Annotated in this window: 54 protein-coding genes and 1 riboswitch (1 of these 55 only partly in view); of the genes, 27 read left to right on the top strand and 27 right to left on the bottom strand. The window is 56.0% G+C overall.

What is annotated here, in order from left to right; translation table 11 throughout:
* Both envC and gpmM read right to left on the bottom strand, forming a co-directional pair.
* On the bottom strand, positions 1–669 hold the 5' portion of the coding sequence (envC, locus tag ACGS9J_RS22390) for a murein hydrolase activator EnvC (protein ID WP_442232934.1). It extends 666 nt beyond the left edge of the window; only the first 669 of its 1,335 coding nucleotides appear in the window; its start codon is at positions 667–669; its stop codon lies beyond the left edge, outside the window.
* Positions 670–678: 9 nt separating this feature from the next.
* Entirely contained in the window at positions 679–2,223 is a 1,545-nt protein-coding gene (gpmM, locus tag ACGS9J_RS22385) for a 2,3-bisphosphoglycerate-independent phosphoglycerate mutase (RefSeq protein ID WP_442232933.1), read from the bottom strand.
* 299 nt (positions 2,224–2,522) lie between these two features.
* Between gpmM and ACGS9J_RS22380 the strand changes: the two genes are divergently transcribed.
* The 5 genes from ACGS9J_RS22380 (at position 2,523) to cysE (ending at position 5,837) form a co-directional block, all read left to right on the top strand.
* Positions 2,523–2,957 carry a rhodanese-like domain-containing protein gene (locus tag ACGS9J_RS22380; protein ID WP_442232932.1) on the top strand — a complete coding sequence of 145 codons (435 nt, stop codon included), beginning with the start codon at positions 2,523–2,525 and terminating at the stop codon, positions 2,955–2,957.
* Between the two features lie 28 nt (positions 2,958–2,985).
* Positions 2,986–3,234, top strand: a complete 249-nt coding sequence (grxC, locus tag ACGS9J_RS22375; protein WP_012147490.1) for a glutaredoxin 3 — start codon at positions 2,986–2,988, stop codon at positions 3,232–3,234.
* A 59-nt stretch (positions 3,235–3,293) separates the two neighbouring features.
* A complete protein-coding gene (gene secB, locus ACGS9J_RS22370) occupies positions 3,294–3,764 on the top strand; it encodes a protein-export chaperone SecB (RefSeq protein WP_020837579.1) in 471 nt (156 codons plus the stop codon).
* A complete protein-coding gene (gene gpsA, locus ACGS9J_RS22365) occupies positions 3,764–4,783 on the top strand; it encodes an NAD(P)H-dependent glycerol-3-phosphate dehydrogenase (RefSeq protein WP_442232931.1) in 1,020 nt (339 codons plus the stop codon). The genes secB and gpsA overlap by 1 nt, the downstream gene beginning before the upstream one ends.
* A 232-nt stretch (positions 4,784–5,015) precedes the next feature.
* Positions 5,016–5,837, top strand: a complete 822-nt coding sequence (gene cysE, locus ACGS9J_RS22360) for a serine O-acetyltransferase (protein ID WP_442232930.1) — start codon at positions 5,016–5,018, stop codon at positions 5,835–5,837.
* A 63-nt stretch (positions 5,838–5,900) separates the two neighbouring features.
* On the opposite strand, the gene ACGS9J_RS22355 is transcribed toward cysE, so the two are convergent.
* The 4 genes from ACGS9J_RS22355 to cpxR form a co-directional block, all read right to left on the bottom strand.
* On the bottom strand, positions 5,901–6,572 hold the full coding sequence (locus ACGS9J_RS22355) for a DUF3313 domain-containing protein (protein ID WP_442232929.1): 672 nt from the start codon (positions 6,570–6,572) through the stop codon (positions 5,901–5,903).
* 161 nt (positions 6,573–6,733) lie between these two features.
* Positions 6,734–7,207 carry a tRNA (uridine(34)/cytosine(34)/5-carboxymethylaminomethyluridine(34)-2'-O)-methyltransferase TrmL gene (gene trmL / locus ACGS9J_RS22350; protein ID WP_442232928.1) on the bottom strand — a complete coding sequence of 158 codons (474 nt, stop codon included), beginning with the start codon at positions 7,205–7,207 and terminating at the stop codon, positions 6,734–6,736.
* A gap of 63 nt (positions 7,208–7,270) precedes the next feature.
* Complete coding sequence (gene cpxA / locus ACGS9J_RS22345; RefSeq protein ID WP_442232927.1) at positions 7,271–8,644, bottom strand: envelope stress sensor histidine kinase CpxA; 1,374 nt, start codon at positions 8,642–8,644, stop codon at positions 7,271–7,273.
* Positions 8,641–9,339, bottom strand: coding sequence for an envelope stress response regulator transcription factor CpxR (gene cpxR, locus ACGS9J_RS22340; protein ID WP_004953234.1), 699 nt, complete (start codon positions 9,337–9,339; stop codon positions 8,641–8,643). Before cpxR ends, cpxA begins: the two co-directional genes overlap by 4 nt.
* 148 nt (positions 9,340–9,487) lie before the next feature.
* Between cpxR and cpxP the strand changes: the two genes are divergently transcribed.
* The 5 genes from cpxP (at position 9,488) to ACGS9J_RS22315 (ending at position 13,559) form a co-directional block, all read left to right on the top strand.
* On the top strand, positions 9,488–9,982 hold the full coding sequence (cpxP, locus tag ACGS9J_RS22335) for a cell-envelope stress modulator CpxP (RefSeq protein WP_442232926.1): 495 nt from the start codon (positions 9,488–9,490) through the stop codon (positions 9,980–9,982).
* Positions 9,983–10,115: 133 nt separating this feature from the next.
* Positions 10,116–10,307 carry a hypothetical protein gene (locus ACGS9J_RS22330; RefSeq protein ID WP_442232925.1) on the top strand — a complete coding sequence of 64 codons (192 nt, stop codon included), beginning with the start codon at positions 10,116–10,118 and terminating at the stop codon, positions 10,305–10,307.
* A complete protein-coding gene (gene fieF / locus ACGS9J_RS22325) occupies positions 10,280–11,182 on the top strand; it encodes a CDF family cation-efflux transporter FieF (RefSeq protein ID WP_442232924.1) in 903 nt (300 codons plus the stop codon). The genes ACGS9J_RS22330 and fieF overlap by 28 nt, the downstream gene beginning before the upstream one ends.
* Before the next feature lie 232 nt (positions 11,183–11,414).
* A complete protein-coding gene (pfkA, locus tag ACGS9J_RS22320; RefSeq protein WP_209640046.1) occupies positions 11,415–12,377 on the top strand; it encodes a 6-phosphofructokinase in 963 nt (320 codons plus the stop codon).
* A 192-nt stretch (positions 12,378–12,569) separates the two neighbouring features.
* Entirely contained in the window at positions 12,570–13,559 is a 990-nt protein-coding gene (locus ACGS9J_RS22315) for a sulfate ABC transporter substrate-binding protein (protein WP_442232959.1), read from the top strand.
* 74 nt (positions 13,560–13,633) lie between these two features.
* Here ACGS9J_RS22315 and tpiA read toward each other — a convergent pair whose 3' ends face one another.
* Positions 13,634–14,401, bottom strand: a complete 768-nt coding sequence (tpiA, locus tag ACGS9J_RS22310; RefSeq protein WP_442232923.1) for a triose-phosphate isomerase — start codon at positions 14,399–14,401, stop codon at positions 13,634–13,636.
* Between the two features lie 127 nt (positions 14,402–14,528).
* On the bottom strand, positions 14,529–15,119 hold the full coding sequence (locus tag ACGS9J_RS22305; RefSeq protein WP_442232922.1) for a DUF1454 family protein: 591 nt from the start codon (positions 15,117–15,119) through the stop codon (positions 14,529–14,531).
* 199 nt (positions 15,120–15,318) lie between these two features.
* On the opposite strand from ACGS9J_RS22305, the gene ACGS9J_RS22300 reads away from it, so the two are divergent.
* On the top strand, positions 15,319–15,744 hold the full coding sequence (locus ACGS9J_RS22300; RefSeq protein ID WP_442232921.1) for a DUF805 domain-containing protein: 426 nt from the start codon (positions 15,319–15,321) through the stop codon (positions 15,742–15,744).
* A gap of 9 nt (positions 15,745–15,753) precedes the next feature.
* On the opposite strand, the gene fpr is transcribed toward ACGS9J_RS22300, so the two are convergent.
* Together fpr and ACGS9J_RS22290 are read right to left on the bottom strand one after the other, a co-directional pair.
* A complete protein-coding gene (fpr, locus tag ACGS9J_RS22295) occupies positions 15,754–16,500 on the bottom strand; it encodes a ferredoxin--NADP(+) reductase (RefSeq protein WP_442232920.1) in 747 nt (248 codons plus the stop codon).
* 3 nt (positions 16,501–16,503) lie between these two features.
* The gene (locus tag ACGS9J_RS22290) at positions 16,504–17,127 is read right to left on the bottom strand and encodes a helix-turn-helix transcriptional regulator (RefSeq protein WP_442232919.1); all 624 of its coding nucleotides are present in this window, start codon (positions 17,125–17,127) and stop codon (positions 16,504–16,506) included.
* 297 nt (positions 17,128–17,424) lie between these two features.
* Between ACGS9J_RS22290 and emrD the strand changes: the two genes are divergently transcribed.
* Positions 17,425–18,609, top strand: coding sequence for a multidrug efflux MFS transporter EmrD (gene emrD / locus ACGS9J_RS22285; protein ID WP_442232918.1), 1,185 nt, complete (start codon positions 17,425–17,427; stop codon positions 18,607–18,609).
* Positions 18,610–18,775: 166 nt separating this feature from the next.
* On the opposite strand, the gene glpX is transcribed toward emrD, so the two are convergent.
* The 3 genes from glpX to ACGS9J_RS22270 form a co-directional block, all read right to left on the bottom strand.
* On the bottom strand, positions 18,776–19,786 hold the full coding sequence (gene glpX / locus ACGS9J_RS22280; protein ID WP_442232917.1) for a class II fructose-bisphosphatase: 1,011 nt from the start codon (positions 19,784–19,786) through the stop codon (positions 18,776–18,778).
* Positions 19,787–19,917: 131 nt separating this feature from the next.
* Positions 19,918–21,426 carry a glycerol kinase GlpK gene (gene glpK / locus ACGS9J_RS22275; protein ID WP_442232916.1) on the bottom strand — a complete coding sequence of 503 codons (1,509 nt, stop codon included), beginning with the start codon at positions 21,424–21,426 and terminating at the stop codon, positions 19,918–19,920.
* A gap of 43 nt (positions 21,427–21,469) precedes the next feature.
* Entirely contained in the window at positions 21,470–22,315 is an 846-nt protein-coding gene (locus ACGS9J_RS22270; protein WP_442232915.1) for an MIP/aquaporin family protein, read from the bottom strand.
* Between the two features lie 540 nt (positions 22,316–22,855).
* Between ACGS9J_RS22270 and zapB the strand changes: the two genes are divergently transcribed.
* Positions 22,856–23,095 (top strand): septal ring assembly protein ZapB, encoded by a 240-nt coding sequence (zapB, locus tag ACGS9J_RS22265; RefSeq protein ID WP_012147470.1) that lies wholly within the window; start codon positions 22,856–22,858, stop codon positions 23,093–23,095.
* A gap of 56 nt (positions 23,096–23,151) precedes the next feature.
* Here zapB and rraA read toward each other — a convergent pair whose 3' ends face one another.
* The 7 genes from rraA to priA form a co-directional block, all read right to left on the bottom strand.
* Positions 23,152–23,637, bottom strand: coding sequence for a ribonuclease E activity regulator RraA (gene rraA / locus ACGS9J_RS22260; RefSeq protein ID WP_020837546.1), 486 nt, complete (start codon positions 23,635–23,637; stop codon positions 23,152–23,154).
* Positions 23,638–23,717: 80 nt separating this feature from the next.
* Positions 23,718–24,635 carry a 1,4-dihydroxy-2-naphthoate polyprenyltransferase gene (locus tag ACGS9J_RS22255; RefSeq protein ID WP_442232914.1) on the bottom strand — a complete coding sequence of 306 codons (918 nt, stop codon included), beginning with the start codon at positions 24,633–24,635 and terminating at the stop codon, positions 23,718–23,720.
* A 91-nt stretch (positions 24,636–24,726) separates the two neighbouring features.
* Positions 24,727–26,061 (bottom strand): HslU--HslV peptidase ATPase subunit, encoded by a 1,335-nt coding sequence (gene hslU, locus ACGS9J_RS22250; protein ID WP_442232913.1) that lies wholly within the window; start codon positions 26,059–26,061, stop codon positions 24,727–24,729.
* Between the two features lie 12 nt (positions 26,062–26,073).
* Positions 26,074–26,604 carry an ATP-dependent protease subunit HslV gene (gene hslV, locus ACGS9J_RS22245; RefSeq protein WP_012147466.1) on the bottom strand — a complete coding sequence of 177 codons (531 nt, stop codon included), beginning with the start codon at positions 26,602–26,604 and terminating at the stop codon, positions 26,074–26,076.
* Between the two features lie 102 nt (positions 26,605–26,706).
* Positions 26,707–27,645 (bottom strand): cell division protein FtsN, encoded by a 939-nt coding sequence (gene ftsN / locus ACGS9J_RS22240; protein WP_442232912.1) that lies wholly within the window; start codon positions 27,643–27,645, stop codon positions 26,707–26,709.
* A gap of 65 nt (positions 27,646–27,710) precedes the next feature.
* Positions 27,711–28,739, bottom strand: coding sequence for a DNA-binding transcriptional regulator CytR (cytR, locus tag ACGS9J_RS22235; protein WP_442232911.1), 1,029 nt, complete (start codon positions 28,737–28,739; stop codon positions 27,711–27,713).
* A 289-nt stretch (positions 28,740–29,028) separates the two neighbouring features.
* Positions 29,029–31,224 carry a primosomal protein N' gene (gene priA / locus ACGS9J_RS22230; RefSeq protein WP_442232910.1) on the bottom strand — a complete coding sequence of 732 codons (2,196 nt, stop codon included), beginning with the start codon at positions 31,222–31,224 and terminating at the stop codon, positions 29,029–29,031.
* A gap of 199 nt (positions 31,225–31,423) precedes the next feature.
* On the opposite strand from priA, the gene rpmE reads away from it, so the two are divergent.
* Complete coding sequence (gene rpmE, locus ACGS9J_RS22225) at positions 31,424–31,639, top strand: 50S ribosomal protein L31 (protein ID WP_012147462.1); 216 nt, start codon at positions 31,424–31,426, stop codon at positions 31,637–31,639.
* Between the two features lie 77 nt (positions 31,640–31,716).
* Here rpmE and metJ read toward each other — a convergent pair whose 3' ends face one another.
* Entirely contained in the window at positions 31,717–32,034 is a 318-nt protein-coding gene (gene metJ / locus ACGS9J_RS22220; RefSeq protein ID WP_012147461.1) for a met regulon transcriptional regulator MetJ, read from the bottom strand.
* A 317-nt stretch (positions 32,035–32,351) separates the two neighbouring features.
* On the opposite strand from metJ, the gene metB reads away from it, so the two are divergent.
* From metB to metF, 3 genes are all read left to right on the top strand, one after another.
* The gene (gene metB, locus ACGS9J_RS22215; protein ID WP_442232909.1) at positions 32,352–33,512 is read left to right on the top strand and encodes a cystathionine gamma-synthase; all 1,161 of its coding nucleotides are present in this window, start codon (positions 32,352–32,354) and stop codon (positions 33,510–33,512) included.
* Between the two features lie 2 nt (positions 33,513–33,514).
* Positions 33,515–35,950 carry a bifunctional aspartate kinase/homoserine dehydrogenase II gene (locus ACGS9J_RS22210; protein WP_442232908.1) on the top strand — a complete coding sequence of 812 codons (2,436 nt, stop codon included), beginning with the start codon at positions 33,515–33,517 and terminating at the stop codon, positions 35,948–35,950.
* Between the two features lie 226 nt (positions 35,951–36,176).
* Positions 36,177–37,070 carry a methylenetetrahydrofolate reductase gene (metF, locus tag ACGS9J_RS22205; protein WP_442232907.1) on the top strand — a complete coding sequence of 298 codons (894 nt, stop codon included), beginning with the start codon at positions 36,177–36,179 and terminating at the stop codon, positions 37,068–37,070.
* 256 nt (positions 37,071–37,326) lie between these two features.
* On the opposite strand, the gene ppc is transcribed toward metF, so the two are convergent.
* Positions 37,327–39,963, bottom strand: a complete 2,637-nt coding sequence (gene ppc, locus ACGS9J_RS22200) for a phosphoenolpyruvate carboxylase (protein WP_442232906.1) — start codon at positions 39,961–39,963, stop codon at positions 37,327–37,329.
* A gap of 260 nt (positions 39,964–40,223) precedes the next feature.
* Complete coding sequence (gene argE / locus ACGS9J_RS22195) at positions 40,224–41,369, bottom strand: acetylornithine deacetylase (RefSeq protein WP_442232905.1); 1,146 nt, start codon at positions 41,367–41,369, stop codon at positions 40,224–40,226.
* A 216-nt stretch (positions 41,370–41,585) separates the two neighbouring features.
* Between argE and argC the strand changes: the two genes are divergently transcribed.
* From argC to ACGS9J_RS22170, 5 genes are all read left to right on the top strand, one after another.
* On the top strand, positions 41,586–42,590 hold the full coding sequence (gene argC / locus ACGS9J_RS22190; protein WP_442232904.1) for an N-acetyl-gamma-glutamyl-phosphate reductase: 1,005 nt from the start codon (positions 41,586–41,588) through the stop codon (positions 42,588–42,590).
* 29 nt (positions 42,591–42,619) lie between these two features.
* A complete protein-coding gene (argB, locus tag ACGS9J_RS22185; RefSeq protein WP_442232903.1) occupies positions 42,620–43,393 on the top strand; it encodes an acetylglutamate kinase in 774 nt (257 codons plus the stop codon).
* Positions 43,394–43,418: 25 nt separating this feature from the next.
* Positions 43,419–44,639: an argininosuccinate synthase gene (locus ACGS9J_RS22180; RefSeq protein WP_442232902.1), complete on the top strand. Its 1,221-nt coding sequence runs from the start codon at positions 43,419–43,421 to the stop codon at positions 44,637–44,639.
* 79 nt (positions 44,640–44,718) lie between these two features.
* The gene (gene argH, locus ACGS9J_RS22175) at positions 44,719–46,092 is read left to right on the top strand and encodes an argininosuccinate lyase (protein WP_442232901.1); all 1,374 of its coding nucleotides are present in this window, start codon (positions 44,719–44,721) and stop codon (positions 46,090–46,092) included.
* Between the two features lie 116 nt (positions 46,093–46,208).
* On the top strand, positions 46,209–46,484 hold the full coding sequence (locus ACGS9J_RS22170) for a hypothetical protein (RefSeq protein WP_442232900.1): 276 nt from the start codon (positions 46,209–46,211) through the stop codon (positions 46,482–46,484).
* A gap of 61 nt (positions 46,485–46,545) precedes the next feature.
* Here the strand turns inward: ACGS9J_RS22170 and ACGS9J_RS22165 are convergent, their stop codons facing one another.
* Both ACGS9J_RS22165 and ACGS9J_RS22160 read right to left on the bottom strand, forming a co-directional pair.
* On the bottom strand, positions 46,546–47,994 hold the full coding sequence (locus ACGS9J_RS22165; protein WP_442232899.1) for a dihydrolipoyl dehydrogenase: 1,449 nt from the start codon (positions 47,992–47,994) through the stop codon (positions 46,546–46,548).
* A 77-nt stretch (positions 47,995–48,071) separates the two neighbouring features.
* Positions 48,072–48,803 (bottom strand): glutathione peroxidase, encoded by a 732-nt coding sequence (locus tag ACGS9J_RS22160; protein WP_442232898.1) that lies wholly within the window; start codon positions 48,801–48,803, stop codon positions 48,072–48,074.
* A 151-nt stretch (positions 48,804–48,954) separates the two neighbouring features.
* On the opposite strand from ACGS9J_RS22160, the gene oxyR reads away from it, so the two are divergent.
* Complete coding sequence (gene oxyR, locus ACGS9J_RS22155; RefSeq protein WP_442232897.1) at positions 48,955–49,872, top strand: DNA-binding transcriptional regulator OxyR; 918 nt, start codon at positions 48,955–48,957, stop codon at positions 49,870–49,872.
* Here oxyR and sthA read toward each other — a convergent pair.
* Entirely contained in the window at positions 49,855–51,252 is a 1,398-nt protein-coding gene (sthA, locus tag ACGS9J_RS22150; protein ID WP_020837515.1) for a Si-specific NAD(P)(+) transhydrogenase, read from the bottom strand. The genes oxyR and sthA overlap by 18 nt on opposite strands.
* Positions 51,253–51,467: 215 nt before the next feature.
* Between sthA and fabR the strand changes: the two genes are divergently transcribed.
* Entirely contained in the window at positions 51,468–52,100 is a 633-nt protein-coding gene (fabR, locus tag ACGS9J_RS22145; RefSeq protein WP_020837514.1) for an HTH-type transcriptional repressor FabR, read from the top strand.
* Between the two features lie 12 nt (positions 52,101–52,112).
* On the top strand, positions 52,113–52,481 hold the full coding sequence (locus ACGS9J_RS22140; protein WP_442232896.1) for a YijD family membrane protein: 369 nt from the start codon (positions 52,113–52,115) through the stop codon (positions 52,479–52,481).
* A 43-nt stretch (positions 52,482–52,524) separates the two neighbouring features.
* On the opposite strand, the gene trmA is transcribed toward ACGS9J_RS22140, so the two are convergent.
* Entirely contained in the window at positions 52,525–53,628 is a 1,104-nt protein-coding gene (gene trmA / locus ACGS9J_RS22135) for a tRNA (uridine(54)-C5)-methyltransferase TrmA (protein ID WP_442232895.1), read from the bottom strand.
* 113 nt (positions 53,629–53,741) lie between these two features.
* Positions 53,742–53,961: riboswitch (cobalamin riboswitch) on the top strand.
* A gap of 68 nt (positions 53,962–54,029) precedes the next feature.
* Between trmA and btuB the strand changes: the two genes are divergently transcribed.
* Together btuB and murI are read left to right on the top strand one after the other, a co-directional pair.
* Entirely contained in the window at positions 54,030–55,922 is a 1,893-nt protein-coding gene (btuB, locus tag ACGS9J_RS22130) for a TonB-dependent vitamin B12 receptor BtuB (protein WP_442232958.1), read from the top strand.
* Entirely contained in the window at positions 55,867–56,730 is an 864-nt protein-coding gene (gene murI / locus ACGS9J_RS22125) for a glutamate racemase (RefSeq protein WP_442232894.1), read from the top strand. The genes btuB and murI overlap by 56 nt, the downstream gene beginning before the upstream one ends.
* The last annotated feature ends 252 nt before the right edge of the window (positions 56,731–56,982 follow it).

The following is a 56,982-nucleotide window of genomic DNA, read 5'->3' as shown; positions in this document are numbered from 1 at the left end:
TTCCAGCTTCTGCTGCTGCGTTTGCTGTTCGCCCAGTAACGATTTCTGTTGACCCTGTTTGGCCACCAGCGTGGTTTTTTGCTTTGCCAGCTCGGCGCGAGTTTGCTTCAGCTCTTCAATGGTTTGCTGACGCGCTTCATTCAGGTAGCCGAAATAAGCCAAAATACGCTCGCTGCGTTGGCTCTCTTCACCGCTGAGGATCAATTGCACAGCGCTGTGCTGGCCCTGGCGGAAGGCGGCATCGAGTTGTTTGGCGAGGATTTCCTGCTGGGTGGATTGTTGCTTTTGCAGCTTGGCGATCGAGGCATTCAGGCCGGAAATATCTTTCCCCAACTGACTCAATGTGCCTTGAGTGTCACGCAGCAGACGGCTGGCCTGCGCGATGGTTTTTTCTTGCTGCTTAAGCTGATCCTGCAATGAGCTGCGCTGTTGCTGCTGCTGTTTAACCGCCTTTTCTTTTTCGGCGATGCTTTGCTGGATGTCTTTGAGCTGGGATTTATTGTCTTCCGCCGCCTGGCTGGCTAACGGCAACAACAAGACGCCAGCGTAAAATACGCTGGCGCACATGGTGGTCAACTTCCTTGGCGCGGTGCGTTCAGGCAGCGGCTGGCTGCCTGTGTTTGCGCTTCGGGTTACCCTTGATAGTGCAAAAAACGCCTTTTCCCTCATAGGGAAGGATTATTCCACGATGAACAGCGGCTTACCAGTCATCTCTTGCGGGATTTCCATTCCCATGAGTGTCAGCATGGTCGGCGCGATGTCCGAAAGCTTGCCGCCGTTGACTGCGCGGGCAGGCTGGCCGATATAAATCAGTGGTACCGGAAGGCTGGTGTGCGCGGTGTGCGCCTGGCCGGTCGCCGGATCGCGCATTTGCTCGGCATTGCCGTGATCGGCGGTGATCAGCAACTGCCCGTCGACGGCCTTAACCGCTTCGACGACCTGGGCGATGCAGCTATCCAGCGTTTCCACCGCTTTCACTGCCGCGTCGTAAACGCCGGTATGACCCACCATATCGCCATTCGGATAGTTGCAGATAATGGCGTCGTATTTGCCACTGTTAATGGCGGTCAGCAGTTTGTCGGTCAGTTCGGCAGCGCTCATTTCCGGCTGCAGATCGTAGGTAGCCACCTTCGGTGAGTTGACCAGCACGCGGTCTTCACCCGTGAACGGCTCTTCAACGCCGCCGTTATAGAAGAAGGTGACGTGGGCGTATTTTTCGGTTTCCGAGATGCGCAGCTGAGTTTTGTCGTGCTTCATCAACCATTCACCGAAGGTGTTGTTCAACGAAGCCGGCGGATAGGCGCAGGGGGCTTTGATGTCGGCGGCGTATTCGGTCAGCATCACGAAATCACCGAAGTTGACGACTTTGGCGCGCGGGAAGCCCTCGAAATCCGCATTCACGAAGGCGCGGACGATCTGGCGTGCGCGGTCGGCGCGGAAGTTCATGAAAATCAGCGCGTCACCATCGTGCAGCTCGGCGGTGGCTTCACCGGCAGCCTGGAGAACGGTCGGCTTGACGAACTCATCGTTTTCACCCCGCTGGTAGGCGGCTTGCAGGGCGTCAACGGCGTTGTCGGCCACGAAGTCGCCCTTGGCCTGAGTGATCAGATCATAGGCCAGTTGAACGCGGTCCCAGCGGTTGTCGCGATCCATGGCGTAATAACGGCCGATCAGCGATGCGATGCGCCCGCAGCCCAGATTGGCGAAGGCATCGCTAAAGCGTTGCAAAGAGGTTTCTGCACTGCGTGGCGGGGTATCGCGACCGTCCAGGAAGGCATGCAGATAAACGGCTTTGGCACCGCGCTGCGAGGCCAGTTCAATCATGGCCAGAATATGATCTTCGTGGCTGTGCACGCCACCCGGCGACAACAGCCCCATGATATGCACCGCTTTGCCGGCCTGCACGGCCTTGTCGACCGCCGCCGTCAGCGTTGGGTTGGCGAAGAAATCGCCTTGTTTAATTTCTTTATCCACTCGAGTCAGATCCTGATAAACGATGCGCCCGGCGCCCAGGTTGACGTGGCCGACTTCCGAGTTGCCCATCTGGCCGTCAGGCAGGCCAACATCCAGCCCGGATGCGGCGATCAGGGTGTGTGGCTGCTGTTGCCACAGGCGGTCCATCACCGGCGTTTTGGCGTTCAAAATGGCGTTGTCCTGTTGCTCCTCGCGGTGGCCGTAGCCGTCCAGGATCACCAGTACCATCGGTTTTTTGTTGCTCGACATTGCATTAACCTCGTTATGAACTTTTAAGTTGTGAATAGCGATCTGCCCGGGGCCGGGGTGATGGCTATTGACCCTAAAATCCGTCCGATTTTACAACGGGGCCGGTTAAAAAGAGCCCAGAGAGATCAAAGTTGCGGTCAACAAGGGCGGCTTTTATGCTGCGGCGCAGAGAATTTCTCAGCGTAGCCCGCAGTTTCTGCAATAGCACTTGCTTATTGGCTGTATTTGCTGCACTCGGCAGGTATACTCTGGAACCTTGAGTTATTTTTTCCTTAAACTGACGGGAGTTGTTACACCCCATGCTGCAAGAAATTATGCAATTCGTTAGCAAGCATCCCATACTGAGCCTGGCCTGGATCGCCCTGCTGGTTGCGGTGATCGTCATGACGTTCAAGAGCCGTTTCTCCAAGGTGAAAGAAATCACCCGTGGTGAAGCCACCCGCCTGATTAATAAAGAAGATGCCGTTGTGGTAGATACCCGCAGCCGTGACGATTTCCGCCGAGGCCATCTAGCCAACGCCATCAACCTGACCGCCGGCGAAATCAAAAGCGGCAGCCTGGGCGAGCTGGAAAAACACAAGGCTCAGCCGATCATCGTGGTTTGTGCCAACGGCACCACCTCTCGCGAGCCGGCAGAAAACCTGAGCAAGGCGGGCTTTGAGAATGTCACTACGCTGAAGGACGGCATTGCCGGCTGGAGCGGGGAAAACCTGCCATTAGTGCGCGGTAAGTAATTATTTAACGTATTTGAGGTGGTAATCCATGGCTAACATTGATATCTACACCAAAGCGACCTGTCCGTTCTGCCATCGCGCCAAAGCGTTGCTGAACAGCAAGGGAGCCGCGTTTAACGAAATCGCCATCGATGGCGATAATGAAAAACGCGAAGCGATGATTGCGCGCAGTGGGCGCACCACCGTGCCTCAGATTTTCATCGACGGCCAACATATCGGCGGCTGTGATGATTTATATGAACTCGATGCTCGTGGTGGTCTGGATCCGCTGCTTTAAGCGGGCGACTGCCGGTTACTGAGTGTCAATAAGGACGTTTAACCAAGGGTATTACACACATGTCAGAACAAAACAGCACAGAGATGGCTTTCCAGATTCAGCGCATTTACACCAAGGATATCTCCTTCGAAGCGCCAAAAGCGCCGCAGGTTTTCCAGCAGGAATGGCAGCCAGAAGTTAAACTGGATCTAGATACCGCTTCCAGCCAGTTGGCTGACGAAGTGTATGAAGTTGTACTGCGCGTAACCGTGACTGCGTCTCTGGGCGAAGAAACTGCGTTCCTGTGTGAAGTGCAGCAGGCAGGCATCTTCTCTGTAGCGGGCATCGACGGTACGCAGCTGGCGCATTGCCTGGGTGCATACTGCCCGAACATTCTGTTCCCGTATGCGCGTGAGTGCATCACCAGCCTGGTTTCTCGCGGTACATTCCCGCAGCTGAATCTGGCACCGGTCAACTTTGACGCGCTGTTCATGAACTATCTGCAGCAGCAGGCGGAAGGCGAAGGTGCCGCACCACATCAGGATGCCTGATGAACACCGTCAATGCTTCAATGACCGTTATCGGTGCCGGCTCGTACGGCACCGCATTAGCCATTACGCTGGCGCGTAACGGCCACTCCGTGGTGCTGTGGGGCCATAACCCCGAGCAGATCCAAAAAACGCAGCACGATCGCTGCAACCAGGCATTTCTTCCCGACGTAACCTTCCCCGACACGCTGTTGCTCGAAGCCGATTTGGCTCGTGCGCTGGCGGCTAGCCGCGATGTGCTGGTGGTGGTGCCAAGCCATGTGTTCGGTGATGTGCTGCGCCAGTTGAAACCGCATCTACGCCCGGACGCTCGTATCGTTTGGGCCACCAAAGGGCTGGAAGCGGAGACCGGCAGATTGTTGCAGGACGTGGCGCGCGAAGCGTTGGGCGATGCTATTCCATTGGCGGTGGTCTCCGGACCGACATTCGCCAAGGAGTTGGCTGCTGGGCTGCCCACTGCAATTGCGCTGGCCTCTACCGATGCGCAGTTCGCCGAAGATCTGCAACAGTTGTTGCACTGTGGCAAAAGTTTCCGCGTTTACAGCAACCCCGATTTTATCGGCGTGCAGTTGGGCGGTGCGGTGAAGAACGTGATTGCCATCGGCGCCGGGATGTCAGACGGCATCGGTTTTGGTGCTAATGCGCGTACCGCATTGATTACCCGTGGCCTGACGGAAATGACCCGCCTCGGTTCAGCACTGGGTGCCGATCCTTCAACCTTCATGGGCATGGCTGGACTGGGCGATCTGGTGTTAACCTGCACCGATAACCAATCGCGTAACCGCCGCTTCGGTATTATGCTGGGGCAGGGGAAAGGCGTACAGGAAGCGCAGGACAGCATAGGTCAGGTGGTCGAAGGCTATCGCAATACCAAAGAGGTCCTGGCGTTGGCGCAGCGGCACGGCGTGGAAATGCCGATTACCGAGCAGATTTATCAGGTGCTTTACTGTCATAAAGATGCCCGTGAGGCAGCGCTGAGCCTGTTAGGCCGGACCAGAAAAGACGAAAAGCATAACGCTTAACCTATATACCCTATAGCTTTCAAGCTGCAGCTAAGCGGCCAGCTCGCTCATCCCCAGGCGCTTACTTAAGTAAGTCACTGGGGTGAGCGAGTGCAGGTAACAACGCTGCAGCTTGAAAGATGACGGGTATAAAATAGATATGCGGGGCGGCATGCTGACCCCAGCAACTGAATTGGGCTGCCTGATTGCTATGCGATGAGGCAGCCTGTTTTGCAAGGCGGAGAGGAACCTGATGTCGTCAGAAGAGTTAGAGCAGGTCTGGAATAGCATTAAATCAGAGGCGAGAGAGCTGGCTGAGTGTGAACCGATGCTGGCTAGCTTTTACCATGCGACGTTGCTCAAGCACGATAACCTGGGCGGTGCGCTCAGCTATATTCTGGCCAACAAGCTGGCTAACCCGATCATGCCTGCAATTGCAGTGCGTGAAGTGGTGGAAGACGCCTACCTCGCCGATCAGCAAATGATAGCCTCGGCTGCGCGCGACATTCTGGCGGTGCGTCTGCGCGACCCGGCAGTAGACAAGTATTCAACGCCGTTGCTGTACCTGAAAGGCTTCCATGCGCTGCAGGCCTACCGTATCGGCCATTGGCTGTGGCTGCAGGGGCGTCAGGCTTTAGCGATTTACCTGCAGAATCAGATTTCGGTCGCTTTCGGCGTGGATATCCACCCGGCTGCCACGATTGGTTGCGGCATCATGCTCGACCATGCCACCGGCATCGTGATCGGTGAAACCGCAGTGGTAGAAAACAACGTGTCTATTCTGCAGTCGGTCACCCTTGGTGGTACCGGAAAAACCAGTGGCGATCGCCATCCGAAGATCCGCGAAGGCGTAATGATTGGCGCCGGAGCTAAAATTCTCGGCAATATCGAGGTGGGTAAAGGCGCTAAAATCGGTGCGGGCTCGGTGGTACTGCAATCCGTACCGCCGCATACTACGGCAGCCGGCGTTCCGGCGCGCATTGTTGGTAGACCGGAAAGCGATACGCCTTCGATGGATATGGATCAGTATTTCAACGGCGCCAACCATGGCTTTGAGTATGGCGACGGCATTTAAGTCGGTGAGTTGACGCATAAAATCGGGGGAGCTTTGGCTCCCCCGGTGTTTTTCCGCTCGGGATTAACCCTGTTTCGGGAAATTGGTGATGTCTTTAACCATGTCATCGATTGCCGCTTTGACATCCGCTTCGGTGACCGGTGTGCTGTCGTTACTGACGGTTTTGCCGTAGGCCTTGCGCGCCACTTCCAGCACCGTTTTGCCGGTGTCCTGGTCGATCAGTTCGCCTTCAAGATACAGCGTGGTGTTTTGCGTCCGGTGGCCGGTGGCCGCCATGGTGCTGGCAACTACCGCCGCAACTGGCACCACCTCATAGAATTTCATATCTTCATCTTCGGCAGAGACCGCAGTGATGGCAATTTTGGCGATCAGAACGCGTGAACCGGCCGGGCTTTTCAGTATGGTAAAGCGATCTTCCAGTGCGGTTTTAATGCGCTGGGTGGCGTATGCCTTGATTTTATTCAGCGTGTCCTGGCTTACGCGTGCCGTCGGTTTTTCCGCTGGGAAATAAACCACCGGCGGGAAGTACAGGCCGCGGTAGTTGGATTCTTTGTAAGTAGGGTCGATCCAACGCAGCGTTTTATGGCCGCTTGGCGAGGTGGTTTCCTGTAGTTTGCTGTAGTCAGACAGGAATCCCGAGTATTGATCCGTTTTGGTCACTTTAGACGCACAACCCGCCAGCAACAGGCCCGTTGCCAGAACCGCCATGGCAACGCTCAAGCGTTGTTTTTTCATACGATTTCCTATGATGAGTGTTAATTACCCTTACAAAACATAGCCTATTATCTTCTGTAGCAGCGAATGTTTTCGGGGCCTGGCGTGCCCTGTTTTAGCTTCTGTTGTCAGGATCGTGATATGCAGCCGGTTTTAGCAGGCGATCAGGGCATGTTGTCGTCTTAAGATTTAATTAACGCACCGGCATAGTCCAGTTGTCGCCAGGCTTCGTATACCACCACCGCAACGGCATTGGACAGGTTCATGCTGCGGCTTTGCGCCTGCATGGGAATGCGGATTTTCTGCTGTGCCGGCAAGGCTTCGAGGATCTCGGCAGGCAGCCCGCGAGTTTCCGGTCCGAACAGCAAGTAGTCGCCGGCCTGATAGCTGACCGCGCTGTGCGCCGGGGTGCCTTTGGTGGTCAGGGCAAACAGGCGTTGCGGATTTTCGCTGGCGAGAAAGGCCGCGTAGTCGGCGTGACGTCGGATGCTGGCAAATTCATGATAGTCCAGCCCGGCACGCCGCAGGCGTTTATCGTCCCACGGGAAGCCCATCGGCTCTATCAGGTGCAGTTGAAAACCGGTATTGGCACACAGGCGGATGATATTGCCGGTGTTGGGTGGAATTTCAGGTTCGAATAAAACAATGTTCAGCATGTAAAAAGCCCCTCATGACGAGGGGCGCAGAATAACAAAATCTTACTGGCCTGTCTTAGGCGATCAGCGTTGGTGTAGCGGCAGCCACAGTACCAACCGCAGCCCGCCGAGCGGACTGTCTTCCGCTTTCACCCAACCGCGATGCTGGTTGACGGCCGCTTCTACGATCGCCAGGCCCAGTCCGGTCCCGCCGGATGCGCGATCGCGTGCTTCATCGGTACGATAGAACGGCCGGAATATTTGCTCGCGATCTTCCGTGCTGACGCCCGGGCCGTCGTCGTCGACCACAATGGTGATGCCCTGGTTATCCGCGCTGAACGCCACGGCAATCTGGGTGTTCGAATAGCGCAGGGCATTACGCACGATGTTTTCCAACGCGCTATCCAATGCGCCGGCGTTGCCGAACAGGGTCCACGGGCCGGGAGGGGAGGTGACCTTCAGCTGTTTGCCCATTTGTTCGGCTTCGAAGCCGGCATCATCCAGCACATCGGCCCACAGCTCGTTGGCCAGCAACCGTTCACGTACCAACTCGCTTTTCTGTTGCCCACGCGACAGCACCAATAAATCGTTGATCATCGAGTCCAGGCGTTGTGCTTCGGTTTCGATGCGTGCCAACTCATGGCCTTCACCATGACGACGGCGCATCAGTGCTGTCGCCAACTGCAGGCGGGTCAGCGGTGTGCGCAGTTCATGCGAAATATCGGAGATCAGCCGTTGCTGGGCGGTCATCATACGTTCCAGCGCACTGACCATCTGGTTGAAACTGGCACCGGTCGCCAGGAACTCTTGTGGCCCGGCCTCCAGTTCAGGATGCTGTTTCAGGTTGCCGCGTGCCACGTCATCGGCCGCGTTCTTAAGTTTACGAGCCGGTTTGGCCAGGCTCCACGCCAGCCATAGCAGCAAGGGCGCACTAATCAGCATGGTGACGATCAGCAGCAGGAGCGGCCGGTCGAACATCAGGTTGATAAAATCGGATTGTGGGCTGTTGGCAGGACGGATCAGGTACAACTGGTAGTTGTCTTCGCCATCACGTACCGAGAAGGGGCCGACCAGTTCGACGCGGCCGTATTTTTTCTTCTTCGGATGATCGGAATTATCAGATTGGCCGATAAAATTGCGCACCAACTGCATTTCGTTGCGCTGCATGTTGCCAATCACCCGGCCTTCGCTGGTGACCAGAAGCAGGCGCTGCCCTGGTGGGGCCCATTTTTCAATGGCGCGGAATAAGCGCCGCCACCACATCAAATCGTTGGCCGGATCGTTTTGCAACTCGGCCTCGACATGTTGTTCCAGCATCAGTCCCTGCCGCTGCTCGCTGTCCAGCAGCGAGGTCATTTGGCGGGAGTCTAACTTGGGCACCATCAACACCAACATCAGCACCAGGGCCAATGTGAACCAGAAAATGGCGAAGATACGTGCCGTCAAACTGTTGATCATGTTGCAGATACCATTAAGTAGCCCCGACCCCGCAGCGTTTTGAACCACGGATGGCCGTCTTTACGGTTCGGCAGCTTACGTCGCAGGTTGGAGATATGCATATCGATAGCGCGATCAAAAGGCGTCAGTCGTTTGCCCAGCACTTCCTGGCTCAGCAGTTCACGTGACACCACCTGACCCAGGTGCTGCGCCAGTAGGTACAGCAGAGTAAATTCGGTACCGGTGAGATCCAGCGTTTGGCCGTCGAAGCTGGCTTCCTGGCGACCCGGATTGAGCTGAAGGCCGTCAACGTCCAGCGTCGGTGCGCCGGTATCGACATTCTGCTGTTGTTCACTCCAGTTGGAACGACGCAGGATCGCACGGATACGCGCCACCAGCTCGCGATCGTTAAAGGGTTTTGGCAGGTAGTCATCGGCGCCCAGTTCCAGGCCCAGTACACGGTCCAGTTCGCTACCGCGAGCGGTCAGCATAATGACCGGAGTCTGGTGATGCTGACGTAGCTCTTTCAAAGTATCGATACCGTTTTTCTTCGGCATCATGATATCGAGCAGCAGCAGATCGATGGAGCTGTCCAGTAGCGACAACGCCTGTTCGCCATCGTAAGCAACCACGATGGTAAAGCCTTCCATTTCAAGCAGTTCTTTTAACAGCGAGGTCAGCTCGCGGTCGTCGTCAACTAACAGAATTTTATTCATTGTGTTTTACCTCCTGACGCAAAATACGTCATCAACTGTTGGCATTCCATGACTTTACGTAGTTTTACATGCACTGACGCATGTTTGCAGGTGCAGCAGTACACTGCTCCTCGTTGATTCGCAAAGTGAGAAAGCACGAGGAGTTGAAATGCGTAAGGTGACCGCATTAGTTATGGCATCAATGCTGGCAATAGGTTCTACCGCTGCCTTCGCTGCCGACACTACATCGGAAACTGCACCGACTCCCGGAAACGATGCGATGACCAGAACACCTGGCCAACACCACATGTTCGACGGTGTCAGCCTGACTGAGCAGCAACGCCAGCAAATGCGCGATTTAATGCGCCAGGCGCGCCACGATTTGCCAGGTGTCAATGTAGCTGAAATGGAAGCCATGCATAAGCTGGTGACCGCAGACAAATTTGATGAAGCCGCCGTGTATGCCCAGGCGGAACAGATGGCTCAGCAACAGGTTAAGCGCCAGGTCGAAATGGCCCGGGTACGCAACCAAATGTATAACTTGCTGACGCCACAGCAAAAAAGCGTTTTAGACCAGAAGCATCAGCAGCGCATGCAGCAGATGGAGCAACAAATTTCTGGTTTGCAGCAAACTTCTGCCCAGAAGTTAAGTATGACTGAGTAGTCCCCTGTTTTTCCTTGCCATAGACACCATCCCTGTCTTCCCCCGCCATGATGGCGGGGTTTTTTTTATCCATCAATTACAGCTTGATAGCCCATTAGGCCACTCTGCGAGATTAAACCACAGAGTATGGACCATGATGATGTTTATCGCTGACCGCCCCCGCTATCTTTATCGCTATGACCGGATCCTCTTCCGCGACGCTCATGCCTTTGGCCACGGCAGACGGGGCCATCTGAAGGGCTTTTTTGCCCATCATTCCGTTATACTCACCCTCTCGACGTTTAACCAGGATGGGTTATGGAACCGCAATATGCGCGTTTGGTGAAATCTGCCGCGTTAGCTGCCACCGTTTTGGCCTCAGCGCTGTTACTGATCAAAATTGTCGCCTGGTATCACACCGGTTCGGTGAGCCTGTTGGCGGCGTTGGTGGATTCGCTGGTGGACATTGCCGCATCGCTGACCAACCTGCTGGTGGTGCGTTACTCGCTGCAGCCGGCCGATGAAGAACACACCTTCGGACACGGCAAGGCCGAGTCGCTGGCGGCGCTGGCGCAAAGCATGTTTATTTCCGGCTCGGCGTTGTTTCTGTTTCTGACCGGTTTTCAGCATTTGTACTCGCCGGAAACCTTGCGCGATCCCGGTATCGGTATTGTCGTGACGGTGGTGGCGTTGTTCAGCACCCTGTTGCTGGTCACCTATCAGCGTTGGGTAGTAAGAAAAACTCGCAGTCAGGCAGTGCGAGCAGATATGCTGCATTATCAGTCAGATGTCATGATGAATGGTGCTATTCTTATAGCGCTTGCGCTAAGCTGGTACGGTTTTCACCGGGCGGATGCGCTGTTTGCCTTGGGAATAGGCGTCTACATTCTTTATAGCGCGTTGAGGATGGGCTACGAGGCTGTGCAATCGCTGCTGGACAGGGCATTGCCGGACGACGAACGTCAGGCGATTATTGATGTGATCTCCTCATGGCCTGGGGTGAAAGGCGCGCATGATTTGCGTACCCGCCAGTCCGGTCCGACGCGTTTTATTCAGCTGCATCTGGAGATGGACGATGCGCTGCCGCTGATGCAGGCGCATATTCTGGCTGAACAGGTGGAGCAGGCGTTATTGCATCGTTTTCCGGGGGCTGATGTTCTCATCCACCAGGATCCTTGTTCCGTGGTACCCGCGGGCCGACAGGGGCGTTGGGAGCTATAATCAGTACAGGATGACGAGAATGAGCGCAGCAGGTAAATGATGGCATTAGCTCCGCGTGCCATGGCGGTTTTTTACCGCAATATAGCGTGACTTGAATCAATTCAGCTGGGTGTTTTTGCTATAATATCCAGCAATAAAGCCGTAAAGCTGGTTTTCTGCAGCCGGAGAGGTTTCAAGACAATCGGCGAATACAGAATTCTTAAGAAATTGCATCTACAGTTCAGAGGTAGTCATGATCAAGAAAATCGGTGTACTGACGAGTGGCGGTGATTCGCCGGGTATGAACGCTGCGATCCGTGGCGTTGTGCGTGCTGCACTTTCGGAAGGTCTGGAAGTTTTTGGTATTTACGATGGCTACCTTGGCTTGTACGAAGATCGCATGGAACAATTGGACCGCTACAGCGTGTCCGATATGATCAATCGCGGTGGCACTTTCCTCGGTTCGGCCCGCTTCCCTGAGTTCAGAGACGACAGCGTACGCGCCAAGGCAATTGAGAATCTGCAAAACCGCGGTATTGATGCGCTGGTAGTGATCGGCGGCGACGGTTCCTATATGGGGGCCAAACGCCTGACGGAAGAGGGTTTCCCTTGTATCGGTCTGCCGGGCACCATCGATAACGACGTGGCCGGTACCGACTACACCATCGGCTTTTTCACCGCGCTCGAAACCGTAGTGGAAGCCATTGACCGTTTGCGTGATACCTCCTCTTCACATCAGCGTATTTCCATCGTTGAAGTGATGGGGCGCTATTGCGGCGATCTGACGTTGGCGGCAGCGATTGCCGGCGGTTGCGAATTCATCGTGCTGCCGGAAACTGAATTCAACCGCGAAGATCTGGTATGTGAAATCAAGGCCGGTATCGCCAAAGGCAAGAAACACGCGATTGTGGCGATCACCGAACACATCTGCGATATCGATGAATTGGCTCGTCATATCGAACAGGAAACCAAGCGTGAAACCCGCGCTACCGTGCTGGGGCATATTCAGCGTGGCGGTTCGCCGGTAGCTTACGACCGTATTCTGGCTTCCCGCATGGGCGCTTACGCTATCGAGCTGCTGTTGCAGGGTTACGGCGGCCGTTGCGTCGGTATCCAGAATGAGAAGATGGTGCACCACGACATCATCGATGCGATCGAAAACATGAAGCGTCCGTTCAAGGGCGACTGGCTGGAAACGGCGAAAAAGCTGTACTGATCCCGTCTTAATTCAGTTCGTAGAAGCCTCCGCATGCGGGGGCTTTTTTATGCTCGCGGCGGGTATATTCCAGAATCGTCTAGCCCAACATTTTTTATTCTTTAATTGGTCGGGAAGTTTCTGGCAGGCTCTGATGTTAAATCAACCGATTGAGGTTGTGATTAATTTTCCTGGGAGAGCGAGTCGATGCGTATGCGTAAATGGGGTGTAGGTCTGACAATAATGCTGCTGGCGTCCGGCGCCATGGCGAAAGATATCCAACTGTTGAACGTTTCGTACGACCCGACGCGTGAGTTCTATCAGGAATATAACACCGCATTCGGCAAATATTGGCAGCAGCAGACCGGCGATAAAGTGACGGTACGCCAGTCGCATGGCGGTTCCGGCAAGCAGGCGACCTCGGTGATTAACGGGATTGAGGCCGATGTGGTGACGCTGGCGCTGGCCTATGATGTGGACGCAATCGCCGAGCGTGGGCGCATCGACAAAGCGTGGATCAAGCGCCTGCCGGACAACTCTGCGCCTTATACCTCGACCATCGTGTTCCTGGTGCGCAAAGGCAACCCAAAACAAATTCACGACTGGGCTGATTTGGTTAAGCCGGGCGTCTCGGTGATTACCCCGAACCCGAAAACCTCCGGCGGCGCACGCTGGAATTATCTGGCGGCCTGGGGTTATGCGCTGCACCAGAACAATAACGATCAGGCCAAAGCGCAGGAGTTCGTTAAAAACCTGTATAAGAACGTCGAAGTGCTGGATTCCGGCGCGCGTGGTTCAACCAATACCTTCGTTGAACGCGGCATCGGCGATGTGCTGATCGCTTGGGAAAACGAAGCTTTGCTGGCGGAAAAAGAGCTGGGTAAAGACAAGTTTGAAATTATTACCCCAAGCGAATCGATTCTGGCTGAACCGACCGTCTCGGTGGTGGACAAAGTGGTTGATAAGCGCGGGACCCGCGATGTGGCCACGGCTTACCTGAAGTATCTGTATACGCCTGAAGGGCAAACCATCGCGGCGAAAAACTACTACCGTCCGCGTGACGCGGCTGTGGCGGCCAAGTTTACCGAGCAGTTCCCAAAACTGAAGCTGTTCACCGTGGATGATACCTTTGGCGGCTGGACTCAGGCACAGAAAGTGCACTTTGCCACCGGCGGCATATTCGACGAGATCAGCAAGCGCTAATACCTTGATGACGGCAATAAAAAACCCCGGCATTGCGGCAAGCCGGGGTTTTGTTATTTATCAGCCGAATAAAATCAGGCTTTTTTAGCAGCCGCAGCGGCTTTGACGATCACGGCGAAAGCATCGGCTTTCAGTGATGCGCCGCCAACCAGTGCGCCGTCGATGTCCGGCTGGGTGAACAGCTCGGCAGCATTTTTATCGTTCACGGAACCGCCGTACTGGATGATCACTTCAGCAGCGACCGCGGCATCCTGTTTGGCGATGTGATCGCGGATAAATTTGTGTACTGCCTGTGCCTGCGCAGGGGTAGCGGACTTGCCGGTACCGATAGCCCAGATTGGCTCATAAGCGATAACGGCGCCTTTGAAGGCTTCTGCGCCCTGAGTTGTCAGTACCGCGTCGATCTGACGTGCACAAACTTCTTCGGTTTTACCCGCTTCGTTTTCTGCGTCGGTTTCACCGATGCACAGCACGGGGATCAGGCCGGCAGTTTTCAGCACGGCAAATTTCTCGGCGATCGCAGCATCAGTTTCTTTGTGGTAAGTACGACGCTCGGAGTGGCCGATGATGATGTATTGCGCACCGATATCTTTCAGCATGTCGGCGGAAACTTCACCGGTGAATGCGCCGGACAGGTTCACGTCTACGTTTTGGGCGCCCAGGGCAATGCGGCTGCCGGCCAGTGCGTGTTTAGCCTGATCCAGATACATGACCGGCGGTGCGATAGCGACGCCACAACCGTCAACGCTGCTCAGCTCATTGCGCAGAGCGGCGATCAGTTCGTTAACCATGTGAGTGCTGCCGTTAAGCTTCCAGTTACCCATAACTAATGGATGACGCATGTTTTTTCCTCCAACAAGGGAACGCGAGAGTCGAAATAACCACTGCCGGACCGGCAGTTTACCTGCCCAACAGTATAGAGATGATTAAGCTCGAAGGCTTTGCTTTTCGTCATTAAATAGCCTGCTGTTACGGCTCGGATAACGTCAGCTTAACCGGTTCAACAGCGAAAGTTACCCCTTTATCGCCGTTGTCCGCCACCACATAGCGGATCGCACCGACCTGCTGTTGGTAAAAGCGCGAGCCTTTGCCTTTTTCCAGTAGGTTGGCCACTTTGCTCAGGCTTTGTTCCACCGTCAGCGTGGGCTCAAACTGGCGCATCAGCGCGGCCATATAGCTGACGGCAAGGGTACGCGCGGCCTTTTCTTCGCTGCTCTGCTGTAGCGGCAGGTGGGTGATTTGCAGCGTTTTGATTTTCCCGGTGCCTTTTTCCAGTGCGGTGGAGGCATAGAGGTTTTCATTCAGCTTGCTGGCGGCGCGCGTGAGCAAAGGGGTGTCGTCTTCGGCAGTCGCGATGGCACGAAATTCGCCGATCGGCAGCGTCGGGTTGTCGCGGTTATATTTCTCGCGAAATTTTACCACCGTCAGATCAAACGTCGGCGCCCCAGCCAACAGGTACGGCGCGGTAGGCGACGCACTGACGGCGACATCCGGCGGATCGGCCCAGGCGCTGCTGATACCCAGCAACAGGCAGGCGATGGCGATGGTTTTTCTCAGCATGGTATACACGGCATCAATAACAAAGATGGCTCCGATTAAAGCGATAACCGAGGGGGGTGTCAAAGATCCCGCGCCATTATCGCTTACTGACAGGAAAGCTGTGCGTTACTCCGCGTAATGCAGGGCAGAAACCTTCGCCCGGCAGCGCCTATGTTACACTGCACGGCAGAATATGGGCAGGCTAACAACGCAGGATTCAATGACAATACAACAGTGGTGCTTTTCGTTTAAAGGCCGAATTGGGCGGCGTGATTTCTGGATTTGGATGGTGCTGTGGCTGCTGCTGATGGCGGTGGCTTTTTCGCTCGCCAGTCGTGAATTGGTGGATATCCAGACCATCGCGTTCTTTATCGTTGGGTTGCTATGGCCAACGGCGGCGGTATTGGTGAAGCGGTTGCATGACCGCAATAAAGCCGGTTGGTGGGCGTTGTTGCTGATTGTGGCCTGGCTGCTGGCGGCAGGTAACTGGCAGATGCTGGCGCCGGTTTGGCAGTGGGGCGTGGGGCGTTTTATTCCAACGTTGATCATTGTGATGATGATGATCGATTTGGGCGCGTTCGTCGGCACGCCCGAGGATAATCGTTTTGGTCCGCCAGCCAAACCCGTAAAGTTCAGCGCGGACTGAGGTTACGGGTTACCAGTAATGCTCGCTGGTGATATGGCCCGGTTTGCGGCGCAGGTGCTTGCGCATTTGTCGCTGATCTTTCAGCGTTTGCTGGGTATCGCGCACCATTTGCGGGTTACCGCACAGCATGACGTGGTCAGCTTCAGCGTCGAGGGTTAAGCCCACCGCCGCTTCCAGCCGGCCGTCCTCAATCAGCGCCGGCACCCGGCCTGTCAGTGAGCCGGCGACCTCTTCGCGGCTGACGATGGTCTGAATACGCAGTTTACCGTTGTAACGCTGCTGCAATTGCTGCATCAGCGGCAGATAGCTGAGATCGCGCGCAAAGCGGGCGGCATGCACCAGCACCAGATTTTTGAAACGTTCCAGGCCTTTGCCTTCCTGGAGAATCGACAGGTAAGGGCCGATGGCGGTGCCGGTGGCCAACATCCACAGGGTGTCGCATTCCGGCACCTCATCCAGCACGAAAAATCCGGCCGCCTCTTTGGTCACCATCACTTCCGATCCCGGCCGCAGCTGATTGAGCTGCGGGCTCAGTTTGCCTTCCGGCACGGTAACCAGGTAAAACTCCAGATTCGGATCGCTGGGGGCGTTGACGTAGGAATAGGCGCGCTGCACGCGTTCGCCGTCAACTTCCAACGCCAGTTTTGCGAACTGCCCGGCGATAAAGGGATCTATGGGGGCGTGGACGGTAATGCTGAACAACCCGTCGGTCCATTGTTTGACTTGCGTAACCTTGCCATTAACCCAATCAGCCATACTCTAAAGCTCCAATGGTCGAATCAAATAAGCGCAATGTCGTGAGCCGGAAATGGCATGCGCAGTACGCTCTATGCGATAGCCGTGGCCAAACAGGCGGTGAAACAGTTGCAGCTCCGAGTTGCACAGGCTGCTGCAAGCGGTGGCCGCTACGCCGATGGGGCAGTGGTTTTCCACCAGCAGCATGCCTTGCGGATGCTCAAGCAGCTCGGCCATGTACCCATCGTGTTGCCGCAGGCGTACCAACCGAGCGAGTTTGGCCTGATGGCAGGTCTCTTCCGACAGCTCTTCGGCATAGCGCTGATAAAGTTTTTCTTCGCGCGCGCTGAGTAACTGTTCCACTCCTTCAGCGCCAAACAGCTGATGGGCGGATCCCAACAATGCCGTCGCTAAAGTATCGTGACTATCGGCGAACCGGCCGTGGCCCTGATGCGTCAGCGACCAGTAGCGTGTAGGACGGCCCACTTTGGTGCGCGCTTCCTCGTAACAAACCCACTCACGTTTTTCCAGGGATTGCAGATGCTGACGGATGCCCATAGGGGTGATGTCCAGACGCTCGGCCAGCATTTTGGCGGAGTGCGGTCCCAAGGTTTTTAACTGCAGTAAAATCAGCTCTGGTGTCTTCATGGATCCCAATCCCTATGGTGTTATTTTATTTCAAGATGATGAAAATAATTATCGATTAAATGCTAAAGCCAAACTACTGAAAATTTGTCCTTTTTAACCCATAAGCGGTAGACGTACAGTTTAATTTACGAGGCTGGTTGCCTTTGCTGCCACTGTGACGGGGATCAATATCTGTCTGAAACTCGCTAAAAAAATCAGATTTGTTAGCTTATGCCGCCATAGAGGGCTGCTCGCCGTTCTGGCTGAATGTGGGGCCATACCGGGACGCTGTGACGGGTTAAAACGTTAACGAAGATAATGAGAAAAATAGAAAACTTTCACCTGTTGGTGATGCTTACCCTGTTGGTGGCCGTCGGTCAGATGGCACAAACCATTTATGTTCCTGTTATTGCTGATATCGCCAAGGATCTGTCGGTGCGCTCCGGTGCGGTGCAGCGCGTGATGGCGGCATATCTGATGACCTATGGATTCTCGCAACTGATTTACGGCCCGCTGTCAGACCGCATTGGCCGTCGCCCGGTGATCCTGGCCGGGATGATGATCTTCCTGATTGGCGCCCTCGGGGCGCTGTTGTCCAACAGCCTGACGATGCTGGTTGCCGCCAGCGCCATTCAAGGCATGGGCACCGGCGTGGCGGGGGTGATGGCACGTACCATGCCGCGTGACTTGTATGCCGGCACCTCGCTGCGTTATGCCAATAGCCTGCTGAACATGGGCATTCTGGTGAGTCCGCTGCTGGCACCGATCATCGGCGGCGCCTTGGCGATGGTCTTCGGCTGGCGTGCCTGTTATGCCTTCCTGCTGGTGCTGTGTGCCGGCGTGGCCTTCGCCATGTTCCGTTGGTTGCCGGAAACCCGGCCGCAGCAGACCGAAAAGCGGCGCATGCTGGCGAGTTTCCGCAAGTTGCTGACCGATGGCACTTTCAGTTGTTATCTGGTGATGCTGATCGGCGCACTGGCGGGGATCGCCGTATTTGAAGCCAGCTGTGGCGTGCTGATGGGCGGGGTGCTGGGCCTGAGCGGCCTGACCGTCAGCATCCTGTTTATTCTGCCGATCCCGGCGGCGTTTTTTGGCGCCTGGTATGCCGGTCGCGACGGTAAAACCTTCCACACCCTGGTATGGCATTCGGTCATCAGTTGCCTGCTGGCGGGCCTGATGATGTGGATCCCGGGCTGGTTTGGGGTGATGAATATCTGGACGCTGATTGTACCGGCGGCACTGTTCTTCTTCGGTGCAGGCATGCTGTTCCCACTGGCCACTACCGGTGCGATGGAGCCGTTCCCCTATCTGGCGGGCGCGGCGGGTGCATTGGTGGGGGGTATGCAGAACATGGGCTCTGGCCTGGCGACCTGGCTTTCCGCCATGCTGCCGCAGACCGGGCAGTTCAGCCTCGGCCTGCTGATGTTTGCCATGGCGCTGTTGATTTTGCTGTGCTGGTGGCCGCTGTCGAACCGGATGCAGCATCAGGGTCATACCGCATAAAACGTGTAGGGAGTTTTATGACAAAGTGGTCTGTGGACCCGAGATACTCGGGCCTAGCGCACCGAGGGGCGCTCCGGCGGGCAAGCCGCTACGACCCCATCGGCACGCTCTCCCTAATAACGGGCTTTGTCAGCAGTCTGAGGGCGCCAATCGGCGCCCTGTTCAATTACAGCAGGAACTCGTGCAGCGCCGGGTCTTTGCGATCCAGATAATGGGTCGAACGGATGCGGCGGATAGTGCGTGACTTGCCGCGGATCAGCAGGGTTTCCGTGGTGGCCATATTGCCCTGACGGCTGATGCCTTCCAACAGATCGCCCTTGGTAATGCCGGTGGCGGAGAAAATGACATTGTCGTTGCGCGCCATGTCATCCAGCACCAACACCTTGCCGGCTTCAATTCCCATTTCTTTGCAGCGGGCCAGTTCTTCTTCGCCAATGCGACGATTTTCGGCGCTGTCGCCCTTCACCTGATGGCGCGGCAGCAGACGAGCTTGCATATCACCGTCCAGTGCGCGGATCACCGCAGCGGAAATCACTCCTTCAGGCGCGCCGCCGATGCCATACATGACGTCGACTTCGCTGTCCGGCATGCAGGTCAGGATAGAGGCCGCTACGTCGCCGTCAGGAATGGCGAATACCCGAACCCCAAGCTGTTGCATCTGAGCGATAACGCCGTCATGACGCGGTTTGGCCAGGATGACCACGGTCAGTTGCGTCAGCGGTTTGTCCAGGCAGGCCGCCACTCTGTTCAGGTTCTCTGCCAGCGGCAGGTTAAGATCGATAGCGCCGCGTGCCGCCGGACCAACCACCAATTTTTCCATATACATGTCCGGTGCGTGCAGGAAGGTGCCGCGATCGCCCACCGCCAGCACGGCCAATGCATTGGGCTGGCCCATGGCGGTCATGCGGGTGCCTTCGATAGGGTCGACCGCGATATCCACCGCATCGCCCTGACCGCTGCCGACCTGCTCGCCGATATACAGCATCGGCGCTTCATCAATCTCGCCTTCGCCGATCACGATGCGGCCATCGATATCCACTTTATTGAGCATAATGCGCATTGCGTTGACCGCAGCGCCGTCGGCGGCGTTCTTGTCGCCGCGTCCCAGCCATTTGTAGCCCGCCAGCGCGGCGGCTTCGGTAACACGGGAAAATTCGATGGCTAATTCACGTTTCATGGCAAAACCTGTCTGTGAGAAAGGAAGAAAATATCGGCAAAGTTTATCACAGCGGGCGACGGCGGGGGCGGGGCAAAAAAAACGCGCCGCCCGGAGGCAGCGCGTGATCAGGTTAATCAAACCAAACAGCGTTAGTCGTGCTCTTCCCAGGCTTGAGCACGGGCAACCGCTTTTTTCCAGCCGCTGTAACGGAAGTTGCGTTCGGTGGTTTCAATGCTTGGGCGGAATTCGCGTTCGATAACCGCCTTGCTCTTCACCTCGTCCAGGTCATTCCAGTAGCCGATAGCCAGGCCCGCCAGGAACGCTGCACCCAGAGCGGTCGACTCACGCACCTCAGGACGCTCTACACGGGTACCGAGGATGTCGGACTGGAACTGCATCAGGAAGTTGTTGGCGACCGCACCACCGTCCACACGCAGCGATTGCAGGCGGGTATTGGAGTCTGCCTGCATGGCATCCAGCACGTCGCGCGTCTGATAAGCAATGGACTCCAGCGTTGCGCGGATGATGTGATTGCTGTTCGCGCCGCGGGTCAGGCCGAAAATCGCGCCACGGGCATACGGGTCCCAGTAAGGGGCGCCCAAGCCGGTGAAGGCCGGTACCACGTACACGCCATTGCTGTCTTTCACCTTGGTGGCGAAGTATTCGGAGTCGGCCGCATCGCTGATCAGTTTCAGCTCATCGCGCAGCCATTGGATAGAAGCGCCGCCGATGAAGACTGCACCTTCCAGCGCGTAGTTCACTTCGCCGCGTGGGCCGCAGGCGATGGTGGTCAACAGACCGTGGCTGGAGCGCACCGCTTCTTTGCCGGTGTTCATCAGCAGGAAGCAGCCGGTGCCGTAGGTGTTTTTCGCCATGCCCGGTTGAACGCACAGTTGGCCGTACAGCGCCGCCTGCTGGTCACCGGCGATACCGGCGATAGGAATACGCGTGCCGCCTTTACCGCCGATGTTGGTCTGGCCGTAAACTTCTGAGGAAGGACGGACTTTCGGCAGCATGGCGCGTGGAATATCCAGCACTTCCAGCATGCGTTCATCCCAATCCAGCTCATGGATGTTGAACATCATGGTCCGTGAGGCGTTGGTGTAATCGGTCACATGCACCCGCCCTTGGGTCATTTTCCACACCAGCCAGGTATCAACGGTACCGAACAGCAGTTCGCCACGCTTGGCGCGCTCGCGGGCACCTTCAACGTGGTCGAGGATCCATTTTACCTTGGTGCCGGAGAAATACGGGTCAACCACCAGGCCGGTGTTGTGACGGATGTACTCTTCCAGGCCATCGCGTTTGAGTTTTTCGCAGATGTCGGCGGTGCGGCGGCATTGCCAGACGATGGCGTTGTAAATCGGTTTGCCGGTCTCTTTTTCCCAGACGATGGTGGTTTCACGCTGGTTGGTGATGCCGATACCGGCGATCTGATCGGAATTGATGTCGGCTTTCGCCAGCACTTCGACCAGCGTGGAGCTCTGTGATGACCAGATCTCCATAGGATCATGCTCAACCCAGCCGGCTTTCGGGTAAATTTGTGTGAACTCGCGCTGGGATACCGCAACAATGTTGGCATCGTGGTCGAGCACTACGGCACGTGAACTGGTGGTGCCCTGGTCGAGAGCGACAATGTATTTTTTTTCTACCGTCATGATCTTAGTCCTGCTGTTGTTAACCGTTTTAAAACTGTGCCAATCATGCTTTACGCTGCTGAGACTTGGCGGCGGGTTGTTCTTCGTCTACACAGACGTCACACGGCAAATTGCGGCCAATGAGCATACGGTAGCCGAAGGCACCCAGGCAGGCACCGATGATTGGACCAAAGATTGGCACCAGGAAGTACGGAATATCACGCGCACCGGTGAAGGCCACTTTGCCCCAGCCGGCCAGATAAGCGAACATTTTCGGACCGAAGTCACGTGCCGGGTTCAGCGCAAAGCCGGTCAATGGTCCCATAGAGGCGCCGATCACGGCAATCAGAATACCGATCAACAGCGGCGCCAGCGGGCCGCGCGGAATGCCGTTGCCGTCGTCGGTCAGTGCCAGGATCAGACACATCAGGATCGCGGTGATCACCGTTTCAACCAGGAAAGCCTGGCCTACGGAGATGTGCGCATTCGGGTAGGTAGAGAAGATGCCGGCCAGAGCCAGGCTTTCATCGCTGCCGCGTACCATGTGATTGGCCGCTTCGAAATCGAAGAACAGGTTGTAATACAACCCGTAGACCAGGGCTGCTGCGCAGAAGGCTCCGGCGATCTGTGCGACAATGTAAGGCAGTACTTTGCGTCCGTCAAAGCAGGCGAACAACCACAGCGCGATGGTGACTGCCGGGTTGAGATGCGCACCGGAAATGGCAGCGGTCAGATAGATGGCCATGGCAACGCCCAGGCCCCAGATGATACTGATTTCCCACTGGCCGAAGCTGGCACCTGCCAGTTTCAGCGCGGCAACACAGCCTACGCCAAAAAATATCAACAGGCCGGTGCCGAGGAACTCAGCGATGCACTGGCCTTTTAGGGTCGGACTGGTGGTTTGGCTCATAATGTTGTTGTCCTGCAAAACGGCGGTTATAGGTTTATAGGCTCGGGGATGTGTATCAACCTGGCCTATGGGTACAGTTTTTTCATCTCGTCCAATTATTAATTGAGGACGTGATGTAAATTTATCGTTAACGAACATAAACGAGAAATAGCGAAATCAAAATGTGTGTGCTTCGTCATAAAATTGAGCGAATTCGCGTCGTTTTGTGTTCTTTCTGCTCCATAAAACTGTGATCTGACCAGTGGTTTCGCCACCGATTGTTAACAAACCGATTTATGTCCCAGTGGGCATTTTCAGTTTTTGCTGATGGTGAGGGCAGGAAAATTGCAACAGACTGCGCGATGAGCCGGATGTTGCTAGACAGTCGGGGACAGGCTACTTACAATCGTTTTTATCGAAAGAAGCGTTTTATCGAGACAGGCGCGTTATTTTCAATAAAAGCGTGTGTCACTTGGCGCGATGCATATTCGCAGCAGTTGCAACCTGAGTTGCGGCCGTTACCTATAGATGTACGCCTTGCTATCATGAGGGGACTGAAGAATGTCATTTGAAGTATTTGAGAAATTGGAATCAAAAGTTCAGCAGGCGATCGATACCATCACCCTGCTGCAGATGGAAATTGAAGAGCTGAAAGACAAAAACAACACTCTGTCTCAGGAAGTTCAGGCTGCCTCCGGCAACCACGAATCGCTGGTACGTGAGAACCAGCAACTGAAAGAAGAACAGCACGTATGGCAAGACCGCCTGCGCGCGCTGTTGGGCAAAATGGAAGAAGTCTGATCCCGTATTGCACGATCGAAAAGGGCGCCTCAGGCGCCCTTTTTCATATCTGAAGATTACTCGATATCGAGCGGGTCCTCGGACAGAATAATCCCGGTGTTGTCGGCATACAGATGATCGCCGGAGAAGAAGGTCACACCGCCAAAGTTAACGCGGATGTCGCTTTCGCCAATGCTTTCGCTGGCGGCGCCGACCGGAATGGCCGCCATCGCCTGAATGCCGATGTCCAGTTCTTCCAAATCGTCCACCTGACGCACCGCACCGTAGACCACGATGCCTTCCCATTCGTTCTGGGTTGCCAGGCGCGCCAGTTCTGCGTTGATCAGGGCACGGCGTACCGAGCCACCGCCATCAATAACCAGAACGCGGCCACGACCGTTTTCTTCAAGCAGCTCGAATAACAGGCCGTTATCCTCAAAGCACTTCACCGTGGTGATTTGCCCGCCAAATGAAGTACGCCCGCCAAAATTGGAGAATAGAGGCTCAACAACGTTTACCTCTTCATGGTAGATATCGCAAAGTTCGGAAGTATCGTATTTCATAGGATTTTACGTCTGTTTGCCGCTGGAATTATCAGTATATCCCTTTATTCGCCCTGTTGGCAAAATCATCAGTTCGATGGCTAACTGAGCACCACGCCGATCGCGAACAGCACATTGGCCAGCAGCGCCGCTTTGACCATATGTTCCAGCATGGGCCGCATGCCGGCCGGCGTTGGATCGCGCAACACGCGCAGGCCATGACGAACCAGCAGTGGGATAGCCAGTACAAACAGCCAGCCCCACAGGCTATGCAGATTAAGCAGTGTGAACAAGGTGAAGCAGGCGACTGCCCCCATCAGCAACGCCACGTGGTAATAGCGTGCGTTCTGTGGCCCCAGGCGCACCGCCAGGGTATTTTTGCCGTTGGCGCGGTCGCTTTCGATATCGCGCAAATTATTGATGTTGAGCACCGCAGTGGCCAGCAGGCCGCAGGCCGTGGCCGGCAGCATCACGATACTGTCAAACGCATGGGTTTGCAGATAGTAGGTGCCCGCCACGCTCAACCAGCCGAAGAATACCAGCACCGAAATGTCGCCCAGCCCCAGATAACCATAGGGTTTGGTGCCGACGGTATAGGTAATGGCGGCAACGATAGAGAGCCCGCCCAGCACCAGGAAACCCACCACATCGCTCGGTTGTTCACAGGCTACGGCGATCAATGAACAGCCGGCAATCGTGATCAACACCACCGTCACTACCAACGCGCGTTTCATTTGTGCCTGGGTGATCATGCCTTTTTGCATGCCACGCAACGGCCCGATGCGATCTTCTTTGTCGCTGCCTTTTACCGCATCGCCATAGTCGTTCGCCAGATTGGAGAGAATTTGCAGCAGACCGGCAGTCAGCAGCGCCAGCAGTGCCACGCCGGGCTTCAGGCTGCCTTGCCAGGCGGCAATGGCGGAGCCGACGACGATCGAGGCAAAGGCCAGCGGCAGGGTGCGCGGCCGTAAACTTTCAAGCCAGGCCCTGGCCGGGGAGGTGGTAGTTGATGAGCTCATTTTTCGCTTCAGAGTTAGTGGCTGTGTCCGTTAGAAATAATTGTGGGAGGCAATGCCTCCCACAGATGACTGACTGGACATGATTGAGCGATTATAGGATAAAACGACTCAAATCTTCATCCGCTACCAGTTCATCCAGATGATTACGTACGTAATCCGCATCAATTGTAATGGATTGCCCATTAATTTCACTCGCATCATAGGAAATATCTTCCATCAGACGCTCAAGCACGGTGTGCAAACGACGTGCGCCGATGTTTTCGGTGCTTTCGTTAACCTGCCATGCGGCTTCCGCGATGCGGCGGATGCCATCGGCGGTGAAATCGATATTGACGCCTTCGGTGCCCATCAGCGCTTTGTACTGCTCGGTCAGCGAAGCGCTTGGCTCGGTCAGAATACGCTCGAAATCTTCGGTGGTCAGCGCCTGCAATTCAACGCGGATCGGCAGGCGGCCCTGCAGTTCCGGGATCAAATCTGACGGGCTGGCGGTCTGGAATGCGCCAGAGGCGATAAACAGAATGTGATCGGTTTTCACCATGCCATGCTTGGTAGAGACGGTACAGCCTTCCACCAGTGGCAGCAGGTCGCGCTGCACGCCTTCGCGAGACACGTCCGGACCGGAACTTTGGCCACCGCGCTTACAAATTTTGTCGATCTCGTCGATAAACACGATGCCGTGCTGTTCAACCGCTTCAATCGCCTGTTCTTTCAGCTCTTCCGGGTTCACCAGTTTGGCCGCTTCTTCTTCCACCAGCAGTTTGAAGGCTTCTTTGATCTTCAGCTTGCGTGGTTTCTGCTTTTGACCGCCGAGGTTCTGGAACATCGACTGCAGCTGGTTAGTCATTTCTTCCATGCCCGGAGGCGCCATGATCTCCACGCCCATCGGGGCGGCGGCCAGATCGATCTCGATGTCTTTATCGTCCAACTGGCCTTCACGCAGTTTCTTGCGGAATGCCTGGCGCGCAGCAGAAGGCTCCTGATTTTCTTCCGCCTGGCCCCAGTTGTTTTTGGCCGGTGGGAGCAGTGCGTCGAGGATGCGCTCTTCCGCCAGCTCTTCGGCGCGGGTGCGGTTCTTGTCGATTGACTGCAGGCGCACCATTTTGATCGCGGCATCGGTCAGATCGCGGATGATGGAATCCACTTCTTTGCCGACGTAGCCCACTTCGGTGAACTTGGTGGCTTCAACCTTGATGAACGGTGCGTTGGCCAGCTTCGCCAGACGACGGGCGATTTCGGTTTTCCCGACGCCGGTCGGGCCGATCATCAGAATGTTTTTTGGCGTGACTTCATGACGCAGCATTTCGTTAAGCTGCATCCGGCGCCAGCGGTTACGCAGGGCAATGGCAACGGCACGTTTGGCTTTGTTCTGGCCAATGATGTAGCTGTCCAGTTCGCTGACGATCTCGCGCGGGGTCATTTCAGACATAGTATTCGATCCTTACGCTTTGGAAGGCAATTCTTCAATGGTGTGGAAATGGTTGGTGTAAATACAGATGTCACCGGCGATGTTGAGAGACTTATCAACAATTTCGCGGGCGCTCAGCTCGGTATTTTCCAACATCGCACGAGCGGCTGCCTGGGCGTACGGACCGCCGGAGCCAATCGCAATCAAATCGTTTTCAGGCTGGATCACGTCACCGTTACCGGTGATGATCAGCGATGAGTTTTCATCCGCGACGGCCAGCAGCGCTTCGAGCTTGCGCAGCATGCGGTCGGTACGCCAGTCTTTCGCCAATTCAACGGCTGCTTTCACCAGGTGACCCTGGTGCATTTCCAGCTTGCGCTCGAACAGCTCAAATAGCGTGAAGGCATCCGCGGTGCCACCGGCAAAACCGGCAATCACTTTATCGTTATACAGGCGACGCACTTTCTTGACGTTGCCCTTCATTACCGTATTGCCCAAGGTGGCCTGGCCATCGCCACCGATCACTACCTGGCCGTTGCGGCGTACGCTTACAATTGTTGTCACGAGCAGACCCTCGTTGAAGACGGAAAGAAGCCCTCGCAGCATCTGCTTGCGCAGACACTACGAGGCATATTGAGAGTATAGATGGGGGGGGATTGACGCTTTTCAACCCCCAACGGAGAGGGGAATGCAACTTGACATGCCTACGCCCTTCAGGCGCGACAGGGTTTTGTCCGCAGCAGCCCGGCTGCTGTAAGGGCCGAGCACCACGCGATTCCAGCCACCACCGGCGGTGATGCGGCTTTCGATGCCTTCAAACGCCAGACGCGCACGCACGGACTCCGCCTGATCGGTTGCGCGGAATGAGCCACACTGCACCATCCACTTCTGCTTCGACTCAGGTTTGGTTTCCTGCTTGGCCGTTTCCTGTTTCGCTTCCGGTTTGGCCTCAGGTTTCGGCTGCTTAACCTGTACCGGCGGCGGTGTGACCGGCTGCGGTTTGGGTTGCGGCTTAGGCTGAGCCGGCTGTTGCACCGGTTGTGTCGTCGTGCCGTTGTTAAACGGATTACGCGGTTGAGCGACCTGTGGTTGCTGTACCTGCTGTTGTTGCTGCTGCTGCATTTGCTGTTGTTGCATCTGCTGCTGCTGACGGTTGTTGCGCGCAGCGGCCTGTGAAGGGTCGTTATACGGCACTTCATTGAGCTGCGTTGGGCGCTGCTGCATATCCGCCTGCATTTGATCCAGCAGTTGCCGCTGCTCGGCGGTCAGCTGAGTCTTGGAGTTGGCTTCGCCGCCGGCCGTAGGTTCGGTCGGGGTTTGCACGCCAATCTGACGATTCTCCAGCTCTTTGATATAACGCCAACGCTCTTCCGGCTTCGGCGGCAGGCCGTTGCCCGGACGGTTGCTGTGCGCAGGCAACAGCGGTACGTCATCCGGCTTGTTGTGCGTAATGAAATAGAGGCCACCGATAAATATCACCAGCAGTGCGACGGCCAGCGCCAACACGGTTTTGGAGACCTTCGGAGAACTGCGTTTTTTACGGCTGGGGGTTTTACGCTTAGCTCCTGCTGCGCGCCCACGGCTTACATAGTCTTTTTGTGCCACTATTATTCCGCTGTGTCCTGATGAGGGGATAAGTCCGTCATGTTACTGAACCCTAAAATATTTGACTAGCGTTTAGGGGCAGCCGTGCTGCCTCTGATAATCAATTCACTGTCCAAAAGCCGGGAGCCGCTTGCCACGTTCTGTCCGTGCAACTGCTCCAACAGCAACAGCATTGCTTGCTGGCCAATCTGGTAGCGCGGTTGAGCCACCGTGGTTAACGGCGGATCGCAATACTGCGCCAGTTTAATGTCGTCAAAGCCCACGATGGAAAGGTCCTGCGGTACCCGCAGCCCCATTTTTTTCGCCTGCGACAGCACACCAATCGCCATGACGTCGCTATGACAGAAGACTGCCGTCGGTGGTTTTGGTTGCGCCATCAGCGCCGCCAGCGCCTGAGCGCCCGCTTCGTAGGTGAAATCACCCCGGGTAATATAGCTGCTTTCGACGTTAATGCCATTACGACGTAGCGCTTGAATGTAACCTTGCAGCCGATAATGGCTGAGCGGCATCTGTTCAGGCCCGGCAACACAGGCGATTTGCTTGTGTCCGAGCTGATGTAAATAATGCACGGCCTCGAAGGCGGCGGTCAGGTTATCGATGTGTACCGTCGGCAGCTCCAGCTCTGGGGCAAACTCGTTGGCCATCACCATTGGCGGCAGATTACGCTGCTCTTCCTTGCTGGCGTCGAACGGCAGGTTGGAGCCGAGCAGCAGCATGCCGTCGATTTGTTTGGTGATGATCAAGTTGACGAAGGTGCGCTCCTGCTGGTTCTGTTGCGCGCAGTCGCCAATCAGTACCAGATAGCCCTGTTGCGCCGCGGTCTGCTCGATCCCCTGGATCACATCGGCGAAAAAGGGATCGCAAATGTCGGGGACGATCACCAGGATGGTGCGGGATTCATTGCGTTTGATATTACGGGAGAGAGCATGAGGAGAATAGCCTACGGCCAGCACGGCCTGTTCCACTTTCTGACGCGTCGGCGTTGACACCTTTTCCGGGTTCATCAGCGCACGCGACACGGTTGCCGTTGAAACGCCCGCCATTTCGGCAACGTCTTTCATGGTTGCCATGGGTAATTCTTTCTTGTGTTCCAACGCCTTTCTCCTTGCGTTAGCCCCATGCCAACGCGACGACTTCAGTTTGCTCACAAATTCTGGCGTGCGGTGGTGTTGTTATGATTTAGCGCCATCCGCGCTTAAACATTCCGTCACGGTACTGCAAGAGGTGACAAAATTGCCTTCACAGACATTCTAAACAGAATATGTCCCGCCTTTGTTACCTAATTTGCATAAAAAGTGTGACCTGGGAAGGTTTTTTAGCGTTCGCTCGCAATTTCAAGGGTAAACGTTTGCCTGGCAGGAACTGAATCAGACTTTTCTGGGTTCAACTGTCTATCGGATCGATGTCCAGCGTCCATTTCACCTTGCGAGCCTGCGGCAGGGTGCCGACCAGCGGCAAGGTACTCTTCATCAGGCGTTGCAGTACCTGCCGTGAAGGGTGTTGCAGCAGCAGTTGCCAGCGGAAACGACCGCCGCGTTTCGACTGCAGCGCCGGAACCGGCCCCATCACCCACAGTGAGTCGTCTTTCAGCGGGCTGGCCTCCAGCAGATTGCGCAATTGCTGCAGGAACTGAGGGGCCTGCTGGTTATCGTGATCTTCCGAACGCACGATGATGTGACTGGTATACGGCGGCAGAAATACGCTGTTGCGCTCTGCCAGCGTCTGTTTGGCAAAGGCGTCGTAGCCCTGTTGCAGCAAAATTTGCAACAGCGGATGTTCCGGGTGGTGAGTTTGCAACAACACTTCACCGGCTTTACCGGCACGGCCCGCACGGCCGGAGACCTGGGTATACAACTGGGCAAAGCGTTCGGCGGAACGGAAGTCGGCCGAGAACAGCGCCCCGTCGACGTCCAGCAAAGCCACCAGCGTCACATCTGGGAAATGGTGCCCTTTGGCCAGCATTTGGGTGCCGATCAAAATGCGCGATCCGCCACGGTGAATATCCGCCAAATGCTGTTCCAGTGACCCCTTGCGGCTGGTGGTATCGCGATCGATGCGGGTGATCGGCGTTTCCGGGAACAGCGGTGCCAGTTCATTTTCCAACTGTTCGGTACCGACGCCCACCGACACCAGGTGCGTCGAACCGCACTGCGGACATTGGTGCGGCACCGGGCGCTGGCTGTCGCAGTGGTGGCAGCGCAATTGACGTTGGTTTTGATGGAAGGTGTAGTAATGATCGCAACGCTGGCATTCGGCTATCCAGCCGCATTCGTGGCACAGCAACGCCGGGGCGTAGCCGCGACGGTTAAGGAACAGCATCACCTGGTTGCCGGCCTTCAAGTGGTGCTGCATGCTTTTCAGCAAGGGTTGCGACAGGCCCACCTTCAGCGGCAGGCCTTTTAGATCGATCAGGTGCTGTGCCGCCGGTTTGGCATTGCCCGCACGCTGGGTGAGTTTGAGCTGACGATATTTACCTAATTGCACATTGTGCAGCGTTTCCAACGCCGGTGTCGCGGAGCCCATCACCATCGGGATGTTTTCCTCGCGGGCGCGAAATACCGCCAGATCGCGTGCGTGGTAGCGCCAGCCTTCCTGCTGTTTATAAGAACTGTCGTGCTCTTCATCGATAATGATCACGCCCAGGCGCGCAAACGGGGTAAACAGTGCCGAGCGGGTACCGATGACAATCGCCGCCTCGCCGCTGCGGGCGCGCAGCCACACCGCCAACCGTTCGCTGTCGTTGAGGCCGGAGTGCAGCACCTCTACCGGCGCGTTGAAGCGCTCGCGAAAGCGGGCGATGGTTTGCGGCGTCAGGCCGATTTCCGGCACCAGCACCAGTGCCTGTTTGCCTGCCGCCAGAATATTTTCCAGCACGCTGAGATAGACTTCGGTTTTGCCGGAACCGGTGACCCCGGCCAGCAACCAGGCGGCATACTGAGTGTCTTCACTGCGGATAGCACCCACGGCGGTAGCCTGCTCGGTGTTTAGCCGCAACCGTTCACCCAGCACTTCAAAGCCGGGCCGCCAGTCTTGCGCTGCCACCGTCTGGGCCCGTAAATCCGCCAGCCCCTTGGTACGCAATGCCTGCAAGGCGCTTTCGGTTAACGCCAGTTCGCTGACCTGGTGACGATACACCGGACGTTGCAGCAAGGCGGCCAGCGCCTGCTGCTGCTTGGGCGCACGCTTTAGGCTTTCCGGTGGCGTGGCGCGACCCTGTTCGGTAGCGAACCACTGCCACAGCGGGGCCGTTTCCGCCGCTTTTCCCTGACGTAGCAGGATGGGCAGCGCATGGAACAACACCTCGCCAATGGGGTAATGATAATAGTCGCTGGCCCAGCGAAGGATCCGCCACAGGCTGGGGGAGAATAAGGAGGCGTTGTCTATCACGCTGTCGATCGGTTTGAGCTTATCCAGCGGCAATTCGCTGGTCTCGCTGCAACCGGTGACGATGCCGATCGCCCGTTGCTTGCCCCAGGGAACGCCTACGCGCGCGCCGACTGCCGGCTGCAGGCCTTGCGGCAGCAGATAGTCGAAGGTGCGGGCGAGGGGTACCGGCAAAGCAACGTGAACAACAGGCATGGGGTCATCCAGAGTAAAAAAAACAGTCCATCAGTTTACACGGCGCATCGGCAAATGTACGGTTCCGATTGCGCGGTACTTTTAATTCTGTATAATTTGCCGCCTTTGGTATAATTCGATACCAAATTCTATTATCAACCACGTGTGGTGTCTGGCGAAACAGGGCTGGATAGCGACACGGCCTTAACTGAGGTTTCCCATGAAACAAGGTATCCACCCAAAATACGAAGAAGTTACTGCTAACTGCTCTTGCGGTAACGTGATCAAAATCCGCTCTACCGTGGGTCACGATCTGAACCTGGACGTTTGTGGCGAATGCCACCCGTTCTACACTGGCAAGCAGCGTGACGTTGCTACCGGTGGCCGCGTTGACCGCTTCAACAAGCGTTTCAGCGTGCCAGGCGCTAAGAAATAAGATTTCTTATCGTCAGATGAAAAAGGCGCCTTCGGCGCCTTTTTTCGTTTCTACCGTCTGCCTGCGCAGACCGGCGCTTAGTATTCCCAGGTATCGGGATCCACACCCAATTCACGCATCAACAGTTTCGCGGCTTCCGGGATTTCATCGCTGCGTTCTTTGCGCAGGTCTTCGTCGTTCGGCAGCGGCTGGCCGGTAAAGGCATGCAGAAACGCTTCACACAGCAATTCGCTGTTGGTGGCGTGGCGCAGGTTGTTGACCTGGCGACGGGTCCGTTCGTCGGTGAGGATTTTCAGGACCTTCAGCGGAATCGATACCGTGATTTTTTTTACTTGCTCGCTTTTTTTACCGTGTTCAGCGTAAGGGCTGACATACTCGCCGTTCCACTCAGCCATGGGACACCTTAAATTTGTCAGAAAAATTACAAAATTCTAAAAACCGGCCAATTATGCCCGATCTTCACTGTTCTCACTAAATAAATGTCAATTTTACGCGACCAGGGTCACTGAATGCGGACGATCAATAGGCGTCGCCTATGCATTCCGGGTTAACATCGTATCGTCATATCAAACTGGCATAATTTTAGCGGGTATTAGGGCTTTGCTCAATCTATACGCAAAGAAGTTTAGATGTCCAGATGTATTGACGTCCATCGTGACTGCGATTAATCTTTAGGCCTCATTCATCCGAATCCCGAGAGCCGAGAGACCCTATGACGCGTAAACCTGCCACGATTGCCGTACGTAGCGGCCTGAACGATGACGAACAGTACGGCTGCGTTGTTCCGCCGATCCACCTTTCCAGCACCTATAATTTTACCGACTTCAACCAGCCTCGCGCTCATGACTACTCACGTCGCGGTAACCCGACGCGTGACGTGGTTCAGCGTGCACTGGCAGAACTGGAAGGCGGTGCCGGCGCGGTGATGACCAGCAGCGGGATGTCGGCGATCCATCTGGTGACCACCGTATTGCTGCAACCCGGCGATCTGCTGGTGGCGCCGCATGATTGCTACGGCGGCAGCTACCGTTTGTTCGACAGTCTGAGCAAGCGCGGGGCTTACCGCGTGCTGTTTGTCGATCAGGGGAATGAAGAGGCGTTGCAGCAGGCATTGGCGCAAAAACCCAAGCTGGTGCTGATTGAAAGCCCAAGCAACCCGCTACTGCGCGTAGTGGACATTGCGGCGATTTGCGATGCGGCCCATGCGGCGGGTGCACTGACGGTGGTGGACAACACATTCCTCAGCCCGGCGCTGCAGCAGCCGATTGGGCTGGGTGCCGATCTGGTGGTGCATTCCTGCACCAAATATCTTAACGGTCATTCCGACGTGGTGGCCGGCGCGGTGATCGCCAAAGATAAAGATCTGGCGGTAGAACTGGCGTGGTGGGCCAATAATATCGGTGTGACGGGGGGAGCGTTCGACAGCTATTTATTGCTGCGCGGCATGCGTACCCTGTCGCCACGTATCAAGGCGGCGCAACAAAACGCTGAAGCGATTGTCAGTTATTTACAGCAGCAACCCTTGGTGAAAAAGCTGTATCATCCTTCTCTGCCACAGAACCCTGGGCACGAGATTGCACGTCGTCAGCAACGCGGCTTTGGCGCGATGCTCAGCTTTGAACTGGACGGTGATGAAGCGCTATTACGCCGTTTTCTGTCTGCTCTTGAGTTGTTTACTCTGGCAGAATCGTTGGGCGGCGTAGAAAGCCTGATCTCGCATGCAGCGACCATGACCCACGCAGGTATGGCGGCAGAAGCCCGTGCGGCGGCCGGTATTTCCGAAAGCCTGCTGCGTATCTCCGTGGGTATTGAAGACAGTGAAGATTTGATTGCCGATCTGGAACGTGCCTTCCAGGCGGCGGCAACGAGGTAAGCATGAATGCAATTGCGGTAGCAGGGCCGGTAAGCGGGCGTCAACTGCACAAGTTTGGCGGCAGCAGCCTGGCGGACGTGAAGTGTTATCTGCGGGTGGCCGGGATCATGGCCGAATACAGCCAGCCGGGCGACATGATGGTGGTGTCGGCTGCCGGCAGCACCACCAACCAACTGATCAGCTGGCTGAAGCTTAGCCAGAGCGATCGTCTTTCTGCGCATCAGGTTCAGCAGACGCTGCGCCGTTATCACAGTGACTTGATCAGCGGTCTGTTGCCGCCGGAAACCGCTGAGCCGTTGATCGCCGAATTTATTCAGGATTTGGAGCGTCTGGCGGTATTGCTGGACGAAAAGCTCGACGATGCCGTGTATGCCGAAGTGGTTGGCCACGGTGAGATATGGTCGGCGCGGCTGATGGCGGCGGTGCTGAACAAACTGGATATGCAGGCCGCTTGGCTGGATGCGCGTGATTTTCTGCGTGCGGAACGCGCGGCCCAGCCCCAGGTTGATGAAGGCCGCTCTTATCCGCTGTTGCAACAGCTGCTGGCTCAGCACCCGGGCAAACGCCTGGTGGTGACCGGCTTTATTTCACGTAACGACGCCGGTGAAACCGTGCTGTTGGGGCGTAACGGCAGTGACTATTCCGCTACCCAGGTCGGTGCGCTGGCCGGTGCGGAGCGCGTGACCATCTGGAGCGACGTGGCCGGGGTTTACAGCGCTGACCCGCGCAAGGTGAAAGACGCTTGCCTGCTGCCACTGTTGCGTCTGGACGAAGCCAGTGAATTGGCACGTCTGGCGGCACCGGTGCTGCACACCCGCACTCTGCAGCCGGTATCCGGCAGCGATATCGATCTGCAACTGCGTTGCAGCTATCAGCCGGAACAAGGTTCAACGCGTATCGAACGCGTGCTGGCCTCGGGGACCGGGGCGAAGATTGTCACCAGCCATGATGACGTGTGCCTGATTGAGCTGCACGTTGCCAGCCAGCATGATTTCAAGTTGGCGCAGAAAGAGTTGGATCTGGTGCTCAAACGCGCGCAGATCAAACCGCTGGCGGTCGGGGTCCATCCGGACCGCAATCTGGTTCAGCTGTGCTACACCTCGGAAGTGGTGAACAGCGTGCTGCACATCCTGCAGAACTCGGGGCTGCCGGGCGAGCTGCAACTGCGTGAAGGTTTGGCGCTGGTAGCGCTGGTGGGGGCGGGGGTTTGCAAGAACCCGCTGCACAGCCACCGTTTCTATCAGCAACTGAAAGACCAACCGGTAGAATTTATCTGGCAGGCGGAAGATGGCATCAGCATGGTGGCGGTGCTGCGTCAGGGGCCGACCGCGCTGCTGATTCAGGGCCTGCATCAGACCTTGTTCCGCGCCGAAAAACGTATCGGTCTGGTGCTGTTTGGCAAAGGCAATATTGGTGCACGCTGGCTGGAATTGTTTGCTCGCGAGCAGAAAAACATTTCCGCCCGCAGCGGTTTTGAATTCAGCCTGGCGGGCGTGGTGGACAGCCGTCGCAGCCTGCTGAATTACGACGGGTTGGACGCCAGCCGCGTATTGGCGTTCTTTGAGGACGAAGCGCAGGAGCTGGACGAAGAGTCGCTGTTCCTGTGGATGCGTGCGCACCCGTTCGACGATCTGGTGGTGCTTGACGTGACCGCCAGTGAAAATCTGGCTGAGCAGTATCTGGACTTCGCCAGTTACGGTTTCCATGTGATCAGTGCCAACAAGCTGGCGGGGGCGTCGTGCAGCGCCAACTATCGCCAAATTCGTGATGCTTTCGCCAAAACCGGTCGCCACTGGCTGTATAACGCCACCGTCGGTGCCGGTCTGCCGGTTAACCATACGGTGCGCGATCTGCGCGACAGCGGTGATAGCATTCTGGCCATCAGCGGTATCTTCTCCGGGACGCTTTCCTGGCTGTTCCTGCAGTTCGACGGTACGGTGCCGTTCACCGAACTGGTGGATCAGGCCTGGCAACAGGGGCTGACGGAACCGGATCCCCGGGTCGATCTCTCCGGTCAGGACGTCATGCGCAAGCTGGTGATCCTGGCGCGCGAAGCGGGCTACGATATTGAACCGAATCAGGTGCGGGTGGAGTCGCTGGTGCCTACGGGTGCTGAGCAGGGCTCCGTCGATCAGTTCTTCGAAAACGGCGATGCGTTGAATCAACAGATGCTGCAGCGTTTTGAGGCCGCCAGTGAAATGGGCCTGGTGCTGCGACATGTGGCGCGCTTCGATGCCAACGGCAAGGCGCGTGTCGGCGTGGAAGCGGTACGCCCTGAGCATCCGCTGGCGTCGTTGCTGCCGTGCGATAACGTATTCGCTATCGAAAGCCGTTGGTATCGTGACAATCCGCTGGTGATCCGCGGGCCTGGCGCCGGTCGCGATGTCACTGCCGGTGCGATCCAGTCAGACCTTAACCGTTTGGCACAGCTGCTTTAATTCTCTTGTGGGCGCGCATCCGTCGCGCCCCTCGTTTTTCCTGCCATAATTCTTCTTGTTCCGAACATGAAATTCCTTCTCCTGACGGCTGAGGATTAATCATCTATTACCCTCACTTTCCTGTTGACTCTTTAGCCAACATACGGCATTTTCTATCTAGACGTCTAAACGTATAGACGCTTATTAAAACAAAGCAAAACAGTGATCGACAAGAGGCGGACAGGGTATGAGTTTTTTTCACGCAAACCAGCGGGAAGCGCTGAATCAGAGTCTGGCGGAATTAAACGGTCAGATTAACGTATCATTCGAGTTCTTCCCGCCGCGCACCAGCGAGATGGAAGACACCCTGTGGCAGTCCATTGATCGTTTGAGCAGCCTGAAACCCAAATTTGTCTCCGTGACCTATGGCGCAAACTCCGGCGAGCGCGATCGCACCCACAGCATCATCAAAGGGATTAAGGATCGCACCGGTCTGGATGCGGCCCCGCACCTGACCTGTATCGACGCCAGCCCGGATCAGCTGCGTGAGATCGCGACCGATTACTGGAACAGCGGCATCCGTCATATCGTGGCGCTGCGTGGCGACCTGCCACCGGGCAGCGGCAAGCCGGACATGTACGCGACCGATTTGGTGAAGTTGCTGAAAGAGGTTGGCGATTTCGATATCTCGGTCGCCGCTTATCCCGAAGTGCACCCGGAAGCCAAAAGCCCGCAGGCGGACTTGATTAACCTGAAGCGCAAAATCGATGCCGGTGCCAACCGCGCGATCACCCAGTTCTTTTTCGATGTGGAAAGCTATCTGCGCTTTCGCGATCGTTGCGTCGCTACCGGCATCGATGTGGAAATCGTCCCGGGCATTCTGCCGGTGTCCAACTTCAAGCAGCTCCAGCGTTTCGCCACCATGACCAACGTGCGCGTGCCGAGCTGGATGACCAGCATGTTTGAAGGGCTGGATGACGATGCGGAAACCCGCAAAATGGTCGGCGCCAATATCGCGATGGATATGGTGAAGATCCTCAGCCGCGAAGGGGTGAAAGATTTCCACTTCTATACGCTGAACCGTGCCGAGATGAGCTATGCCATTTGCCACACGCTGGGTGTGCGTCCGGCCGCGGCCTGATTTGACTGAGGGATATAAGACAAAGGCGCTGTGTCATGACAGCGCCTTAGTCTGATGACAAACACCCGAAAAATGGGATTTTCGGATGTTTGGGGTAAATCAGAAGACATAATCCTTTGTTTTTATTAGTTCCTGGATCGGGACTTTTAACTACACAGGACTTTGTCAGCAATCTGAGGCGCTGTGTCATGACAGCGCCTTTTTGTTGGATAAAAAAACGGCCCCTGCAAGCAGGAGCCGTACTTTGGTACTTCACCTAGCCGGTATTGCGCATCCCGGCGGCAACGCCGGCAATGGTGACCATCAGCGCTTGTTCAACGCGGGCATCCGGTTGTTCCTGCTGGCGTGAACGGTGCAGCAGCTCAGCCTGCAGGACGTTCAACGGGTCGGTGTACACATTACGTAGCGCGATAGATTCGGCAATCCACGGCAGGTCTTCCATCAAGTGCGCGTCATTGGCGATGGTCAGCACTACCTTGATGTCGCTTTCCAACTGGTCACGTAGCTGCTGGCCCAGCGGCCACAACGATTTGTCCACCAGACGTTGGTCGTAATATTCCGCCAGCCACAGGTCGGCCTTGGCAAATACCATTTCCAGCATTGCGATGCGGGTGGAGAAGAACGGCCAGTCGCGGCACATGGCTTCCAGCTGATCCTGCTTACCGGCTTTCACCGCTTCCTGCAAACCGGCACCGGCGCCCAGCCAGGCCGGCAGCATCAGGCGGTTCTGCGTCCAGGCGAAGATCCACGGAATGGCACGCAGGCTCTCTACGCCGCCGTTTGGCTTACGCTTGGCAGGGCGTGAACCCAGCGGCAGTTTGCCCAGTTCCAGCTCCGGCGTTGCGGCACGGAAATAAGGCACGAAGTCCGGATTCTCGCGCACATAGCCGCGATACATTTTGCATGAGGTATCTGACAAATCATCCATCAGCGCACGCCACTCTTTTTTCGGTTCCGGCGGCGGTAACAGGTTGGCCTCAAGGACGGCACCGGCATACAGCGCCAGGCTGCTGATGGTGACTTCCGGCAGGCCAAATTTGAAGCGGATCATCTCGCCCTGCTCGGTGACGCGCAGGCCGCCTTTCAGGCTGCCCGGCGGTTGCGACAGCAGCGCCGCATGTGCAGGTGCACCGCCACGGCCAATCGAGCCGCCACGGCCGTGGAACAGGGTCAGTGCCACACCGGCCTTTTCACAGGTTTTGATCAGTGCGTCTTGAGCGCGGTACTGCGCCCAGGAGGCGGCCATCACCCCGGCGTCTTTTGCCGAGTCGGAATAGCCAATCATCACCATCTGTTTGCCCTGGATAAAGCCGCGGTACCAGTCAATGTTCAGTAACTGGGTCATCACGTCGTCGGCGTTATTCAGGTCGTCGAGGGTTTCGAACAGTGGCGCTACCGGCAGCGGGAACGGGCAACCGGCTTCTTTCAGCAGCAGATGGACTGCCAGCACGTCAGAAGGCGTCCGCGCCATGGAGATCACGTAGGCGGCAATGGAGCCTTCCGGCGCTTCGGCGATCACCCGACAGGTTTCCAGCACTTCCAGGGTGTCGGCGCTCGGTTCCCACTTCAACGGCACCAGTGGGCGTTTGGAATTGAGTTCGCGGATCAGGAAGGCCTGTTTGTCGGCTTCGGACCAGCTTTCGTAGTCGCCCAGGCCCAGATAGCGGGTCAGTTCGGCGATGGCTTCGGTGTGGCGGGTACTTTCCTGACGAACGTCGATACGCACCAACGGCACGCCAAAGCAGCGCACGCGGCGCAGGGTATCCAGCAACTGACCATTGGCGATGATGCTCATGCCGCAGGCCTGCAGCGACTGATAACAGGCGAACAGCGGTTCCCACAGTTGCTCGTTGTTCACCAGCAGGTCGTGTGGCTTCAGCACGCGCTCGCCTTTCAGACGACCTTCCAGATAAGCCTGGGAGCTCATTAACTGGCTGCGCAACTGCTTCATGATCTCGCGATAGGGTTCTTGTACTTCATCGCCACCGGCCCGCGCGCGCAGTTCCGGAGTACATTCGGTCATCGACAGCTCGGACACCAGCACCTGAATATCGCGGGTGAACAGATCGCAAGCCTTCCAGCGGCTCAGCAGCAGCACGTGGCGGGTGATCTCGGCCGTGACGTTTGGGTTGCCGTCGCGGTCGCCCCCCATCCAGGAAGTGAAACGCACCGGCACCGCTTCCGCCGGCAGGCTGTAATCGATGGAGTTTTCCAACTGTTCGTTGAATTCGCGCAGGAAGGCAGGAACCCCTTCCCACAGGCTGTTTTCCACCACCGCAAAGCCCCATTTGGCTTCGTCGATCGGTGACGGGCGGTGCTTGCGGATCTCGTCGGTATGCCACGATTGGGCTACCAACTGGCGCAAACGGCGCATGATCTTGTTGCGTTCGTAGTCGGCCAGATCGTTATGGTCGAGCTGGCTGAGGCAGGTATTGACCTCGACCAGCTTGTGGATCAGGGTGCGGCGGGTGATTTCCGTCGGGTGTGCGGTCAGCACCAGCTCAATAGAAAGTTGGGATACCGCTTTTTGCAGCTCTTTGGTGCTGAGTTTTTGGTCTTTCAGTCGGGTGAACAACTGGGCCAGCGCTTCCGGGTTGCTGGCGGCCTCACCATTGGGTGAAATGCTGTGGTATTGCTCTGCGGTGTTGGTCAGATTGAGAAACTGGCTGAATGCGCGTGCGACCGGCAGCAATTCGTCGTTGGACAGGTTTTGCAAGGTAGAAAGCAGCTCCTGACGATGCGCTTCATTGCCTGCACGTGAAGATTTGGAAAGCTTACGGATAGTTTCAACGCGATCGAGAATATGCTCGCCCAGCGCTTCTTTGATGGTATCGCCGAGCAATTTGCCGAGCATACTGACATTACTTCGCATTGCCGAATATTGTTCGTTCATATAACCCCTGACCCAATTCTGTATGATTTTTATCTTGTAAGTAAATTTCACGTGTCAGGCGAAGAGCGCCTGTTTCATCTCGCCACGTTCCTGTCCAATCGTCAATTGACACTATTTTTAGCAAAAAAACATCAAAATCGGCGCATTTTCTGAAATTTAATTACGGCGCGCCGGTTATCAGTCTGGCTTATTTCATTGGTTTGCTACGTATTTAGAGGTAGGGGAAATGATAAATCATTAACCCCTACTTTGTATCCGGTTTATTGGCGACAGAAATGATCGACCAACTGGCCCAGCAGCTTGCGCGTGGGTTCGATAAAGCCGGTATCGATGTATTCATCCGGCTGATGCGCCTGGTCGATCGAGCCGGGGCCAAGCACCAGCGTCGGACAGACCTGCTGGACGAACGGTGCCTCGGTACAGTAGTTGACCACCTGTGTGCGCGTGCCCAGCAGTTTCTCAATCACCGCCACCATTTGGTGATCGGTCGGGCACTCGTAGCCCGGTACCGAAGCATGCAGCTCCTCAATACTCAGGCGGCCCGGCCAGCGCTGGCTGACAGGCTCCAGCGTTTGATGCATCAGTTCGTTGATGTTGTCGAGCGTCATGCCCGGCAGCGGGCGGATATCCAGATGCAGCTCGCAGCAGGCGCAAATACGGTTGGCCGCATCGCCACCGCTGATATGGCCGAAGTTCATGGTTGGATAGGGCACGGCGAATGCCGGGTTGTTGTAGCGCTCCTGCAAGGTTTTGCGCAGTTCCATCAGGCGGCCGATGGTGTCATGCATCAAATCGATGGCGTTCACGCCGCGTGCCGGGTCGCTCGAATGGCCGGATTGGCCGACGATGCGGATGGCGTTGGCCATATGGCCTTTGTGCGCACGCACCGGCTGCAACGAGGTCGGCTCGCCGATAATGGCGAAGTCCGGGCGGATGCTGGTCGAGGCGGCAAAATAACGTGCACCGGCCATCGTCGTTTCTTCATCGGCGGTGGCCAGAATATACAGCGGCTTGGTCAGCTTGCTGGCATCGATGTCGCGCACCGCATCCAGAATAAAGGCAAAGAAACCTTTCATGTCGGCGGTGCCCAGACCGTACAGCTTATTGTCGTGTTCGGTCAGGGTGAAGGGATCGCGCGTCCAGCGGCCTTCATCATAAGGCACGGTGTCGGTGTGGCCCGCCAGCAGCAGGCCGCCGCTGCCTTCGCCGATGCTTGCCAGCAGGTTGAATTTGTTGCGACTGTCCGGCACCGGCTGCACGTCGACGCGGAAGCCCAAATCGGAAAACCAGCCGGCCAGCAAGTTGATTAACGCTTCATTACTCTGATCGAGGGCGCCATCGGTGGCGCTGATCGACGGAGTGGCGATCAACGCCCGGTACAGCTCAATAAATGGAGGTAATTTCATCTTCACTGTTGACAGCCTTTGGTTAGGTTGGTATCAATATTCATGCATTTATTGTGAATAAAAATACAGTAAGCTGGAGCGTAAGGGAACCCGATCCCCGGATGATTATAAAAACATCAACGCTCGACCTCGTGGGTGAACGGCAAAACAACGCTGGTGAGCCTGGAAACCTGAGTCGAAAACGACCTAACGCAAGTCAAGAAGGTGAAAGGCCCCATGTTGAATACGCTGATTGTCGGTGCCAGCGGTTATGCCGGAGCGGAGCTCACGGCGTACCTTAATCGTCACCCACACATGAACATAACCGCTTTAGCGGTTTCAGCGCAAAGTGCAGATGCAGGAAAATTGCTTTCCGATTTGCACCCTCAGTTAAAAGGCATCGTCGATTTGCCGTTACAACCGCTGGTTGACGTTGCCGCCGCTGCCGTTGGCATCGACGTGGTGTTCCTGGCCACGGCGCATGAGGTCAGCCACGATATCGCGCCGGCGTTCCTGGCCGCCGGTTGCGTGGTGTTCGACCTTTCCGGCGCATTCCGCGTGAAAGACACCGCTTTCTACAATCAGTACTACGGTTTTGAGCATCAGCATGCCGACTTGCTGGAGCAGGCGGTGTATGGCCTGGCGGAGTGGCAGAGCGAAAAAATCAAGCAGGCGCAGCTGATCGCCGTTCCAGGCTGCTACCCGACGGCTGCACAGTTGGCGCTGAAACCGCTGATCGACCAAGGCTTGCTGAACCTCGATCAGTGGCCGGTGATCAACGCCACCAGCGGCGTCAGCGGTGCGGGTCGCAAGGCCAGCGTCACCACCAGTTTCTGTGAGGTGAGCCTGCAGCCGTACGGGATTTTCAACCACCGTCATCATCCGGAAATCGTTGCGCATCTGGGCACGCCGGTCATTTTTACGCCACATTTGGGTAACTTCCCGCGTGGTATTCTCGAAACCATCACTTGCCGCCTTAAAGCCGGTGTGACCGCGCAGGACGTGGCCGCGGTTTATCACGCTGCCTATGACGACAAGCCGCTGGTGCGGCTGTACGACAAAGGTGTGCCGGCGCTGAAATCAGTGGTCGGATTGCCGTTTTGCGACATCGGCTTTGCCGTGCAGGGCGAACACCTGATCGCCGTGGCGGCGGAAGACAACCTGTTGAAAGGCGCAGCCGCTCAGGCGGTGCAATGCCTGAATATCCGTTTTGGGTTCCCGGAAACCCAGTCATTACTTTAATGAATCACCAGCGTGGGATGTAAACAGCGATGAACCCGTTAATTATCAAGTTAGGTGGCGTGTTATTAGACAGTGAAGAGGCGCTGGAGCGTTTGTTTACCGCGCTGGACAGCTATCGTCAGCAGCATCAGCGTCCACTGGTTATCGTCCACGGCGGCGGTTGCGTGGTGGATGAGCTGATGAAACAGCTTTCTCTGCCGGTGGTGAAGAAAAATGGCCTGCGTGTGACTCCGGCCGATCAGATCGACATTATCACCGGTGCACTGGCCGGTACCGCCAACAAAACCTTGCTGGCATGGGCGATCAAACACCAGATTAACGCTGTGGGCCTGAGCCTGGCGGACGGCGGCAGCGTCACCGTTACCCCGCTCGATCCGGCGCTTGGCCACGTTGGCAACGCGCAACCGGGTTCAGCGGCGCTGCTCAATACCCTGTTGGACGCCGGTTACCTGCCGGTGATCAGTTCTATCGGCATTACCGCCGACGGACAGTTAATGAATGTGAACGCCGATCAGGCGGCGACGGCTTTGGCCGCCACGCTGGGTGCGGATTTGATCCTGCTGTCGGATGTCAGTGGCATCCTCGACGGAAAAGGGCAGCGCATCGCAGAAATGACGGCGCAAAAAGCGGAACAACTGATTGCCCAGGGCATCATCACTGATGGTATGGTGGTGAAGGTGAATGCGGCGCTCGATGCGGCCCGCACCCTTGGTCGCCCGGTAGATATCGCCAGTTGGCGCCATGCCGATCAGCTTCCTGCTCTGTTTAACGGCGTGTCGATTGGCACCCGGATCCTCGCTTAAATTTAGAATTAAAAAGGAAAAGACCATGCAAAACCAAGGCATCAAAAAAATCGTTCTGGCGTACTCTGGCGGTCTGGATACTTCGGCCATCATTCCCTGGCTGAAAGAAAACTACGGCGGCTGCGAAGTGGTGGCGTTCGTGGCGGATATCGGCCAGGAGCGCAGCGATCTGGAAGGTGTGGAGCAAAAAGCCCTGCAATCCGGTGCCTCTGAGTGTCACGTGGTCGATCTGCGTGAAGAATTCATTCGTGATTATGTTTACCCGGTGCTGCAGACCGGTGCTCTGTATGAAGGCAGTTACCTGCTGGGCACCTCCATGGCGCGTCCGATTATCGCCAAGGCGCAGGTTGAGCTGGCGCTGAAAGTGGGGGCTGATGCGGTGTGCCACGGCGCAACCGGGAAAGGTAACGACCAGGTACGTTTCGAAACCACCTACACCGCATTGGCGCCGCACCTGAAAGTGGTTGCCCCTTGGCGTGAGTGGAACCTGCGTTCCCGTGAAGCGCTGCTGGATTACCTGAAAGAGCGCAATATCCCGACCACGGCGTCGCTGGAAAAAATCTACAGCCGTGACGAAAACGCCTGGCATATCTCTACCGAAGGCGGCGTGCTGGAAAGCCCGTGGAACGCCCCGAACAAAGACTGCTGGGTCTGGACCGTCGATCCGCAGGAAGCGCCGGATCAGCCGGAGCAAGTGACCATCACCGTAGAAAAAGGCTGTGTGGTGGCGGTTAACGGCGAAGCATTGAGCCCGTACAAATGTCTGGAAACCCTGAACGTGCTGGGCGCCAAACATGGCGTGGGCCGTATCGACATCGTGGAAAACCGTCTGGTGGGCATCAAATCCCGCGGTTGCTACGAAACCCCGGGCGGCACCATCATGGTGGCGGCACTGCGTGGCGTTGAGCAACTGGTTCTGGATCGCGACAGCTTCAAATGGCGTGAGCAACTGGGCCTGGAAATGTCTTACGTGGTCTACGATGGCCGCTGGTTCGCGCCACTGCGTCGTTCACTGCAGGCATCCGCTGAGGCACTGGCCGAAGAAGTGAATGGCGAAGTGGTACTGCAACTGTACAAAGGCCAGGTGACGGCAATTCAGAAGAAATCCGCCAACAGCCTGTACTCTGAAGAGTTCGCCACCTTCGGCGAAGACGAAGTTTACGATCACAGCCACGCGGGCGGCTTTATCCGCCTGTTCTCGCTCTCTTCACGCATTCGCGCGTTGAACGAGAAAAAGAACAAGTAACTTATTAACCATTCGGCGTGACTTGATAGGGGCGCAGCATGCTGCGCCCCTATTCGCATAAAATTTCAGGAGTAACGGTATGGCACTTTGGGGCGGACGGTTCAGTCAGGCGGCAGATCAGCGGTTCAAGCAGTTAAATGATTCTCTGCGCTTCGATTATCGCCTGGCGGAACAGGACATCGTGGGTTCAGTGGCCTGGTCGAAAGCACTGGTTACCGTCAACGTACTGACAGTCACCGAGCAGCAACAGCTTGAGCAGGCGCTGAGCGTGCTGTTGGAAGAGGTACAGGCCGATCCGCAGGCGATTGTCAGCAGCGATGCGGAAGATATTCACAGCTGGGTGGAGCAGAAGCTGATCGACAAGGTCGGCGATTTGGGCAAAAAGCTGCACACTGGCCGTAGCCGTAACGATCAGGTCGCGACCGACCTGAAATTGTGGTGCAAACAGCAAATTGGTGAACTGCATCAGGCCATCGTTCAGTTGCAACAGGCACTGGTGGAAACCGCCGAAGCCAATCAGGATGCGGTGATGCCGGGTTATACCCACCTGCAGCGTGCACAGCCGGTTACCTTTGCCCACTGGTGCCTGGCCTATGTGGAAATGCTGGCGCGTGACGAAAGTCGTCTGCAGGACACGTTGAAGCGTTTGGACGTCAGTCCGCTGGGCAGCGGCGCACTGGCCGGTACCGCTTATCCTATCGATCGCGAACAGTTGGCCGGTTGGCTGGGCTTTGCCTCGGCCACCCGTAACAGTCTGGACAGCGTTTCCGACCGTGACCATGTGCTGGAGCTGTTGTCCAATGCCTCCATCAGCATGGTGCACCTGTCGCGTTTTGCCGAAGACCTGATCTTCTTCAACAGCGGCGAAGCGGCTTTTGTCGATCTGTCTGATCGCGTGACTTCCGGCTCTTCGCTGATGCCGCAGAAGAAAAACCCGGATGCGCTGGAGCTGATCCGCGGTAAATGCGGCCGCGTGCAGGGTGCCCTGACCGGCATGATGATGACGCTGAAAGGTCTGCCGCTGGCGTACAACAAAGACATGCAGGAAGACAAGGAAGGGTTGTTCGACGCGTTGGACACCTGGATGGACTGCCTGCAGATGGCGGCGTTGGTACTGGATGGCATCCAGGTGAAGCGTCCACGTTGTAAAGAAGCGGCAGAGCAGGGTTATGCCAACTCGACCGAGCTGGCGGACTATCTGGTCGCCAAAGGCGTGCCGTTCCGTGAAGCGCACCATATCGTCGGTGAGGCGGTAGTGGAGGCGATCCGTCAGGGCAAAGCGTTGGAAGCCCTGCCGTTGACTGATTTGCAGAAGTTCAGTGCGATCATTGGCGACGATGTGTACCCGATTCTGGCGTTGCAATCTTGCCTGGATAAACGTTCGGCCAAGGGCGGCGTTTCTCCTCAGCAGGTCGCCAGCGCGATCGCCGCAGCGAAACAGCGTTTGGCTTAACTCAAAGTAAATAACAAGGATGTTTATGCATTATTTACCGTTAGTGCCTGTTTTTACTGATTTCTACATACGCAAGGCAGAGGCAAACAAAGTCTCTGCCGGATATGGAGAAATCAATGTACAAAAACAGAAAGCGTGGATTACGTCGTCATCACTATTATCGTCTAAAAAGTCATCGTAAAGATTACTACGGCGGAATAATTTATCCGGAGCTATCTACGGCGCAGGGAATTGCCCGTAGAGCAGGCAAGTTAGTTACTACAGCGCCTGATTGCAGTTGCTGGATGTGCGGAAATCCTCGTCGATACTTCCTCAGTGTTACTTTGCAGGAATTAAAGGCGAATGATAGTGAAGGTGATGGATGGAAAGAGTTAAACGCTGAGTTCGTTTGATTCTGACATGTATAAAGGGCGCAGTTCATATGCAGAACTGCGCCCTTTGTTTTTGGAAGAACTACTCGCCCGGACAGCGTTGGCAGCGTTCCGCCTCGGCTTTGCCCAGTTTGAGTTTTGTTTGCAGGTCGCGCAGCGCGGTGCGCAGGCCTTCTTCGATCACCGGGTGATAGAACGGCATGTCCAGCATCTGGTTGATGGTCATTTGCTGTTGGTGCGCCCAGGCCAGCAGGTGAGCGATATGCTCAACGTCCGGTCCCATCATTTCTGCGCCGAGGAAACGCCCGGTGCCTTGTTCGCCATAGACGTGCAGGATGCCTTTATTACGCAGCATCACCCGTGAACGCCCCTGATTTTCGAACGACACCTCACCGATTTCAAAACAGCCGCAGGCGCTGAATTTCTCGTTCAGCTCACGGAAGGTAGAGCCGACCATGGCGATCTGCGGATCGGAAAATACCACCGAGATCGCGCTGCGGCGCAGGCCCGGGGTGACTTCCGGGAAACTGCCGGCGTTGGTTCCGGCGATGCGCGCCTGATCGCTCGCTTCGTGCAGCAAAGGCAGTTGGTTGCTGGCGTCACCGGCGATAAAGATATGTGGCACGCTGGTTTGCATCGTCAGGCGATCGGCCTGCGGTACGCCTCTGGCGTCGAGCATCAGGCTGGTGTTCTCAAGGCCCAGGTTATCGACGTTCGCTCGACGGCCGGTGGCGGCCAGGACGTAATCCACCATGATCTCCTGCGGCAAGCCGTCCCGATCCTGATAGCGGATAAATACCTTGTCGCCTTCGCGCTGCATCATCTCGACTTTCACATCGGCATCAAGATAGAACTCTTCGCCCAAAGCCTTGGCGGCGTAGTTTCGCACGGTGCTGTCGGTTAACGGTCCGACGGCACCGCCCACGCCAAAGACTTTGGTTTCCACACCGAGTCGATGCAGCGCCTGACCCAGCTCCAGGCCAATCACACCGGGGCCAAATACCGCTACCGACTCTGGCAGGTCATCCCAATTGAAAACGTCATCATTGACGATCAACCGGTCGCCCAGCGCATTCCACGGTGCCGGCCAGCTTGGGCGGGAACCGGTGGCGATAACGATGCGTTGCGCCACTATGCGAGTGTGATCATCCACCTGCAGGGTATTGTCGTCGATGAAACTGGCGTAGCCCTGAATTTTGTCGGCGGCCGGGATCTCGTCGACGCCTTCCAATACAAAGCCGACAAAACGGTCGCGCTCGCGTTTAACGCGGTCCATGACCTCGCGGCCGTTAATGGTGGTTTTACCGGCGGGATACACGCCAAAGCCCGGTGCCCGCTCGATTTGATGCACCGCTTCGGCGGCGGCAATCAGTAATTTGGATGGCATGCAGCCAACGCGTGCACAGGTGGTGCCGTAAGCCCCGCCCTCGATCATCACCACGCTCGGGGTAGCAAGCTTGGCGGCGCGATAGGCGCCCAGACCGGCAGTGCCGCCGCCGATAACCGCGACGTCAACATTCAACTGTTTCATATCCGCTCCTGAAAGCTAAAAAAAGGGCGGGCCGGAGCCCGCCAAAAGTTCACGTTGGCTTTGTTATTACTTATAAATCAGGCTGACAGGAAAGTTTCCAGGTCATCGCTGCCGCCGATATGACGGCCACCGATAAACACCTGCGGTACGGTAGCGCGGCCGGTGACGGCACGCAGGCTGACGGTAGTGGCGTCCTGACCCAGCACGATCTCTTCATACTGGATGCCACGCTCCTGCAGCATTTGTTTGGCTTTGGCACAGAATGGGCAGCCCGGTTTGGTAAACAGGGAAACCGATTCCTGCACTTTGAATTCCGGTGCCAGGTATTTCAGCATGGTGTCGGCGTCAGACACTTCAAACGGGTCGCCCGGCTTGTTAGGCTCGACGAACATTTTCTCCACTACGCCGTTGCGCACCAGCATCGAGTAACGCCATGAGCGCGGGCCAAAGCCCAGATCCGCTTTCTCGACCAGCATGTTCATGCCTTTGGTGAACTCACCGTTGCCGTCCGGCACGAAGGTGATGTTTTCTGCATGTTGATCGGCTTTCCAGGCGTTCATCACGAAGGTATCGTTCACCGAGACGCACAAGATGCTGTCAACGCCGTGCTGTTTGAATACGCTGGACAGCTCGTTATAGCGCGGCAGATGGCTGGAAGAACAGGTTGGGGTGAACGCACCCGGCAGTGAAAATACGATGACGGTTTTATCTTTGAACAGATTGTCGGTGGTGACGTCAATCCATTGGTCGCCCTGACGGGTGTGGAAGGTAACTTGAGGAACTTTTTTGCCTTCTTGACTGGTAAACATGAATTAACCCCTTAATTAGGAAAAATAATTTTTAGCCGTTAGCGCTGTATCGCTTCGTTGGGTGACATTATTGACGTCGGGGCTTGATAGATCTAATCGCTCATTGCTATCTTATCTATCGCCACGAGCTATCGTGGTCTGGAGGGAAACAATGAGTATTCGTGATTTAGAGTACCTGGTCGCTTTGGCCGAGCATCGGCATTTCCGCCGTGCCGCCGATTCATGCCATGTGAGCCAACCCACACTCAGTGGGCAGATCCGCAAGCTGGAAGACGAGCTGGGTGTGATGCTGCTTGAACGCACCAGCCGCAAGGTGTTATTCACCCAGGCGGGCCTGTTGCTGGTGGAACAGGCGCGTACCGTGCTGCGCGAAGTCAAAGTTCTGAAAGAGATGGCCAGCCAGCAAGGTGAAGCCATGTCCGGGCCGCTGCATATCGGGCTGATCCCCACCGTCGGGCCTTATCTGCTGCCGCAGATCATTCCTACGCTGCACAAAACCTTTCCCAAGCTGGAAATGTACCTGCATGAAGCGCAGACCCAACAGCTGTTGGCGCAACTCGACAGCGGTAAACTGGACTGCGCCATTCTGGCGTTGGTGAAGGAAACGGAAGCCTTTATTGAAGTGCCGCTGTTTGACGAGCCGATGAAGTTGGCGGTGTACTCCGATCATCCATGGTCGCAGCGCGACCGTGTGGCGATGCCGGATCTGGCAGGGGAAAAGTTGTTGATGCTGGAAGACGGTCACTGTCTGCGCGATCAGGCGATGGGCTTTTGCTTCCAGGCCGGGGCCGACGAAGATACCCACTTCCGGGCGACCAGCCTGGAAACGCTGCGAAATATGGTTGCGGCGGGCAGTGGGATCACTCTGTTGCCTTCACTGGCGGTACCGCCGCAGCGTGAGCGTGACGGCGTATGCTACCTGGACTGTTTCAAACCTGAACCCAAGCGCACCATTGCGCTGGTGTACCGCCCCGGCTCCCCATTGCGCAGTCGTTATGAGCAATTGGCCGAGGCGATCCGCGAGCACATGCAAAGCTATATGGGCACCACGTTAAAACAGGCGGTTTAAGCCGTTCAGCGCTGCCACCCGGTAGGCTTCGGCCATGGTCGGATAGTTGAAGGTCGTATTAACGAAATATTCGATAGTATTGCCTTCACCTTTCTGTTCCATGATCGCCTGACCGATGTGGATGATCTCCGCCGCACGCTCACCGAAGCAGTGGATCCCAAGGATCTGCAGGGTGTCGCGATGGAACAGGATCTTCAGGCTGCCGACGTTCATCCCGGCAATTTGCGCGCGAGCCAGATGCTTGAACTGTGCGCGGCCCACTTCATACGGCACTTTCATCGCCGTCAGTTCCTGTTCGGTTTTACCGACGGAGCTGATTTCCGGAATGGTGTAGATACCGGTCGGGATGTCTTCAATCAGATGTCCGCTGGCTTCGCCGGAAGAAATCGCCTGCGCGGCAATGCGGCCCTGATCGTAGGCGGCAGATGCCAGGCTCGGATAACCAATCACGTCACCCACGGCATAAATGTGCGGCAGTGCGGTCTGGTACATGCTGTTCACTTTCAGCAGGCCACGGCTGTCTGACTCCAGGCCGACGTTCTCCAGCCCCAGCGAATCGGTATTACCGGTACGGCCGTTAGCGTACAGCAGGCAATCCGCTTTCACTTTCTTACCGGACTTCAGGTGAACAATCACACCGTCTTCGGTGCCTTCGATCTTCTCGAACTCTTCGTTGTGACGAATGACTACGCCGTTGTTCCAGAAGTGGTATGACAGCGAGTCCGACATTTCCTGATCGAGGAATGCCAGCAGGCGATCGCGGGTGTTGATCAGATCCACCTTCACGTTCAGACCGCGGAAGATAGAGGCATATTCACAACCGATGACCCCGGCACCATAAATGATGACGTGACGCGGTTCGTGGTTCAGTTCGAGAATGGAATCACTGTTATAAATACGCGGATGGTTAAAATCGACGCTCGACGGGTTGTAGGGGCGCGAGCCGCAGGCGATGACGATGTGATCGGCGCGGATGGTGTCCTGAGTGCCGTCCATATAGCTGACGCTGACGGTGTTGGCGTCGATAAAGCGCGCATCGCCGGCGAACAGTTTGCACTGATTGCGCTCATAGAACCCTTGACGCATCCGGGTCTGCTGATTAATGACGTTATCGGCGTGGCGTAAAATATCAGGGAATGTCGCGCTGAGCGTGCGTGAATTGTTATAAAGCGGGTTCTGGTTGAATTCGATAATGCGGCTAACGGCGTGGCGGAGGGCTTTGGAAGGGATGGTACCCCAATGAGTACATCCACCGCCTACGTTATTGTACCGTTCTATCACGGCCACGCGGGCGCCCTGTTTCACCAACCCCATAGCGGCACCTTCACCACCTGGGCCCGAGCCAATAACTATGGCATCAAATTGATAGTGCTGTTGCATAGGGGAGAGACCTGTCTTATACAAAATTACAACGGTATCTTAACATCATAGCGCTGAGTGCCCAATCACCATTAGGCTTTTTGAGGCAAAGCACAAAGGGTACAGGGCGAAACTGTGACAGGACGCGTTTGTATAAATGCTGTTGCAATAAAATTTGCTATATTGCCGGGTCTACGGCGTTAGACTGAGAAAATGGATCTTATCTGGATATGCATATGGGCGTCAGAGCACAACAAAAAGAACGGACTCGTCGTTCCCTCATCGAGGCGGCCTTCAGCCAGCTAAGCGCCGAACGCAGCTTTGCCAGCCTGAGCCTGCGCGAGGTTTCGCGTGAAGCGGGCATCGCACCGACGTCATTTTACCGCCACTTTCGTGACGTGGACGAACTTGGGTTAACCATGGTTGATGAAAGCGGTCTGATGCTGCGTCAACTGATGCGTCAGGCGCGTCAGCGTATTGCCAAGGGCGGCAGCGTGATCCGCACTTCTGTCTCCACCTTTATGGAGTTTATCGGCAATAATCCCAACGCCTTCCGCCTGTTGCTGCGTGAGCGCTCCGGCACCTCGGCGGCCTTTCGTGCGGCGGTGGCGCGTGAGATCCAACATTTTATCGCCGAATTGGCGGATTACCTCGAGCTGGAAAACCACATGCCGCGCAGTTTCACCGAAGCGCAGGCGGAAGCCATGGTCACCATCGTATTCAGCGCCGGTGCTGAAGCGCTGGACATCGATATAGATCAACGGCGTCGGCTCGAGGAACGTTTAGTGTTGCAACTGCGGATGATTTCCAAGGGCGCTTATTATTGGTATCGCCGCGAACAAGAAAAAACTTCCGTATCCCACGTATAAAGGTAGAAAGCGATGGAAAAACCAGGCCGTGAGAATGGCACCTTACTGCTGGCGTTGATTGCCGGCCTTTCAATCAACGGTTCGTTCGCCGCGCTGTTCAGCTCGGTGGTGCCGTTTTCGATTTTCCCGATCATTGCTTTGGTGTTGGCGGTTTATTGCCTGCATCAACGTTATCTGCACCGCGCGATGCCGGAAGGCATGCCGAAGCTGGCCGCTGCGAGTTTCCTGCTGGGGGTGCTGTTGTACAGCGCAATAGTCCGTGCTGAATACCCGCAGATTGGCTCTAACTTCTTGCCGGCGATTATTTCAGTGGTGCTGGTATTCTGGATTGGTATGAAGCTGAAGGCGCGCAAGGCGCTGGATGAGAATACCCCGGGGTAATGGGCAAAAGCAGGGGTACCGCGAGAAGGGCGCCCCTGTCTGATTAAACGCGTTTTTCCAACAGTACACCGCATTCCATATGATGGGTGTACGGGAACTGATCGAACAGTGCCAGACGGCTGACCTGATGAGTTTCCTGCAACGTCTCCAGATTGGCGCACAGCGTTTCCGGGTTGCATGAGATATACAAAATGCGCGGATAGGCCTGCACCATTTTCACCGTGTCATCATCCAGCCCGCTGCGCGGCGGATCGACGAAAATGGTTTCGCAGTTATAGCTGCTCAAATCGATCCCCTTCAACCGATTAAACTCGCGCACTCCATTCATCGCCTGGGTAAAGTCTTCCGCCGCCATGCGGATAATTTGTACGTTATCGATATGGTTGGCCGCAATGTTGTATTGCGCTGCCGCAACCGAAGGTTTGGCGATTTCGGTGGCCAGTACCCGTTCGAAATTACGTGCCAGCGCCAGCGAGAAGTTGCCGTTGCCGCAATACAGCTCCAGCAGATCGCCTTTAGAGCCGGCGGTGACGTCCAGCGCCCATTCCAACATCTGTATGTTCATCGCCGCATTCGGCTGGGTGAAGCTGTTTTCCACCTGGCGGTAAATCATGTCGCGGCCGGCGACCGGCAGGACTTCGTCGACGTAATCCTGATCCAGCATGATTTTCATCTTCGATGCGCGGCCAATCAGCTGCAGGTCAAAGCCCTGTGCGCGCAGGTCATCACGCAGCTTTTCGGCCTGTTGCTGCCAGGCGTCGTCCAGCTTGCGGTGGTACAGCAGCGAGGCGATGATTTTGCCGCTGCGGGTCGACAGATAATCAATCTGAAACAGCTTGCGACGAAGAATGGGGTCAGGCTTGATGGCGGCGATCAGTGCGCTCATCAGGCGGTTAATCAATTCGCTGGCGGCAGGAAACTGCTCGACGCGGATGCGTTGCTTGGTCTGCTGGTCAAACATGATGTGGTACATCTCATCTTCATCATGCCAGATGCGGAATTCGGCGCGCATGCGGTAGTGCTCGACTTGCGAGCGGAACACTTCCGGCTCGGGTGCCGTGAACGGTGACATCAGCGTCTTCAGCCGGGCAGTTTTCTCCGCCAGTTGGTCATCGTAACGTTCAATGGGCAATTTCTCGGGCGTCATGTTTCTTCTCGTCAGGCAAATTTGATCAGCGGGGATTGTAGGGAATCAGCCCGTGAAGTCCAGTTTTGTCGTGTTTATTATTTGTAACATTGATGGCAGTCTAGACATCTATTTACATTGATCGTAGCATTGCCGTCCGGCCTCAAGCAGCGAGTGAAAAGGGAATCCGGTGTGAATCCGGAGCTGACGCGCAGCGGTAAGGGGAAGTCACGGCGATAGCGTTTTACGCAGACACTGTCCATTGCAGGACGGGAAGTCATCGCCCGGTGCAGGTAGCTCAGAGGCCACTCGCAACTCCCAAGCCCGAAGACCTGCCGGTGTTACGTCGCAATGTGCGTGGCCGTCGCGAAATACCGGCCATGATCCTGCGGCATCCGCCAATTAAGTTTGGATGCTTTTTCATGACAATTACAAAAAATACGCTGCTGGCGGTGGTTTCTTCCGTCACGGCTTTTTCTGGATGGGCGCAAGACAACACCACAGCCAATAACAGCGATAACCTGGTGGTTTCCGCCAATCGCTTCCCGCAGCCGGTTTCTTCCGTACTGGCTCCTACTTCTGTCGTTACCCGGGATGAAATCGACCGTTGGCAGGCAAAAAGCCTGACCGATGTGATGCGTCGCCTGCCGGGCGTAGATGTGTCACAAAACGGTGGCCTGGGGCAAGCCAGCTCGTTGTTCATTCGTGGCACCAATTCCAGCCATGTGCTGGTGCTGATTGACGGCATCCGACTTAACCAGGCTGGCGTCAGTGGTTCTTCCGATCTCAGCCAGATCCCGATCTCGCTGGTGCAGAAAATTGAATTTATCCGTGGGCCACGCTCGGCTGTTTATGGCTCCGATGCCATCGGCGGCGTGGTCAACATTATTACTACCCGCGAAAAGAACGGCACTACGCTTTCCGCCGGCATGGGGTCAAACGGCTATCAGGCCTATGACGCGTCTACCCAGCAGCAACTGGGCGACAATACGGTGGCGACAGTTGCCGGTAACTACACCTATACCAAAGGCTATGATGTGGTGGCGAACCTGCCAGACAGCTTTGGCAACCCGGCGCAATCCGATCGCGACGGTTTCATGAGCAAGTCTCTGTATGGCGGTATAGATCATAAGTTTAACGATGCGTTCAGCGGTTTTGTTCGAGGGTACGGTTATGACAACCGCACGGCTTATGATGGCAATTACAGCTATTCCGACTCGGCACATTTAGATGCATTGCCCGATACCCGTCAGCTCTATAGTCAAAGCTGGGATAGCGGCCTGCGTTATCAGGACGGTATTTATGCCACTCAACTGATTGCCAGTTACAGCCACAGCAAAGACTATAACTATGATCCTAAGTATGGTCCTTATTCTGCTTCCGCAACTTTGGATGACTCCACACAATACAATGTGCAATGGGGCAATACGTTCCAGGTTGCCAACGGCAATATCAGCACGGGCGTTGATTGGCAGGATCAAAAAATTGAGCCGGGCACGGCTTATATTACTGATAGCAAGAGCCAGCGTAACACCGGGCTTTATCTGACGGCGCAGCAACAAATTGATGACTTTACCCTGGAAGGGGCGATTCGTGGTGACGATAACTCGCAATTTGGCTGGCATGGCACTTGGCAAACCAGCGCCGCATGGGAATTTGTTGAGGGCTATCGTGCCATCGCTTCTTATGGCACTGCGTTTAAAGCACCGAATCTTGGGCAACAATACGGTAGCTTCGGTGGTAACGCGGATTTGAAGCCCGAAGAAAGTAAACAGTGGGAAGGCGGCTTTGAAGGTTTGACTGGGCCGGTGACTTGGCGTGTTACGGGTTATCGTAACGATATAGACAACCTGATCAGTTATGCATCAAGCGGTTCCGGGTCTGCTTATTACAACGTTAATAAGGCAACCATTAAAGGTGTCGAAGCTACAGCTTCCTTTGATACCGGGCCGTTGACCCATCAAATTGGTTATGACTATGTTGACCCACGCAATGCCAAAACCAACGAGGTTCTACTGCGTCGTGCCAAGCAACAGGTGAAATATGAACTGGACTGGCAAGTCTATGACTTCGATTGGGCCGTAACCTACCAGTATTTGGGGGAACGTTACGATGGCGACTACAGTGGTTACACCACGCGTACCGTCAAACTCGGCGGGGTTAGCCTGTGGGATCTCGCAGTTTCGTATCCGGTCACATCTCATCTGACAGTTCGTGGTAGAATCGCCAACCTGTTTGATAAAGATTATGAGACGGCTTATGGCTACGCTACTCCAGGAAGAGAATACTACCTCACTGGAAGCTATACCTTCTAACACCCCTGCGACGGCCCGCCCGACGGTGCTGGTATTTGATTCCGGCGTCGGCGGGTTATCGGTGTATCAAGAGGTTCGGCAACTGCTGCCGGACCTCCACTATATATACGCCTTCGATAATGTGGCGTTTCCCTACGGTGAGAAATCCGAAGAGTTTATTGTCGAGCGCGTGCTGGAGATTGTCGGCGCGGTGCAGAAACGGCATCCTCTGGCGATTGTCATCATCGCCTGTAACACCGCCAGCACCGTATCCTTGCCCGCTCTGCGCGAACGCTTTACCTTCCCGGTCGTGGGCGTTGTGCCTGCCATCAAGCCTGCCGCCCGACTGACCGCCAATGGCGTCGTGGGTCTGCTGGCTACCCGCGGTACCGTACAGCGCACCTACACCCATGAGTTGATTGCCCGTTTCGCTACCGATTGCAAGATCGAGCTATTGGGGTCTTCAGAGCTGGTGGAGCTGGCAGAAGCCAAGCTGCACGGCGAAGCCGTACCGCTGCCGACGCTGAAGAAGATCCTCCATCCATGGCTGAGCATGCGCGAGCCGCCGGATACCGTAGTGCTAGGTTGTACCCACTTCCCTTTATTAGCAGAAGAGTTAATGCAGGTGTTGCCTGAGGGAACCCGACTGATCGATTCCGGTGCGGCTATTGCCCGTCGTACTGCCTGGCTGATTTCGACGCAGGAAAATCTGGTGTCGACGCAGGAAGAGAATCTGGCGTATTGCATGGCGTTAAATGAAGACACTGATGCTTTATTGCCCGTTCTACAGGGATATGGCTTTAAATCGTTGAAAAAACTGCCTCTTTAAGGCGGTTTTGGTCAAATGTTCAACGGTCGGAAAAAATATTGAAATTAGGGGTTGCGGCCTTCTGAGAACTCCCTATAATGCGCCTCCACTGACCGGGAACAATGACTCCTCTAACGAGAACCAGTCGCCCAGCCAGGAAGAAGCAAGCCGGTGAAAACACCGTTTCTTAATAAGAAAAAAGCTTGACTCTTCAGCGGGAAAGCGTAATATGCACCTCCCGCGTTACCGAGAGTTATCTCAGTAACGAACGCT

This window comes from Serratia quinivorans, from assembly GCF_052113645.1.
Classification (GTDB): domain Bacteria; phylum Pseudomonadota; class Gammaproteobacteria; order Enterobacterales; family Enterobacteriaceae; genus Serratia; species Serratia quinivorans_B.
The sequence above is the reverse complement of the archived record's forward strand: the minus strand, read 5'-3'. Positions and strand labels throughout refer to the sequence as shown.

Coding starts and splice junctions, on each gene's coding strand:
- hslU (WP_442232913.1), bottom strand. CDS start 26,061: ATGTCTGAAATGACCCCGCGCGAGATCGTCAGCGAACTGGACAGCTAC.
- oxyR (WP_442232897.1), top strand. CDS start 48,955: ATGAGTATTCGTGATTTAGAGTACCTGGTCGCTTTGGCCGAGCATCGG.
- btuB (WP_442232958.1), top strand. CDS start 54,030: ATGACAATTACAAAAAATACGCTGCTGGCGGTGGTTTCTTCCGTCACG.
- grxC (WP_012147490.1), top strand. CDS start 2,986: ATGGCTAACATTGATATCTACACCAAAGCGACCTGTCCGTTCTGCCAT.
- ACGS9J_RS22210 (WP_442232908.1), top strand. CDS start 33,515: ATGAATGCAATTGCGGTAGCAGGGCCGGTAAGCGGGCGTCAACTGCAC.
- ACGS9J_RS22380 (WP_442232932.1), top strand. CDS start 2,523: ATGCTGCAAGAAATTATGCAATTCGTTAGCAAGCATCCCATACTGAGC.
- emrD (WP_442232918.1), top strand. CDS start 17,425: ATGAGAAAAATAGAAAACTTTCACCTGTTGGTGATGCTTACCCTGTTG.
- trmL (WP_442232928.1), bottom strand. CDS start 7,207: ATGCTGAACATTGTTTTATTCGAACCTGAAATTCCACCCAACACCGGC.
- argE (WP_442232905.1), bottom strand. CDS start 41,369: ATGAAATTACCTCCATTTATTGAGCTGTACCGGGCGTTGATCGCCACT.
- tpiA (WP_442232923.1), bottom strand. CDS start 14,401: ATGCGTCATCCATTAGTTATGGGTAACTGGAAGCTTAACGGCAGCACT.
- murI (WP_442232894.1), top strand. CDS start 55,867: ATGGCTACGCTACTCCAGGAAGAGAATACTACCTCACTGGAAGCTATA.
- ACGS9J_RS22255 (WP_442232914.1), bottom strand. CDS start 24,635: ATGAGCTCATCAACTACCACCTCCCCGGCCAGGGCCTGGCTTGAAAGT.
- argC (WP_442232904.1), top strand. CDS start 41,586: ATGTTGAATACGCTGATTGTCGGTGCCAGCGGTTATGCCGGAGCGGAG.
- cpxR (WP_004953234.1), bottom strand. CDS start 9,339: ATGAATAAAATTCTGTTAGTTGACGACGACCGCGAGCTGACCTCGCTG.
- ACGS9J_RS22315 (WP_442232959.1), top strand. CDS start 12,570: ATGCGTAAATGGGGTGTAGGTCTGACAATAATGCTGCTGGCGTCCGGC.
- secB (WP_020837579.1), top strand. CDS start 3,294: ATGTCAGAACAAAACAGCACAGAGATGGCTTTCCAGATTCAGCGCATT.
- glpX (WP_442232917.1), bottom strand. CDS start 19,786: ATGAAACGTGAATTAGCCATCGAATTTTCCCGTGTTACCGAAGCCGCC.
- fabR (WP_020837514.1), top strand. CDS start 51,468: ATGGGCGTCAGAGCACAACAAAAAGAACGGACTCGTCGTTCCCTCATC.
- ppc (WP_442232906.1), bottom strand. CDS start 39,963: ATGAACGAACAATATTCGGCAATGCGAAGTAATGTCAGTATGCTCGGC.
- cysE (WP_442232930.1), top strand. CDS start 5,016: ATGTCGTCAGAAGAGTTAGAGCAGGTCTGGAATAGCATTAAATCAGAG.
- argH (WP_442232901.1), top strand. CDS start 44,719: ATGGCACTTTGGGGCGGACGGTTCAGTCAGGCGGCAGATCAGCGGTTC.
- ACGS9J_RS22165 (WP_442232899.1), bottom strand. CDS start 47,994: ATGAAACAGTTGAATGTTGACGTCGCGGTTATCGGCGGCGGCACTGCC.
- ACGS9J_RS22270 (WP_442232915.1), bottom strand. CDS start 22,315: ATGAGCCAAACCACCAGTCCGACCCTAAAAGGCCAGTGCATCGCTGAG.
- ACGS9J_RS22355 (WP_442232929.1), bottom strand. CDS start 6,572: ATGAAAAAACAACGCTTGAGCGTTGCCATGGCGGTTCTGGCAACGGGC.
- priA (WP_442232910.1), bottom strand. CDS start 31,224: ATGCCTGTTGTTCACGTTGCTTTGCCGGTACCCCTCGCCCGCACCTTC.
- fpr (WP_442232920.1), bottom strand. CDS start 16,500: ATGGCTGATTGGGTTAATGGCAAGGTTACGCAAGTCAAACAATGGACC.
- cpxA (WP_442232927.1), bottom strand. CDS start 8,644: ATGATCAACAGTTTGACGGCACGTATCTTCGCCATTTTCTGGTTCACA.
- metB (WP_442232909.1), top strand. CDS start 32,352: ATGACGCGTAAACCTGCCACGATTGCCGTACGTAGCGGCCTGAACGAT.
- ACGS9J_RS22290 (WP_442232919.1), bottom strand. CDS start 17,127: ATGAAGACACCAGAGCTGATTTTACTGCAGTTAAAAACCTTGGGACCG.
- ACGS9J_RS22140 (WP_442232896.1), top strand. CDS start 52,113: ATGGAAAAACCAGGCCGTGAGAATGGCACCTTACTGCTGGCGTTGATT.
- cpxP (WP_442232926.1), top strand. CDS start 9,488: ATGCGTAAGGTGACCGCATTAGTTATGGCATCAATGCTGGCAATAGGT.
- ACGS9J_RS22330 (WP_442232925.1), top strand. CDS start 10,116: ATGATGATGTTTATCGCTGACCGCCCCCGCTATCTTTATCGCTATGAC.
- pfkA (WP_209640046.1), top strand. CDS start 11,415: ATGATCAAGAAAATCGGTGTACTGACGAGTGGCGGTGATTCGCCGGGT.
- ACGS9J_RS22300 (WP_442232921.1), top strand. CDS start 15,319: ATGACAATACAACAGTGGTGCTTTTCGTTTAAAGGCCGAATTGGGCGG.
- glpK (WP_442232916.1), bottom strand. CDS start 21,426: ATGACGGTAGAAAAAAAATACATTGTCGCTCTCGACCAGGGCACCACC.
- ACGS9J_RS22305 (WP_442232922.1), bottom strand. CDS start 15,119: ATGCTGAGAAAAACCATCGCCATCGCCTGCCTGTTGCTGGGTATCAGC.
- gpmM (WP_442232933.1), bottom strand. CDS start 2,223: ATGTCGAGCAACAAAAAACCGATGGTACTGGTGATCCTGGACGGCTAC.
- metJ (WP_012147461.1), bottom strand. CDS start 32,034: ATGGCTGAGTGGAACGGCGAGTATGTCAGCCCTTACGCTGAACACGGT.
- sthA (WP_020837515.1), bottom strand. CDS start 51,252: ATGCAACAGCACTATCAATTTGATGCCATAGTTATTGGCTCGGGCCCA.
- metF (WP_442232907.1), top strand. CDS start 36,177: ATGAGTTTTTTTCACGCAAACCAGCGGGAAGCGCTGAATCAGAGTCTG.
- argB (WP_442232903.1), top strand. CDS start 42,620: ATGAACCCGTTAATTATCAAGTTAGGTGGCGTGTTATTAGACAGTGAA.
- fieF (WP_442232924.1), top strand. CDS start 10,280: ATGGAACCGCAATATGCGCGTTTGGTGAAATCTGCCGCGTTAGCTGCC.
- rraA (WP_020837546.1), bottom strand. CDS start 23,637: ATGAAATACGATACTTCCGAACTTTGCGATATCTACCATGAAGAGGTA.
- trmA (WP_442232895.1), bottom strand. CDS start 53,628: ATGACGCCCGAGAAATTGCCCATTGAACGTTACGATGACCAACTGGCG.
- ACGS9J_RS22180 (WP_442232902.1), top strand. CDS start 43,419: ATGCAAAACCAAGGCATCAAAAAAATCGTTCTGGCGTACTCTGGCGGT.
- gpsA (WP_442232931.1), top strand. CDS start 3,764: ATGAACACCGTCAATGCTTCAATGACCGTTATCGGTGCCGGCTCGTAC.
- ACGS9J_RS22160 (WP_442232898.1), bottom strand. CDS start 48,803: ATGTTTACCAGTCAAGAAGGCAAAAAAGTTCCTCAAGTTACCTTCCAC.
- ACGS9J_RS22170 (WP_442232900.1), top strand. CDS start 46,209: ATGTACAAAAACAGAAAGCGTGGATTACGTCGTCATCACTATTATCGT.
- zapB (WP_012147470.1), top strand. CDS start 22,856: ATGTCATTTGAAGTATTTGAGAAATTGGAATCAAAAGTTCAGCAGGCG.
- rpmE (WP_012147462.1), top strand. CDS start 31,424: ATGAAACAAGGTATCCACCCAAAATACGAAGAAGTTACTGCTAACTGC.